This window comes from Nocardioides sp. (assembly GCF_044226305.1).
Lineage (GTDB): Bacteria > Actinomycetota > Actinomycetes > Propionibacteriales > Nocardioidaceae > Nocardioides.
Genome location: NZ_JBGAHF010000002.1, coordinates 113,131 through 168,845, shown reverse-complemented (window position 1 = coordinate 168,845; position 55,715 = coordinate 113,131). Strand labels below are relative to the sequence as shown.

Genomic DNA, 55,715 nt, shown 5'->3' with positions numbered 1-55,715 from the left:
GCCACACGTCGAGGTCACCGACGCCGGGCAGGGAGACGACGCCGAGCCGCTCGAAGGGCACCACCCCGTCGGTCCCGGTCTGCACGTCCCACGGCTCCGGGTCGGTGGCGCGGACCTCGACGTCGAACCGCCAGGCCGGGTCGTACGGCGCCACCGTCAGTCCCGCGAACCCGGCTCGCTGCTCGGGGAGGAGCGGGCTGGCCGGATGCTCGGCGAACAGCCGGTCCCGCTCCCGGCGCCACAGCCCGTGGGCGGTGGCGGGGTCGGGCTCGGTCCGCACCGCGGCGTAGATCGCGAACACCTGGCGGCGCCAGTCGACGACGTCGAGGGGAGTCATGCGTCGAACCTACGCACCGATCGGTTCCTCGCCCGAGGGGTGGTCCTCCTCCGCCTGCTCGCGGCGTCGCCGGCGCACGTGCCAGACGACGAGCGCGGTGACGACGATCAGGCCGACCAGGACCGCCGCGCCCTCGCCGATCGCGGAGGCGACCTTCTGGTAGGACGCGCCGGCGAAGTAGCCGACCAGGCAGAACGTGACGCCCCAGGCGATGCCGCCGAGCGCGTTCCACAGCAGGAACGTGCGGTAGTGCAGCCTGCTGAGCCCGGCGATGCCCGGCATGACTGCCCGGAAGAACGCCGTCCACCGGCCGAGGAAGACCGCCGGGCCACCGCGGCGCCGCAGCATGGCCTGCGCGGCCTCGATCCGGTCCCCGTGCCTGCGGAGGGGTCGGAGACGCAGGATGCGCGGGCCGAAGTGCTTGCCCACCTCGTAGCCGACGCTGTCCCCGAGGATCGCGCTGACCACGACGACCACGATCAACGTGGTGATGTCGAGGTGGCCCTGGCTCGCCATGAAGCCGCCGAGGAGCACCGCCGTCTCACCGGGGACGACGAACCCCAGGAAGACCGCCGCCTCGCCGAAGACCAGCAGCGCGATGATCGCGTAGGCCAGGCCGGGCGGGACCGCGCGGATCGCGTCCAGCACGGCGTTCACCACGCAGTGAACGTACTCCCGCCGACCTGCCGCTCACCTGACCGGCCGCTCACGATGCGCCCTGGTGCCGCCTGCGGCGCACGACCGCCGTCAGCGCACCGGCGGTGGCGACCAGCCAGACGGCGGCGAGCACGGCGGCCAGGTCGCTGCTGCCGTGGTTCGGGTAGTCGCCGGTCGACCGCGGCGGGAGCATGTGCTGCTCGCCGCCGTCGCGCTGGTGCACGACGGCGGTGGTGTGCATGGTGACGTGGGTGACGACCGCACCGACCGGGTTCCCGGTGAGCACGGTCGGCACGTTGGCGGCCACGGCGCCGATCTCGGGGTAGCGCAGGGTGTCGCCGCGGAACTCGGAGTAGCCGAGGTGGTAGGTCGCGGTCACGAACATGGACAGCACGAGCGCCAGCCCGGCGAAGGCCGCCTTCCGGGCGAAGGTACGCCGGTCGCCGTGCAGCAGCAGGAAGGCGACGGCAGCGGGGAGGACGAACAGGGTCAGCGCGTCGACCGTGCCGTAGACCAGCCCGCGCCAGACGACCTCGAACCCGAGGTGCCAGCCGGCAGCGTGGGCCGTCCCGGTCTGCTGGAGGATGCCGAGGGCCAGCGCTGCGCCGACCGCGGCGCCGAGCACGACGCTCTGCCACCGGTGCAGACGCCACAGGTCCGCGAGCTCCTCGGCATACCGCGTCACGAACGCCACGAAGAACACGACCGCGACGGTGAAGTAGCCGAGGTAGTAGAGGTCGGGCTGGAGCCCGAGCAGGTCGGTGCCGACCGCGGGGACCAGGAAGAAGAGCGCCGCTGCTGCGAGGTACCAGAGCCACACCCTGCCGGCAGCGGGGCCCTCCTCGTGCATCCGTGTCGGCTCGGTCCGGTGCAGGTGCGCCGTGCTCATCGCGCTCATCTCCTCCCGGTCCATGCTGTCGCGGACGCCGGCCGGGAAGGTAGGGCCGGACGTCACGAGCCGGCGGCCGTCGCGCGCGACCCGTCAGGCCGGTCGGAGCGCGACGAACGGCCGGGTCCGCACGAACGCCCTCAGCGCGTCGTCGGTGCCGAGGTCGCCCCAGCCGAGCACCCGGCTCATCAGCCGGAGGCGGTAGCGGTGGCGGCGGCGGAAGTCGGCGGCGACGGCGACCGCCTCGTCCTCGGTCAGGAACCGGTGTCGCGGCGTGAACGAGTCGCTGCCGACGTCCACGCGGACGGCCGGCCCGGCCCGGAGGTTGCGGACCCAGTCGGCGTCGGCGCCCCACGCCGAGCAGACGACCACCTCACGCGAGGCCGCGTCGGAGGCCAGCACCATGGCGACGGTCGAGTACAGCCGCCCGCTCCGCCGCCCAGGGTGGACGAGCCGCAGGAACGTGCGCCCCAGGAGCCGGCCCCAGCCGCGCTCGTACAGGCGCACCGGCAGCCGGAAGACGGCCAGCGCGACTCGGCCCGGGGTGCGCACGCCCAGGAGCCGTCGCTGCTCGTGCCCGGCCGGGCGCTGGTGTGCCACGGGTCCCCCTCGCCGCCTGCTTCCACTCCAGTCAAGCCGCACGGTCCGCGTCCCGGCAGGGCCGATGGACCCGGGTGCCAGGAGACGCATGATCGGCACCGGCGACGGGCACGGGCGTCCATGCGTCTCCTGATGGCCGGCGTGCTGGCCGCCTCCCTCGCCGGGCTGACCACCGCCGGGCTCGCCCCGACCGCCTCCGCCGCACCGACGGCACCGACCGCCTCCGGGGGGTCCGCCTGGCAGCTGGCCACGAGCTCCGCGTCCGACGCCGCCGCGGCGCCCGCCTACGTCGGGAACGGGTACGTCGGCACGCGGGTGCCGGCGTCCGGGGCCGGGTACGCCGAGACGCCGATCGCCACCGAGACGCACGTCGCCGGGGTCTACGCCGACGTGCCCGACCCGATCACCGGGGGAGTCCAGCACCAGGGATCGGTCAACCTGCCCGGGTGGACCCAGCTCGACGCGCTCGCGGGCGGCCGGGTCCTCGACGCCGCCGACGGCCGCGGCTACCGGCAGGTGCTGGACCTGCGGCACGGGACGGTCACCACGAGCGCGACGGTGACCGGCGGCGGCCGCAGCACCCGGCTGACCTACGAGGTGCTCTCGACCGCGGCCACGCCCGCACCGGGCTGGTCTCGCTCGAGGTCCGCCCGCAGTGGAGCGGCCGGCTCCAGGTGCGCGACGTCCTCGGTGCGGGCGCCGACCTGACCCCGGGCGCCCTCTCCAGGGTGCGGGCGTCCGCCGGGCGGGCGCTCACCGAGCTCGCCGTGCGGGCCAAGGGCACCGGGACCGTCGTCGCCGAGGCCGCACGGCTCCAGGTGCCGGCGGGGACGCGCGTCGCGGCGTCGTCGGCCGGCATGTCGGTGCGGCGGACCGCGACGGTCGATGTGCGCGCCGGGCGGACCTACCGCTTCACGAAGGTGGTCGGCTTCGCCACCTCCGAGGACGCGCACCAGCCGATGGGGGCCGCCCGCCGGGCGTCGGGGCTCGCACCGCGGGCGGTCGTGCGCGGCAACGCCACCGCGTGGCGCGCCGAGTGGCGCCACGACGTCGTCGTCCCGGGCCAGCCCGAGCTCCAGCGCCGGGTCCGGGCCGCCATGTTCTACCTCCTCGCCAGCTCGCGGCCCGACGTGGACGCGAGCATCAGCCCGGTCGGCCTCTCCGCCGGCGGCTACAACGACCACGTGTTCTGGGACGCCGAGACGTGGATGTACCCCGCCCTGCTCGCGCAGCACCCCGACGAGGCGAGCACCGTCGTGGACTACCGCTACCGCACCCGGGCCGGCGCGGCGCGCAACGCGGCGAGCACCGGCTACGACGGGATGCGGTTCGCCTGGGAGAGCGCCCGGACCGGTGACGAGGTGACACCCACCTGGGCGGAGACCGGTCGCCTGGAGCAGCACGTGACCGCCGACGTGGCGCTGGCCCAGTGGCAGTACTACCTCGCCACCGGCGACGAGGACTGGCTGCGGACGCGGGGCTGGCCGGTGCTCCGCGGGGCGGCGCAGTTCTGGGCGAGCCGCGCCGAGCAGGGTCCCGGCGGCTACCACATCACCGACGTCGAGGGCCCCGACGAGGAGAACTGGCCGGTCGACGACGAGGTCTACACCAACGCCACCGCGGCCACCACGCTCCGGCTCGCCGGGAAGGCGGCGGCGGTGCTCGGGGAGGCCACGCCGCCGCAGTGGGCGACCGTCGCCGACGGGCTCGTGGTGCAGCCGCCGCAGCAGCTCGGCGGCATCCCCGGCGTACGCCCCGAGTTCGAGGGGTACGCCGAGCAGCAGGTCAAGCAGGCCGACGCGGTGCTGCTGACCTACCCCTGGGAGTACCCGCAGCCCGCGGGGGTCGACCGCGGCAACCTCGACTACTACGCGCTGCACTACGACCCGGACGGTCCGGCCATGACGGACTCGGTGAACAGCATCGTGTCGGCCCAGCTCGGCCAGGGGTGCGCGGACTGGACCTACACCCGGCGCAGCGTCGACCCGTTCGTGAAGGCGCCCTTCGAGCAGTTCACCGAGGCGCGCAGCGGCCAGGGCGTGTTCACGTTCCTGACCGGGGAGGGCGGGTTCCTCCAGGAGTTCCTCTACGGCTACTCCGGGCTGCGGTGGCGGGCCGACGGGATCGCGCTCGACCCGACGCTGCCGCCGGCGCTCGCCGACGGGCTCCGGCTGAGCGGGCTCCAGTGGCACGGCCGGACCTTCGACGTCGACCTGGGCTCGAGCGGCACCACGGTCACCCTGCGGCGGGGCGAGGCGATGCAGGTTCACGCACCCGGCGGCACCCAACAGCTCTCCCCGGGCGAGCCGCTGGTCGTCCCGACCCGCTGGCCGCACGCGGGCAGCGACGACCTGGCGCTGTGCCGCCCCGCCACCGCCCACGTCACGACCGCCGACCCGAGCGCACCGCCCGAGGCGGCGGTGGACGGCAGCCCCGCGACCGCGTGGGGACCGGCCTCCGACCCCGCGACGCCGAGCACCTACACCGTCCGGCTCGACGGCGTGCAGACGGTCGACCACGCCACCTTGAGCTGGCTGGTCCGACCGCTGGCGACCTACGAGGTCCAGGTGCACGGGACCGGCGGCTGGCAGACGGTTGCCGAGGTCGCGAGCTCGCCATCCGACACCGACGAGGTCCCGTTCGCCGCGACGTCCGGCGACGCCGTACGCCTCAGGCTGCCGCCGACCCGCCGCGGCGCCGAGAACCCACGCCTCGCGGAGCTCGCGCTGACGGGGTGAGGTGCTGGACGACGGGGGAGTCGTAGACCGGCGTGGACGCCCGTCGCCGCCGGTGGTTGGGTGTCCGGATGAGACGGCTGGTCGATGTCGACTACCTGGTGGTCGGCGCGGGTGCGACCGGGATGGCCTTCACCGACGCCCTGACCGACCACGCCGACGTCCGGGTCGCGCTCGTCGACCGACGGCACGCCGCCGGTGGGCACTGGCTGGCGGCGTACCCGTTCGTGCGGCTGCACCAGGCCTCGACCTTCTACGGTGCCGCGTCGACGGTGCTCGGGGGCGGGCGGATCCAGCAGCGCGGGCCGGAGGCAGGCCTCCACGAGCGGGCCGACCAGGCGAAGATCTGCAGCTACTACAGCGACCTGCTGACCCACCGGATGCTGGCGTCCGGCCAGGTGGAGTTCTTCCCGGGCTGCGACTACCGCGGTGACCGCACCTTCGTCTCGCGGGTCTCGGGCGAGGTCTTCGACGTCCCGGAGCGCTGCCGGGTCGTCGACGCCCGCTACCTGTCGCCGGACATCCCCGCCGAGTCGGCCCACCGGTTCGGGGTCGCCGAGGGCGCCCGCGTCGTGCCGGTCAACGACCTGGCACGGCTGGAGGAGGCGCCGCGGCAGTTCGTGGTCGTGGGCTCGGGCAAGACCGCGACCGACGCGTGCATCTGGCTCCTGGCCCGCGGTGTCGACCCGGGCGCCATCTGCTGGGTGCGCCCGCGCGACCCGTGGATGCTCAACCGCGCGTTGATCCAGCCGGACCCCGCGATCTACCTCGGGATGGTCGCCGACATGATGGCCGCGTCGGCCGCTGCTGCGTCCCTCCCCGACCTGTTCCTCGACCTCGAGGAGCGCGGCATCATGCACCGCGTCGACCGCTCGGTCACGCCGACCATGGCGAAGGCACCCACCCTCGGCACCTGGGAGCTCGATGAGCTGCGCACGATCGAGGACATCGTCCGGCTCGGCCACGTCACATCGGTCCGCCGCGGCCGGATCGAGCTGGTGGACGGGTCGGTCGGGGTCGCGGACGACGCACTCGTCGTGGACTGCGCCGCGGACGGGCTCAAGCAGCCGCCGCTGGTGCCGATCTGGGGCCCGGAGGCGATCACCCCGCAGCCGGTGCGGGCCGGGTTCCCCTGCTTCGGCGCGGCGATCGTCGGGTACGTCGAGGCCACCCGTGACGACGACGCGGAGAAGAACCGGCTCTGCCCGCCGTCGCCGTACGGCAACACGCTGACCGACTGGGCCCGCATGAACGTCCTGGGGTTGCGGGCCTCGGCCTCCTTCGGCGCCGAGCCGGACGTCAAGGCCTGGGCCGACGGGGTGGCGCTCAACCCGTCGCGCGTCCCTCCGGACCACCCGGGCTCGCCCGCCCTCGACGACGCCCTCGCCCGCCTGCAGGAGCACCTGCCCGGCGGGGTCGGCCGGCTCGCCGAGCTGAGCGGACTGGCCGGGCGGGGCGCTACAGGACGTTGACGGCCCGGGCGATCACCAGGGCGGCGAGTACCAGCGAGATCGCCGACTCCGCGATCAGCCAGAGCTTCGACCAGTGCCGGATGGCGGAGACGTCCGTGGGGCTGAAGGCGGTGGCGGTGTTGAACGACAGCGCGAGGTAGTCGACGAACTGCGGGTACCAGCCCGCCTCGACCAGCGAGTCGATGTCGTGCTCGGGGAACCGGAAGGCCGGGAGGACGGTGCCGGTCCCGCGGGCGCGCGCCACCGGGCCGCCGGAGTCCAGGTGCCAGTACCAGAGCGCGAAGGCGATGACGTTGGTCGCCCACACCGCCGCGCCGAGACTGAGGAGCTGGCCGGGGGAGTCGAAGTCGGCGTGGTCGAGCAGGCCGGCCACGAGGCGGACGGCGGAGGCGGCGATGGACGCCGTGATGATCCCGATCATCACGCCGGTCGTCACCCGCAGCCACGGTCGCTCCCGGTCGATCCGGCCCGGGTCGCCGAGGACGAGCAGCAGGAGCAGCAGGACCAGGATCGTCGGGTAGGCGAGCCGGGTCGCCTCCGCGATGGTGAAGTCGGACGGGATCATCAGGTCGAGCGCGGCGGCCGCCAGCACCGCGAGCGCCATCGGGAGGCGGCGCTCGCCCTGGCGCTGCGGCTGGCGCACCGGGTCAGCCATGGCGCACCAGCACCTCACGGGTGAGCTCGCCGACGGTCGCGTAGCCGTTGAGCCCCATCGTCAGGTCGGCCTCCGCGAGCAGGCAGCCGAGGACGAACTCGATGCCGGCCGCACCCCCGAGCACGGCGCCGTACCCGTAGGGGCGGCCGATGCCGACCGCGGTCGCGCCCAGCGCCAGGGCCTTGACCACGTCGGCTCCCGAGCGCACCCCGGAGTCGAAGAGCACCGGCATCCCGTCCGCGGCGTCGACGACCGCCGGCAGCATCTCGATCGCGGGGGCGCTCGCGGCCTGCCGGCCGCCGTGGTTGGAGCAGTAGATCCCGTCGACGCCGCCGTCGCGGGCCCGGCGGACGTCGTCGGGGTGGCAGATGCCCTTGAGGAGCAGCGGCAGGTCGGTGAGGCCGCGCAGCCACTCGAGGTCGTCCCACGACAGGCTCGGGTTCCCGAAGGTGAACGCCCAGGCCATGGCGGCGGCGCCCGGGTCCTCCTCCGGCGGTGCGGCGAGCTTGGCCCGGAAGACCGGGTCGGAGAAGTAGTTGGCCAGGCAGTAGCCGCGCAGCTGCGGGAAGGTCGCGTGCTGCAGGTCGCGCGGCCGGTAGCCGAGTGTCCAGGTGTCGAGGGTGACCACGATGCCGCGGAAGCCGGCCGCCTCGGCGCGGCGGACGAAGCTCTCGGCGAGCTCGCGGTCGTTGGGCGTGTAGAGCTGGAAGAACCCGGGGGTGTCGCCCAGGGCGGCGGCCACGTCCTCCATCGGGTCCTGCATCAGCGTCGACGCGACCATCGGCACGCCGGACGACGCCGCGGCCGTCGCGGCGGCGACGTCGCCGTGCTCGTCGTCGGTCATCACCCCCAGGACGCCGATCGGCGCCAGGAAGACCGGCGCCGGGAGGGTGTGCCCGAACAGCTCGACGCCCAGGTCGCGCTCGGCGGCGCCCGAGAGCATCCGCGGCAGGATCCCCCAGCGCTCGAATGCCTGGACGTTCAGCCGCTGCGTGTGCTCGTCGCCCGCGCCGCCGGCGACGTAGTCCCACAGCCGGTGCTCCATCTTCTCCCTCGCCGCGGCCTCGAGGCCCGCGAAGGTGAGCGGGTACGGCGGCAGCTCGCCCGCGAGCCCGCCGAAGTAGAGCCCCAGCTGGAAGTCGGAGTAGTTGGCCATGCGGGTATCCAACCGCCCCCGGCCCCTCGCGCCAACGGCTTCCGCAGGTTGTCGAGACCGTCGCCCCCGGGCGAGACGGCCGGCACCGCGACGGAATGCGCACGCTGCGGGCGTCCGTCCCTTACCGTCGACCCATCCTCCTGCCCAGGGGGCCAGCCCGCCCGGAGGCGCCCATGACTGCTCGGCCAGCACCCACCACCCGGCGGGGGGCCCTGCCCCGGGCGGTGGCGGCCGGCCTGGGCCTGCTGCTGTCCCTGACGCTGGCCGCGACCCTCGGCCCGACCGCGGCCCCGGCCACCGCCGGCGGCCGGGGTGCCGCCGCCGACGCCCGGCACCGCGACCAGGTCCGTCACCTCCTGCGGCACCTGTCGCTGCGCGAGAAGGTCGGGCAGCTCTTCGTCATCGAGGTGGCAGGTCGCGACGCGTTCACCGTCAGCGACACGGCGAAGGCGGTGAACCAGCGGCTGTACGGCGTCGACACGCCCGCGCAGGCGATCGCGAAGTACCGGCCCGGCGGGGTCATCTACTTCACGACCCGCAACAACGACGACAACATCGGCGACCCGGCCCAGGTCGCGACCCTCTCGAACGGGCTGCAGCTCGCCGCGCTGGCACCGCCGCGTGGGATCCCGCTGCAGATCTCCGTCGACCAGGAGGGTGGCTCGCTGGTCGCCCGGTTCGGCTCCCCGGCGACGCAGATGCCCGGCAACATGGCGCTCGGCGCCGGCCGCTCGGCCGTGGACGCCCGGCGGTCCGCCCAGGTGATCGGCAGCGAGCTCGCCGCGGTCGGCGTGACCCAGGACTACGCACCCGTCTCGGACGTCAACGTCAACCCGAACAACCCGGTCATCGGGATCCGGTCGGTCGGCTCCGACCCGGCGCTGGTCTCCGAGCTGGTCGACGCGCAGGTGCGCGGCTACCACGCCGGCGGCGTCTCCGCGGTCTCGAAGCACTTCCCGGGCCACGGCGACACCGGGGTGGACAGCCACTACGGGCTGCCCGAGGTGACCCACACGCTCGCGGAGCTCGAGACGATCGACCTGCCACCGTTCCGCGCGGCGATCGCCGCCGGCGTCGACACGATCATGACCGCGCACGTGGTGCTGCCGGCGATCGAGCCGGACGTGCCGGCCACCATGTCCCACAAGATCCTCACCGGGCTGCTGCGCGGCGAGCTCGGGTTCGACGGGCTGATCGTGACCGACGCGCTCGACATGGGCGGGGCGACGGCGACGTACCCGCCGGACGTCGCCCCCGTGCAGGCGCTGCTCGCCGGGGTCGACCAGCTGCTCATCCCGCCGCAGATGGACACGGCGTACGACGCGGTGCTCGACGCGGTCCGCAGCGGGGCGATCGGCCGGAAGCGGCTCGACGCCTCGGTGCGCCGGATCCTCCAGCACAAGCTCGACCGCGGGCTGTTCGACCACCCGTTCGTCGACCCGGTGGCGGCGGTGCAGGTGATGGGCTCCGCGGGCCACCTCGCCACAGCACAGGCGATCACCGACCGCACGACCACGCTCGTCAAGAACGACGCCGGGCTGCTGCCGCTGGACGCCGGCCCGCGCGACGTGCTGGTCGCCGGCTGGGGCGTGACCACGACCCAGCGTCTGGCGACGGCGCTCGGTGCGCGCGGCGCGACCACCCAGGTCCTCGAGTCCGGCACGACGCCGTCGCCGGCGGCGATCGACGCCGCGGTCGCGGCGGCGCCGGACGCCGACCTGGTGGTCGTGTCGACCAACAACGCCTACGCCGTCGACACCGCGACCGAGCAGCCGACCGCTGCCGCCGCGGCCCAGACCCGGTTGGTGCGGGCGCTCCTGGCGACCGGGACGCCGGTCGTGGTGGCGGCGATGCGCAACCCGTACGACGTCGCCTCGTTCGCCGAGGCGCCGACCGTGCTCGACACCTACGGCTACACGGCGGCCCAGGTGGAGTCGCTGGTCCGCGTCCTCTTCGGGGAGGTGGACCCGGCCGGCCGGCTGCCGGTGTCGGTCCCGGGCCCCGACGGGACCCGTGAGCTCTTCGAGCTCGGCCACGGCCTGGGCTACTGAGCGACGCCGGGCGAGCCCGTCGAGCGGGCCGGTGACGAAACGGCTCCGAGCTCGAGTGCGCCGGTGTACCTTCGCCTCGATCAGCGGGGGGCTGAGGAGGTCAGTGGGGATGGGCGGGTCAGCACCGCGCCCCGTGGCTCGGGTGTGGCGCATGACGGGCGGCGAGCTCGACGACCGGTCGGTGACCGAGGCGATCTGCGCGGCGTTCGTCCCGCTGCTGGAGGCGACCCCCGGCTACCTGGGGGTCGTCGTCGTGGTCGACCGCGAGCGGCGGGTCCTGCGGGGCGTGTCCTTCTGGGACGGCGAGGAGTCGCGGGACAGGTCCCGGCCGGCCGTCCTCGCGGCCGTCGGCGAGACGAGGAAGCTGACGCCCGTCGAGTTCGAGGGGCCCTGGGACTACGAGGTCGCCTACAGCCGGTTCCGAGGACCGGTGACCCCTCCGCCCGGGACCGGCGAGCAGCCGCCGATGCTGGTCAGGGTCGGCCAGATCGAGGGCGGTGACGCCGCCGACCCGGGGCTGGTCGAGGTGATGAAGAGGTACGCCGCCACCGTCGTCGCTCCGAGCCCGGGCTGCGTCGGCACGCTCCTCCTCGTCGACCGGGACCGGCCCGAGGTCCTGGGCGCGGCACTGTGGGCCGACGCGGTCGCAGCCCACCGGATGGACCGGGCGGGTGACGTCGCCGTCCAGGCCCTGGCCGAGGGCGCCGGGTCGGTCTCGTTCGGCAGGCACGGCTACGAGGTGCTGGTCAGCCGCCCGATGACGCAGCTGGTGGACTGAGCGGCCGGGCCGAGCCGGGCCGTTCCCCTGACACGACCCGGACATCCTCCTAGGGTGCTGCTCGCACCTCGGGTTCCCCGGAGCGACGACGGACCGCTCCCTGTCCGTCGAAGGCGAAGGACCCGAGCGTGACCGAGACCCCCCTACCTGTCGACCAGCGGCCCCGCCGTACCCGCAGGCGCTGGCTCCGGGCGCTCGTGGCAGTGGCGGTGGTGCTGGTGCTCCTCGTCGGCGGCGCGTTCGTCGCGACGGCGGTGATGAAGCTCCCGCCGCCGCAGACCCTGGCGCGGCTCGAGTTCGCGCCGCCCTCGACGTGGGGCGACTACTTCCCCTACCGCACCATCGAGGCCGGCGAGCCGCGCCCGCTGGAGAGCGCCCCGGCGTCGATGCCCGAGACCGTGCCGTGGAAGGGCGAGCAGATCCCGTTCGACGAGTTCCTCACCTCCACGAGCACCAACTCCTTCGTCGTGCTCCAGGACGGGAAGCTCGCCTACGAGTGGTACGCCGACGGGTACGACGACTCGACCCTCCAGTCGTCGTTCTCCATGGCCAAGTCGCTCGTCTCGCTGCTGGTCGGGCAGGCCATCGCCCGCGGTGAGCTGTCGGAGGACGACCGCGTGGTCGACCTCCTGCCCGACTACGAGACCGGCACCGCCTACGACCAGGTCACGGTGCGCGAGCTGCTCGACATGACTGCCGGCATCGACGTCTCGGAGGTCTACAACGAGTACTGGCCCTTCACGGGGACCTCGCGGATGTTCCTCACGACCGACCTGCCCGGGTTCGTGAAGGACAACCGGTCGGTCGACTACGAGCCCGGCACGAAGGGGGTCTACCGCAGCGTCGAGACCGAGACGCTCGGCCTGATCCTGGCCGAGGTCACCGGCCAGAACCTGTCCGACCTGCTCTCCGAGGGGATCTGGAAGCCCGTCGGCGCCGAGTCGCCGGCCCGGTGGAGCCTCGACCAGGAGGACGGGACCGAGAAGGCCTTCGCCTCCGTCAACGCCACCGCCCGGGACTTCGCCCGGGTCGGCCAGATGGTCCTCGACGACGGCCGGGTCGGCGACCAGCAGGTCGTGCCGCGCTCGTGGATCACGCGGATCGAGACGCCGGCGCCGCTCGAGGTGGACGGCTGGCCGTACAGCGCGCAGTGGTGGCACCCGCCCGGCGGCGACGGCGCCGACCTCTCCATGCTGGGCGTCTACGGTCAGTACACCTACGTCAACCCCGAGACCGGGACTGTCATCGTCAAGCTCAGCGACTACGGCACCGACCAGGACGAGCAGGAGACGTACGACGTGCTGCGGTCGGTCGCCGACCACCTGGCCGCCCAGCCGGCGGGCTGAGCGGCCTCGCTCCTAGCGACGCGGCTCCCAGCTGAAGAACCGCAGCGCGACGAGCAGGCCGGCCACGCCCCAGAGCGCGACGACGAGCACGTCGCTCCAGCTGAAGGGGTTGCCGAGGAAGGCCGCCTGCATCCCCTGGGCGAAGTGCCGCACCGGGAACACGTCGCCGGTCCACGTGATCCAGTCGGGGGCGTCGTCGCCGATCGGGATGAAGACACCGGACAGGAACAGCAGCGGGAGGATGGCGGCGTTCACGATCGGGGCAGCGGCGTCGGCGTTCGGGATGACGGCGGTGATCGCGAAGCCGAGGGCGCAGAAGGCGCAGGCGCCGACGACCAGCATGACGAGGAACCGCCACAGGGTCGCGCCGGTGGGGATGTCCGCGCTGTAGAAGAAGTGCCCGAAGGCCACGGTGATCCCGACCAGCAGCAGCGAGACGACCAGGGCGTGCAGCACCCGCGCCGTCAGGTAGACCCCGCTCGGCAGCGGGGTGCCGTCGATCCGCTTCAGCACGCCCGAGTCGCGCTGGAAGGTCATCCCGATCGCGACGTTGTTGAAGCAGGCGGTGATCACGGCGAAGGCGGCCATCTCCGCGACGTAGTAGGTCGACTGGTGGATCGTGCGGCCGCCGACGTGGACCTCGCCCTCGCCGAGCAGGGCGGTGAAGATCACGAGGAACATGAGAGGGAACGCGAAGGTGAAGAAGGCGGAGGCGGGGTTGCGCCAGAACGCCTTGTTGACGTAGCGCATCTGGAAGAGCGTCAGCCGGGCCGCGTTCATCGGGCGCTCCCGTCGGTGCGGACGTCCGGTCCGGGGTCGCCGACCAGTGACAGGTAGACGTCCTCCAGGCTGGGTCGTCGGATCTCGAGCCGCTCCATCGGTACGCCGGTCTCCAGCGCCCACGCGGTCAGCCGGTGCAGGGTCACGACGAGGTCGTCGGGGACGAGGTCGACGTGGCCGTCGGTCCGGGTGACCGGGCCCAGCCACTCGGGCGTGGCCACCCCGGCGGGCAGCTCGAAGCGGACCGTGGGATGGAGCGCGTCCCGGCCGCCGAGCGTCGACGGGGTGCCCTCGGCGACGATCCGGCCGCCGACCACGACCGCGACCCGGTCGGCGAGGTTCTGCGCCTCGTCCATGTAGTGGGTGGTCAGGAGCACCGTCTTGCCGAGGGCGGACAGGCCTCGGACCACCTCCCAGGCCTCCTGCCGGGCCGACGGGTCGAACCCCGTGGTCGGCTCGTCGAGGAACAGCAGCTCCGGGTCTCCGGCCAGGGCGATGGCGACGTCGAGGCGCCGCTGCTGCCCACCGGAGAGCCTGACCACCCGGGCGTTGCGCTTCGCAGTCAGTCCGACGAGCTCGATCACCTCGTCCACGGGACGGGGGTGCGGGTAGTAACCCGAGTACATGGCGATGGACTCGGCGACGGTGAGGTAGTTGTCGACCCCGGTCGCCTGGAGCACGATGCCGATCCGCGGCTTCAGGGCCGGGCGCTGGGAGCCGGGGTCGAGACCGAGGACCCGCACCGAGCCGGCGTCGGCCCGCTGGTAGCCCTCGAGGATCTCCAGCGTGGTGGTCTTCCCCGCCCCGTTGGGGCCGAGGATCGCGAACACCTCGCCCCGTTCGACGCGCAGGTCGATGCCCCGGACCGCGTGGACGTCCCCGAACGACTTCACGATGCCGGCCGCGAGGACCGCCGGCTCGTCCGAGGTCGTCTCCATCGTCCGTGTCACCCTCCTCCGGTGCCAGCCGAAACCCTAGGGCCGGGCCGCGGCCGCAGGCCAGCATGTCCGGGCCCTCTCCCGTTCCGAGGAGCAGAATGAGCACCATGAGGACCTGGAGCACGACCCGTCCCGCCACGCGTGCGCGCATCGCCCTGGTCGCCGTCGTCGCCCTCCTGGGCGTCGTCCTCGAGCCGGCGCCGTCAGGGGCGACGATCCCGCTCTCCGCCTTCCCGTCGAAGGCGGTCGTCAAGCAGACCATGGACGGCACGGGGCACTGGCGGACCTCCCCGGGCGACCTCACGAAGCTCGGGGCGCGACCGCGTGACTGCCGGTCGGACCAGCAGATGCTGGCGTACGACGACGTCCGGGTGCGGTGGTACAGCGGTCGGGAGATGGGGATGCCCCGATCCGTCTACACGTCCGCGGAGATCGGCGTCCTCACCTACGCCGACGTCGCGGCGGCCCGCCACGCCGTCCAGCGCAACGCGTCCTACCCGCGGCGCTGCCCCCGGGTGGTCGAGTGGGTGTGCACCGACTGCGACGGGATCGACACCACCTGGCGGACCAGGACGCCCGCGGCCCGGGTGGGCAGCCAGAGCGTGACCTGGAGGTTTCGTCAGGTCGGCAACCTGAAGTCGAACGGCTACGCCGTCGTGGCCCGGGACGGCGCGACCGTCGTGCGGGTCACGGGGATGCGTACCCGCGACGTGTTCGTGGACGGCGGGCAGCACTACCCGCGGCTGATGGCCAAGGGTGTCGTGCTCCGTCTGGCGCGCACAGCGCTCCGGACGGCGACCTAGGACCTGGCGTCCCGCCGTCAGAGGCGGACGAGCATCTTGCCGGTGTTGTCGCCCCGGTGCAGGCCGAGGAACGCGTCGACGGCGTGGTCGAGGCCGTCGACGACGGTCTCCTGGTACTTCAGGGACCCGTCCGCCACCCACGCGCCAGCCCGGCGGTAGAACTCGCCCGCGGCGTCCGCGTGGTCGGTGACGATGAAGCCGCGCAGGGTCAGGCGCTTGCTGACGAACATCATCATGTTGCGCGGGCCCGGGACCGGCGCGTCGGCGTTGTAGTCGGCGATCGCCCCGCACGCGGCGATCCGCCCGAAGTCGGCCATCGCGAAGATCGCGGCCTCGAGGTGGTCGCCGCCGACGTTGTCGAAGTAGACGTCGACGGGGCCGTGCCCGCGCAGCTGGCGGCCGATGGGGGAGTCCTTGTAGTTGAGGGCGACGTCGAAGCCGAGCTCGTCGGTCAGCCAGGCGCACTTCTCGGCGGTCCCTGCCGACCCGATCACCTTCGCGGCGCCGAGCTGCCGCGCGATCTGGCCGACGGCGGAGCCGACCGCCCCGGCCGCGCCGGACACGAAGACGGTGTCGCCCTCGCGCAGCTCCGCGATCCGGGTGAGGCCGACGTACGCCGTCAGGCCGGGCATGCCGAGCGCGCCGAGGTACGCCGTCGCGGGGGCGCGCGACACGTCGAGCCGCCGGACGGCGGACGCGGGCAGCAGCGCGTGGGTGCGCCGGCCGGCCTGGTGGAGCACGGTGTCGCCGACCGCCACGTCGTCGGAGCCCGTCGCCACCACCTCGCCGACCGCGCCGCCGTCGAGCGGGGCGTCGAGCGCGAACGGCGGCACGTAGGACTTCACGTCGTTCATGCGGCCGCGCATGTAGGGGTCGACCGACATGAACGTGTTGCGGACGAGCACCTGTCCGGCGGCGGGGTCCGGCAGCTGGACCTCCACGGTGCGGAAGTCGTCGGGCGTCGGCCAGCCCTGGGGTCGGGAGGCCAGGTGGATCTCGCGCGCGGTGGTGGGCATGGCCCGATGGTGCCAACCCGTCCCACGGGCCGGGTGGGCGGCCCCGGCGATCGCGTCGACCCCGCACTCGTGACAGACGTCAGTGGGTGCAGTAGGCCGGCACGGCGCCGACGTTCGAGACGTAGCGGGCCGAGACCCAGAGCCCGTGCGGCAGGTTGTACCAGAGGCTGTTGCCGCGCACCTCCTGCCCGCGGAGCTTGCAGTTGATGTGGACCAGGGTGCCCCGGGTCAGACCGCCGTGCGAGTTCGCCCGGGTCGTCGGCGCCTCACGAGGGATGAGCGTCGCGGTCGTGACGCGACCCCGGTAGGTCCGGCCGGTTCCGCAGTACGGCGGCGCGCCGCCGATCGGGCGCACGTACATCGCCGACACCCACTCGCGCGCGGCACCCGGCAGGCGGTACCAGACGTTGCTCACGCGACCGTCCTCGTCGTTGCCCCGGTGCACCACCGATCCGGTGACCCGGCAGGTCAGCGGGTAGACGTGCCCGTGCTGGAGCTTGCCCTGGCGCGAGGAGAACATCGTGGGCAGGCTGCGTACCAGCAGACCGTTCTTCGCCGTCACCCGCCCCCGAGGCCCCTCAGTGGACTGCGTGCGACCACGGTGGAGGTACCCCGTGAAGCGGGTCTGGTCGTCGTAGTAGGCGTCGTAGAGGTCCATGGTGCCGTCGATGGTGCGCACCTTGGCCCGGAGCGGGTCGGACGGACGGCTCTTCCTCAGGCACGACGTTGCCACGGACACCGTGGCGCGCTTGCCGTGCAGCGAGGTACGGATCTTCGAGCAGCGCAGCAGCGTCGGCTCGACCGGGTTGTTCACCGGCCGCCAGCCCAGGCTCTTGTCGACGACCTTGCCCCGTCGGTTGCGCATGACGGTCACCCCGTAGGCACGCTTCGCGCCGCGCGGCTGGAGCAACAGCTCGACCGTCGAGAGGCGTCGCGCCGTCACCTCCGGCATCGTGATCGTCGCGGTGACCCGGTTCCCCCCGTGGTGCACCTGCAGCCGGGTGATGTCGGTGGCCGGCGAGTAGGAGTCGCCCGAGGGATCGGGGACGCCTCCCTGATGCGCGTGCGCGCTCGACGGGCTGAGGGCGAGCCCGGCTCCGAGGGCGGCGGTCACGAACGTTCGTACGGTCTTCATCGAGGTACTCCCTGACGGTGAGGACGGGCCGAAGCCCCGGTACGTCTGGTTGAGAGGTCGTGGGACCACCGGAGGTCACACCCGATCCGAGAATTCTCGCCGGATCGCGTCCGGTGTGACCTCCCGGGTGTCCCCGGGCGTCAGAAGGGGAAGGACGGGAGGACCCATGCATCGACGTACGACCGAGGACTTCGAGGAGTTCGCCCTCGCGCGGGCCGGCGACCTGTACCGCCAGGCCTGGGCGATGTGCGGTGACCGCCACCGGGCCGAGGACCTGGTGCAGGAGACCCTGGCCAAGGTGTTCGTGAAATGGCGCCGGATCGACACGCCCTACGCCTACTCCCAGCAGACGTTGCTACGGACCTTCCTCAGCCGGCGCCGGCTGCGCAGCAGCGGTGAGCAGCCCTGGGCCGACGTCCCCGAGACCGCGGCGGTCACGGACCCGATGGCCCAGAGCGACCTCCGGATGAGCCTGCAGGACGCGTTGGCCGAGCTCAGCCGGCTGGATCGGGCCGTGCTGGTCCTGCGCTACCTCGAGGACCTGTCGGTGGCCGAGACCGCCGAGCGCCTGGACCTGTCGCCAGGGGCGGTGAAGAACCGGAGCCTGCGTGCGCTGGCCCGGGTGCGCGAAGGGAGCCTCCGGTGAACGAGAGGGACATGGCAGACCTGCTCCACCGCGCGAGCCGGGACCTGGCGCCCGACGTGCCCTCCCTGGTGGCGGTCGGGCTGCGTCGCGGCCAGGCGCGCCGCCGTCGCCGTCAGTCGGCGGCTGCGGTCGTCGCCAGCGCTGTGGCCGTCCTCCTGGTGGTCGCGGGCTTCGAGCTGGCCGATTCCAGCCGGGCCGGGACCCGGGGTGTCGCCCCGGCGAACCCGTCGCCGCGGTCGGCCTCCGCGGAGTCCGCCGACCCCGGACCGGTCCGCCCGGTCGACCTGGCCGTGACGACCGACCAGGTGCCGACCACGTTCGCCTCGCTGGAGCCCGGGACGGTGAGCGCGCCCGGGCCGAAGTCGGGACCCGACGCGGCCCCGGTCGTCGACTTCACCTGGAACGGCTTCGGCGTCCGAGTCGGCCTCACCCCGGACGACTACGTGACGGGCCACCGGGTCCGGGAACCCGGGCGTCGCTGCGCCGAGCAGGAGGGTGCGGCCCGGTGCCGACCCGGGCCCGAGGGCACGGTTCTCGCCCGGTCGAGTGCCACCAACCCCGCGGTCGACGGGGGCACCCGGTTCCGGGCGGTGACCGTCTTCCGGCCCGACGGCTGGGACGTGCTCGTGATGGCCTACAACGGACCGGGCAAGGACGGTCCCGCGACCGCTGCGGAGCCGCCCTTCGACCTGTCGCAGCTGCAGCGCATCGCGTCGAGCGACACCTGGTTCCGATGACCTCGCGTACCCCGGGCTGCTGCAGATCGTCGCCGACCCGTCGTCCGCGCCGAGGAGGGCAGCTGCCGCGGGTCAGCCGGCGCCGCCCACGCCGCCCACCTCGGCGGAGAGCAGGAGCAGGCGGTTGAGCAGGTCCGCCGCTCGGGCGACCTGCTCGCGCTCGCCGCAGACGAGCAGGTCGAGCAGGAGGCCACGCGCGGCGCCGAGGGCGAGGCGCGCATGGGTCTCGGCCTGCTCCTCGGGGATCCCGATGGCGCGGCAGAGGTCGGTGACCGAGGGCAGCCAGGCGGCGATCAGCTCCTCGCGGAGCGCCGCAGCGTGCTCCTTGCCCTGCATGGCGTGCGCCGCCAGCTCGAAGAACAGCGGGCCGTAGCGCAGCGTCGCCTCGACCGTCTCCTCCCAGTACTTCGCGCCGGCCTCGAGCGGCGGGAGGTCGGTGTCGTACGTCGCGGTCATGACCGCGCGCTGCCGGGCCTCGACCTCGCGCGTGACCTCGGCGAGCAGGCCCTCGCGCGACCCGAAGTGGTAGATCAGCATCCGGTGGCTGGTGCCGAGCGCCTCGGCGATCCCGCGCAGGCTCGTGTCGCCGATGCCGTGCCGGCCGAAGTGGTCGATCGCGGCCTCGAGCAGCCGCTCGCGCCCGGTCGCGGCCCGCTCCGGCTCGGTCACGGGGTCCGGTCGCCGGTGACCCGCGCGTCCAGGCTCTGGGCCTCGAGCTCGATGTAGCGCTGCGTCAGCCGGCGCCAGACGAGCGCCGCCACGGCGCCGACCGGCCCGATCTGCTCGATGCCTAGGGTGACCAGGGAGCCGGCGCCGTCGGGGACCACCTCGTGCCGGCCGATCGTCCGCATCCCGGGCCCGGTGGCCTCCCAGGTGAAGCTCCGGCCCTCCACCACCTCGGTCACCTCCCACACCGCGCGGGGCAGCCGGGGCTGCCGGACCTCGGCCCGCGAGCCGACCTGGACCGGACCGTCGTCGAGGCGCTCGACGCTGTCGACCGTGGGCAGCCACTCCGGCCAGCGGGCGACGTCGAAGAGCACCTGCCACACCGGACCGGTGGGCGCGTCGATGTGTCGGGAGGTCACGAACTTCCGGCTCATGTACCACATGGTACACGCGCGGAGAGGGCCGGACCCCCTAGCCTGCGGCCATGGCCACCTTCACGCTCACCTGCATCGGCGACGACCGACCGGGCCTGGTCTCCGACCTCTCGGAGACGATCAGCAGCCACGGCGCCAGCTGGAAGCGCAGCCAGATGGCCCGCCTGGGCGGCAAGTTCGCCGGCATCCTGCTGGTGGAGGTCGCCGACGACCGGGCCGACGCGCTCGTCGCGGACCTGACGGCGCTCGAGGAGTCCGGGCTGCTGGTGACCCCCGAGCGGACCGACGTGCCGGTCGAGGAGCCCTCGCTGCGGCTCACCCTCGAGCTGCTCGGCGCCGACCGTCCCGGCATCGTGGCCGAGATCTCGACGGCGCTGGCGGCCGAGCAGATCGGGATCGAGGAGCTGAGCACCGACGTCCGCGAGGCGCCGATGGCCGGGGGGCACCTGTTCGAGGTGCGGGCGGTGCTCGAGGCGCCGACGTCCACCAGCACCGACGACCTGCGGTCGATGCTCGAGGCGATCGCCGACGAGCTGATGGTGGAGATCACGCTCTCGGACGCCGAGGGTCCCGCCTGACCCGAGGAGCCGCGCGGTCAGTCGCGCAGCAGCAGCTTGACCGCGACCTCGATCTGCTGGCCGGTCTCGGCGGCGGAGTTGCGGCCGGTCACCCAGCCGACGAGGGCGGAGAGCCACACGTCGCCGATGACGCGGGCGATCTGGACGTCCTCGTCGGTGACCTCGGCGTGGCCCTCGGGGTACATCGCCTGCGTCAGCATCGAGGTGAGCAGCATGCCGACCTGGTGGATCTCGGCCGCGACCGAGGCGTCGGCGAACATGAACGCGCGGGTGAGCGCCTCGGTGAGCTGGGGGTCGCTCTGCATCCCGCGCGTGGTGCGCTTGAGGACGGCGATGACCCGCTCGGCGGTGGTGTCGCCCTCCAGGGGCTTGTCGCGGAGCGCCACCTCGGTGCGCTCGAACTCGCGCTGGAGCGCGGAGACCAGCAGGTGGATCTTGGACGGGAAGTAGCGGTACAGCGTGCCCAGGGCGACGTCGGCGCGCTCGGCGACCGCCCGCATCTGCACGGCGTCGAAACCACCCTGCGACGCGAGCGCGATCGTGGCGTCGAGGATCCGCTTGCGCCGGTCCCGCTGGGCAGCGGAGCCGAGGTCCTCGACCGCCAGCGAGTTGGTCGAGTTGGCGCTGGTCACGCGGTCTCCTGTGGTCAGGTGTCGTGGTCCCGACGGCGGTCGGTCCGCCGAGTCTAGAGAACCGGGGACGGACCTGGTGGGATGGCGCACTAGGCTAGCAATCCGTGGACTAGATTAGGAACACGTTCCAGTTTCGTCGGTACGGCGCGTTCCCGCGCACCCGACCCCGGTCGCCGGACGTCCTGGCGGTGCAAGAGAGAGGTGCGGATGCGGGTCGCTCTGCTGTCCTACCGAAGCAAGCCTCACTGCGGGGGGCAGGGGATCTACATCCGGCACCTGAGCCGCGAGCTGACGAACCTCGGCCACACGGTGGAGGTGTTCTCCGGCCAGCCCTACCCGGACCTCGACCCCGGCGTGGCGCTCACCAAGCTCCCGAGCCTGGACCTCTACCGCGAGCCCGACCCGTTCCGGGTGCCCAAGCTCAAGGAGTTCCGCGACCGCATCGACGTCGAGGAGTTCGCGACCATGTGCGCGGCGGGCTTCCCCGAGCCCAAGACCTTCAGCCTGCGCGCGGTGCGCGCGCTGAGGGACCGCGTCGACGAGTTCGACATCGTCCACGACAACCAGGTGCTCGGCTACGGGATGCTCGAGATCGAGAAGCTCGGGCTCCCGCTCATCACGACGCTGCACCACCCGATCAGCTACGACCGCCGCATCGACATCGCCTCGGTGCGCAACCCGTGGCGCAAGTTCACGCTGAGCCGCTGGTACGGCTTCGTGCGGATGCAGGCCAAGGTCGCGCGCCAGGCACGCAAGATCCTCACGCCCTCGGAGACCTCCAAGCGCGACATCGCCCGGGACTTCGGGGTCGACCCGGCCCGGATGGAGGTCATCCTCCTCGGCGTCGACGACGCGTTCGTCCCGCCGACCAAGCCGCGCGTGCCGGGCCGGATCATGGCGATGGCCAGCGCCGACGCCCCGATGAAGGGGATCGCGACGCTGCTCGAGGCGTTCGCCAAGCTGCGCACCGAGCGCGAACTCGAGCTGCTCCTCGTCACCAAGCCGACGGCCGGCGGGCGCACCGAGAAGCTCATCGACAAGCTCTCCATCGGCGACTCGGTCCGCTTCGTGCACGGCATCAGCGACGCCGAGCTGGTGGAGCTGATGGGCTCGGCCGAGCTGGCGTGCGTGCCCTCGCTCTACGAGGGCTTCTCGTTGCCGACCGCCGAGCTGATGGCCTGCGGCACGCCGCTGGTCGTCTCCGACGCCGGCGCCATCCCCGAGGTCGTCGGGCCCGACGGGCTGTGCGCCGACCTGGTCACCCCCGGTGACGTGGGCGAGCTCGAGAAGGCCATCGCGGCCATGCTCGACGACCCCGAGCGCCGGGAGCGGTACGGCGCCGCCGGCCGCCGCCGGGTCCAGGAGCTGTTCAGCTGGCGCGCCGTCGCGCAGAAGGTCGCGGCCGCCTACGAGGACGTGATCGCCGACTACGAGCAGGAGAGGGAGACCAGTGCTCACCGTTGACTTCGACCGCCTCGGGCTGCGCCCGGGGGAGCGGGTGCTGGACATGGGCGCGGGCGGCGGCCGCCACGCCTTCGAGATGTACCGCCGGGGCGCCGACGTCGTGGCGTTCGACCTGGACGCCGACGAGCTCGCCGGCGTGCTCGAGATCTTCGGCGCGATGAAGGAGCAGGGCGAGGTCCCCGCGGGGGCCGCGGCCGACATCAAGCAGGGTGACGCCCTCGAGCTGCCGTTCGCCGACGGCGAGTTCGACCGCATCGTCGCCGCGGAGGTGCTCGAGCACATCCACGCCGACGTCGACGCGATCAAGGAGCTGGTCCGGGTGCTGCGGCCCGGCGGCACGATGGCGATCTCGGTGCCGCGCTGGCTGCCGGAGGTCATCAACTGGCGGCTGTCCGACGACTACCACAACGCCCCGGGCGGCCATGTCCGGATCTACACCGACCACGAGCTGATCGACAAGGTCACCAAGGCCGGGCGGCCCAACGACGGCACACCGGGCGACGCGATGATCTTCGAGGGCAAGAGCCACGCCCACGGCCTGCACGCGCCGTACTGGTGGATCAAGAGCGCGGTCGGCGTCTCCAACGACGAGCACGTTCTCGCGCGGACCTACCACAAGCTGCTGGTCTGGGAGATCATGAAGCAGCCCAAGGTGCTCCAGTACGCGTCCCGCCTGATCGACCCGGTCATCGGCAAGAGCATGGTGCTCTACTTCCGCAAGCCGGACGCTTCGTGAGCCCCGCCCTCGCCAGGATCCCGTACGTCGACGGGATCCTCACCGCCGAGCAGGTCGCCGAGTCCGCGGCGTCGATCGCGGCGATGCAGGAGCCCTGGGGCGCGATCCCGTGGACCATCGGCGAGCACGTCGACATCTGGAACCACGTCGAGGGCGCGATGGCGATGCTCGTCGGTGGCCAGGTCGAGGCCGCCGAGCGCGCCTACGCCTGGATCCCGACCATGCAGCACGCGGACGGGTCCTTCCCGATGAAGATCGTCGGGGGCGAGCCCGCCGACGACCGCGGCGACGTCAACATGACGGCGTACGTCGCCGTCGGGCTGTGGCACCACTGGCTGGTGCGCCGCGACATCGACTTCGTGCGCGAGCACTGGCCGATGGTGCGCGCCGCGCTCGGTTGGGTCGTCTCGCAGCAGGTGTCGTGGGGCGGCATCAACTACACGCCCACCGAGGACTACTGCCTGCTCACCGGCAACTCGAGCATCTACCAGTCGCTGCGCGCCGGCGTCGCGCTCGCCGACCTGCTCGACGAGCCGCAGCCGGAGTGGGAGCTCGCCGGCGGCCGGCTCGGGCACGCCGTGCGGGAGCACCGGGACCTGTTCGAGGACAAGTCGACGTACTCGATGGACTGGTACTACCCGGTGCTCGGGGGCGCGGTCCGCGGCCAGGCCGCGTTCGACCTGCTCGCGAGCAGGTGGGACGAGTTCGTCGTCCCGGGGATGGGCATCCACTGCGTCGACAGCAACCCGTGGGTGACCGGAGCGGAGACCTGCGAGCTCGCGATGGCGCTCGACATGCTCGGCGACCACCGGCGCGCGCTGACGCTGGTCAAGGACATGCAGATGCTGCGCGAGAGCGACGGCCGCTACTGGACCGGCTGGGTCTACGGCGACCAGTCGCTCACCGACGAGCCGCGCAACGTCTTCTGGCCGGTCGAGCACACGACCTACACCGCGGCCGCGGTCATCCTCGCCGTCGACGCGCTCGGCGAGGTCGCCGGGCACAGCACCGCCGGGTCCGGGATCTACCGCGGCACCTCGCTGGCGCCGCACTTCGCCGAGCTCGGGCTGGAGTGCGGCTGCCCGTCAGCCGACTCGGTCTCCAGCGTCCCCGGCCGTCCGTCGTAGCACCCGCATCGAGCCCAGCGCCTCCACCTCGGTGAAGGCGCCGCTCTCGAGCGCGCGCAGGAACACGTGGTACGGCGGCTGCCCGCCGTCGGCCGGGTCGGGGAAGACGTCGTGGATGACGAGCAGCCCGTCGCGCGCCACCCACGGCGCCCAGCCGGAGTAGTCGTTCTGCGCGTGCACCTCGGCGTGCCCGCCGTCGATGAAGAGCAGCGAGAGCGGCGTGCGCCAGTGCGCACTGACCGTCGTGCTCCTCCCGACCACTGCGACCACCTGGTCCTCCAGGCCGGCGCGCGCGATCGTCCGGCGGAAGACCGGCAGGGTGTCCATCAGGCCGGACTCGTCGTCGACGAGCGAGGGGTCGTGGTGCTCCCAGCCGGCCTGGTTCTCCTCCGAGCCGCGGTGGTGGTCGACCGTGAAGACCGTGCCGCCGACCTCGCGGGCGGCGGCGCCGAGGTAGATCGCGGACTTGCCGCAGTAGGTCCCGACCTCGAGCGCCGGGCCGTGGGGGAGGCGCTCGCGCGCGTACCGGTGCAGCAGCAGCCCCTCGTCCTCGGGCATGAAGCCCTTCGCGGCGAGGGCGTGGCTCAGCCACTCCGGGGGCAGGTCCGCGGGCATGTCGGTCACCCGCGCGACTCTAGTAGTATTGGAACACGTTCTAGTTCTGCGGCCCGCGAGGAGTGGCATGTCCATCGGGATCTCCGAGGAGCACGTCGAGCTGGCGTCCAGCCTGCGCAAGTGGGCCGCCGACCTGGCCGGGCGCGACCTCGCCCGGGCCGCGGAGGGTGACGCCGGTGCCGCCTTCGCGACGGCGTGGGAGGCGCTCACCGAGATGGGCGTGCCCACGATCGCGGTGCCCGAGCCGGCCGGAGGCGGAGGCACGGTGCTCGACCTGGCCGTGGCCCTCGAGGCCTGCGCCCACGAGCTGGTCCCCGGCCCGCTGCTCGGGCCGGCGGCGGTCTCGCTGCTGCTCGGGCGGCTGCCGGAGGACGGCGTCGTCGGCCTGGTGCTCGACGACCTGGTCTGGGACGCCCCGTCCGCCGCGCACCTGCTCGCCGAGGTGGACGGCGGCTGGCGGCTGCTCCCGCGCGACGCGGTCGAGCTGACCGCGCAGACCGGCCTGGACCTGAGTCGTCGGTACGGCCGCGCCCGGGTGCTGGACCCGACCGCCGGCGAACCCGTCCACGTGACGACCGACCGCGTGCGGCGTACGGCGGTGACCCTGGCCGCCGCCGAGGCGGCCGGTGTCGCGCGCTGGTGCCTGGCGACGGCGGTCGAGCACGCGAAGGTGCGCGAGCAGTTCGGGCAGAAGATCGGAAGCTTCCAGGCGGTCAAGCACCTGTGCGCCGAGATGCTCGAGACCGCCGAGGCGGTCACCGCGACCGCCTGGGACGTCGCCTCCGCGGCCGGCTCGGACGAGCAGCAGTGGGCGTTCGCCGCCGACGTCGCGGTCGCCACCGCCTTCGACGGGGCCGTCGAGGTCGCCAAGACCTGCATCCAGGTGCTGGGCGGGATCGGCTTCACCTACGAGCACGACGCCCACCTCTACCTCCGTCGCGCGCTGGCGCTCCGCGCGCTCGCCGGCGACGGCGACGAGGCGGCGGACCGCCTGACTGCGGCGGCGGTCGGGGGCGTCCGGCGCCGGGTGGAGCTCGACCTGGGCGGTCGCGACGAGGCGGTGCGCGCCGAGGTGCGGGCGACCGTCGAGCGGATCGCCGCAGCGCCCGAGGCGGAGCGACGGGCGGCGTTCGTCGAGACCGGCTACCTCGCAGCGCACTGGCCGGCGCCGTACGGCCTCGGTGCCGACCCGGTCACCCAGGTCGTGATCGACCAGGAGCTCGACCGGGCCGGCGTGGCGCGCCCCGACCTGGTGATCGCCGGCTGGGCGCTCCCGACGATCCTCGAGCACGGCACCGACGAGCAGCGCGAGCGCTTCGTGCGGCCCTCGCTGCTCGGCGACCTCGTGTGGTGCCAGCTCTTCTCCGAGCCGGACGCCGGGTCGGACCTGGCCTCCCTGCGCACCCGGGCCGTCAAGGTCGACGGTGGCTGGCGGCTGACCGGGCAGAAGGTCTGGAACTCGGTGGCCGAGCGCGCCGACTGGGGCATCTGCCTGGCCCGCACGAACCCGGACGCGCCCAAGCACCGCGGGATCACCTACTTCCTGGTCGACATGAGGAACAGCCCCGGTATCGACGTCCGGCCGTTGCGCGAGATCACCGGCCACGCGCTGTTCAACGAGGTCTTCCTCGACGACGTCTTCGTGCCCGACGACCTGGTGGTCGGCGAGGTCGACGACGGGTGGCGGCTGGCCCGCACCACCCTCGCCAACGAGCGGGTCGCGATGGGCTCCACCCGGCTGAGCCACAGCACCGAGCGGGCGGTCGCGCTCGCCACCGACGGCGTCGGTGCGGCCGGGCGCGTGCGGGTCGGGCACGCAGTGGCGCTGGCGACCGTGTGCGCCCTGCTGGGCGTCCGCTCGACGATGCGCTCGCTGGCGGGCCACGGGCCCGGGGCCGAGTCGAGCGTGGCCAAGCTGCTCGGTGTCCGCAACCGCCAGGACGCCGCCGAGCTGGTCGCCGCGCTGCACGGGGACCGGGTGCTCGTCGACGACGACGAGCAAGTCCGGCGCGACCTCTGGGAGCTGCTCAACACCCGCTGTCTCTCCATCGCCGGGGGGACCACCCAGGTGCTCCGCAACGTCGCGGGGGAGCGGATCCTGGGGCTGCCGCGCTGACCCGGAGCCGTCCTGCGGGCGACCGCGGGGCAAATGTCGAGGAAACGACTGCACTTTTGGGCGATTTTCGCCCCAGAACGCCCACAACAGGTCTAGTCTGGAAGCACCATGTTGTCCGTCCGACCCGTTCGCCTCGCCATGACCGCGACGCTGACGCTGGCGAGCCTCGTCATCGTCAGCCAGCCGTGGCGGACGCCCGCGCCCATCCAGAAGGTCGCGCCGGAGCCGGTGGACACGATCGTGAACGCGGCGGAGCCGTCCGTCCCCACCGTCCCGACCGTCTCGGACGCGCGGGTGTCGGTGGTGCGCGACGCCCTGGCCAAGGCGGGCACCGCGCCGGACATCGGCGAGATCCCGGTCGTCGCGCTCGTGGCGTACCAGCGGGCGGCCACGGTGGCGACCCGCGTCGACGAGTCCTGCGGGCTGTCGTGGACGCTGCTCGCCGCCATCGGTGGCGTGGAGTCGGACCACGGACGCTACGACGGCGCCCGGCTCGGCCAGGACGGTGTGTCGAAGCCGCTGATCCGCGGGGTCGAGCTCGACGGTCGCGGTGCGGTCTCGAAGGTCGCCGACACCGACGCCGGGCGGGTCGACGGCGACAAGCGCTGGGACCGGGCGGTCGGGCCGATGCAGTTCCTGCCCTCGACCTGGGCCACGCTCGGTGTCGACGCGGACGGTGACGGGATCCGCTCCGCCGACGACATCGACGACGCCGCGCTCGGTGCGGCCGTCTTCCTGTGCTCCGCGCCCGGCAGCCTCGACACCCGCCAAGGCATGAGCGTCGCGTTGCACCGCTACAACCCGTCGGCGGCGTACGTCGCCGAGGTGGTCGCGCTCGAGCGGCAGTACCGCACGGGTCGTTACTCCCAGCCCGACGTCCCGGTGACCGTGCGGGCGATGTCGCCCTACACGCTGGCGCCCTCCGGGCCGTCGCAGGGTGACCGGAACGGCCAGCAGGGCAACGGCCAGGGCAACAGCCAGGGTGACGGCCAGGGCCACCAGCAGGGACAGCACGGCGACCAGCCGGGCCAGCACGGCCAGCAGGCCGGCGGCACCGGCCACGACGGCCACGCCTACGAGCCCGACCACCCGCACGGCGGCGGCTCGCACGACCCCGGCGGCGACCCGAGCGACCCGCCGACGACCGACCCGACCGACGGGCCGCAGACCTTCCCGACCGACCCGCCGTCGACCGCCCCGGCCACCGAGGAGCTCGCCGGCACCCTCCAGGCCTGTGGTGACGAGACGACACCGGCCTGGTGCGTGGGCGACACGGTCGTCGACGTCGGCGACACCGACTACCTCGCGGCGGCCGCGCTGGCCGACTTCGACGGGGACGGCACGGTCGAGACGAACGCCGAGGAGCTCGCCGGCCTCGAGGGCACCGAGGTCACGTTCGTGGTGACAGCCGCGAAGGCCGACGAGGTGCCGCAGGTGCTCGCGATCGGCGACGAGGACTACGTCGAGGACGGCGTCGGGCCGACGCGCTGACCGCTCCGCAGGGCGGTGGGGCGGGGGGTGACCGGGACCAACGTCCCGCGAGGTCGGGTCGCCGGACCGGTGGACGTCCGGGCCTGCGCGCGGACGCTGGTGCTGTGCCCACCCGGACCCAGCACCGCGCCACCGCCGCCCGACGGCCGCGGCGTGCCCCGGTGGTGCCTCCGCAGCACGGTGCCTGGGGCTTCCTCGCGCTGCCCCTCCTCCTCGGCGTGGCCGCGGCGGGCTGGTCGCCGTGGGTGCTCGTGCTCGCGGCCGCCTGGGTCGCGGCCTACCCGTGCAGCTGGGCGGTCACGGGGCTGCTGACCGCCCGGCGGCCCGAGCGGTTCCGGAGGGCAGCCCTGGTGTGGACGCCGCCGTGCGTGGTCGCCGGAGCCTCGCTGCTGGCGACCCACCGGTGGCTCGTGTGGGTGCTGCTCGCCTACCTCGCGCTCTTCGCGGTCAACCTGCAGCAGGCGCGGCGTCGCCGGGAGCGCTCGATCGGGAACGACCTGGTCCTGGTGGTGGAGTGCGTGCTGCTGGTCCCCGTGGTCGCCGGCGTGGTCGCCGGCGTGGTCGCCGGCGCATCGGGACTGCGGCTGCCGACGGCGGCGATGACGGCCCCGTCCGTGCTGCTCGCGATGCTCGTCACCGCGCTCGCGCTGGTCGGCTCGACGCTGCACGTGAAGTCGCTGATCCGCGAGCGTGCCAACCCGGCCTACACGACGGCGTCCCGCCTGGTCGCCGTCGTGTCACCGCTCGTCGTGGTGGCTGCGTGCGTCGCGGCGGACGCCTCGTGGTGGCTGGCCGTCCCCTTCGTGCTGCTCGCGGGGCGGGCGATCTGGTGGCACGACCCGACCTGGCGGCCCGCCCGCATCGGCCTGGTGGAGCTCGCCGGGCTCATCCTCGTGGCCGCGTCGGCCTTCCTGGTGCTGTAGCGCCCGTCCCGGCGTCGGCGTCCATGGTCCGCGCGTCGTGCTCGCGACGCCAGCCGTTCCAGTGCCAGTGCAGGTAGCGGTCGATCGCCCGCACGACGTGGGCGCTGCGGATCGAGGGGAACACGTCGAAGGCGTGCTGGGCGCCGGGGAGCTCGGCGTAGACGACGGTCGCCCCCGACACCTCCCGCAGCCGCGCCACGAACAGGCGGGCCTGCTCCACCGCCACGAGCGAGTCGTGCGCGCCGTGCAGCACGAAGAAGTCCGGCGCCTCCTTGGTGATCCGGAGCAACGGCGTACCCGCCCGGAAGACCTCGGGGTCCTCGGTCCAGCTGCGCTGCACGATCCGGGGCGCCAGGAACCGGTCGCGCATCAGCTCGGCGCTGCGCAGGCCCGTGCAGCCGGAGAAGTCGTAGACGCCGTAGTGCGGGACGGCGACCGCCACGCTGGTGTCGGCGTCCTCGAACCCCGGTTGGTACGCCGGGTCGTTGGGCGTGACGGCGGCGAGCGCGGTCAGGTGGCCGCCGGCCGAGCCGCCGGTGATCGCGATGTAGTCCGGGTCGCCGCCGTACTCGGCGATGTGCTCACGGATCCAGGCGATGGCCCGCTTGACGTCGACGATCTGCGCGGGGAACGGGTCGCGGGGGGCGAGCCGGTAGTTGATCGCCACGCAGATCCAGCCCTTGGCGGCGAGGTGCTGCATCAGGGGGATGCCCTGCTCGTCCTTGCTGCCGATCGTCCAGCCGCCGCCGTGCACCTGCAGCAGCACGGGGGCGCGCTCGGTCGTGGCCGTGGCTGGACGGTAGACGTCGAGCAGGCCGCGCTTGCCGTGCTCGGGGGCGTAGGCGACGTTGCGCTCGACGACCACCTCCGCGTTGCGCATCCGGAACGGGTTGACGAGCTGCCGCCAGGGCGTGGCCAGGTCGGCCGGGGTCGGGAGGGCATCGAGCTGCTCGACGTAGTCCGCGCCGATGCCCTCGACGAGCGCGTCCTCGGCCTCCTTCCGCACCCGCCGCGCCTGGTCGACCAGGAACGCCTGGCCCGCGATGTTGAGGGCGGCGAGCGCGAGTCCGGCGCGGCTGCGGGACCGGCGGCCGCGCCGGGTGGTCGCGGCGTGGACGGCGGCGTCGGTCGCGGTCAGGGCGAGCAGGTGCGGGGCCAGCTCGGAGGTCAGCCAGCCCGCGGCGAACGCCGGGATGCCGGCCCGGAAGCCGGGCACCGGTCGGATCGCGTTCGCGGTGAGGGCGGCGGTGACGACCTGGCGGCGGAGGATGCCCATACGACAAATGTAGAACGTGTTTCCGTTCGTGGCACCGGTCCGGACCGACCAGTCGTGAGAGAGCGGTCACGCGTGTCGCGGACTAAGGTGCCTCGTTGAAGGACTGGAACACGTTACAGATCCGTCGTCAGACCCGTCGTCACGAGCGCCCGGAAGGATGTCATGGAGCGGCTGTCAGGCCTCGACGCGAGCTTCCTCTACCTGGAGACGCCCGCCCAGCTGATGCACGTGTGCGGGGTGATCGTGCTGGACCCGAGCACGATGCCGGACGGCTACTCCTACCCCGCCTTCCGTGACGAGCTCGAGCGCCGGGTGCGCGACGTCCCGGAGTTCACGCGCAAGCTCCGCAAGGTCCCGATGGGCATCGACCACCCGATCTGGGTGCAGGACCGGCACTTCGACATCGACCGGCACGTGCACCGGCTCGCGCTGCCCGCGCCGGGCGGCTACGACGAGCTCGTCGAGCTGACCGGCCACCTCGCCGGCCTGCCGCTGGACCGCTCCCGGCCGCTGTGGGAGATGTGGGTGATCGAGGGGTACGGCGACCGGGTCGTCGTCTTCTCGAAGATGCACCACGCGACGGTGGACGGCGTCTCGGGCGCGAACCTGATCTCGCACCTGTGCAGCCTGGAGCCGGGGGCCGCGCCGATGGCGCCGGCCGAACGGCAGCGCGCCCGTCGCGACCCCGGCCAGGCCGAGCTGTTCGGGCGGGGCGTGGCGAGCTTCGTCACCCGACCGCTGAACGCGTTCCGTCTGGTCACGCCCTCGGTGCAGATGGTCACCCGCACCGTCGGCCGGGCCCGCACGGGCACCGCGATGGCGGCGCCCTTCACGGCACCGCGGACGTCGTTCAACGGCACCATCACCAGCCACCGGGTGATCGCGTTCGCGGACCTGTCGCTGGGGGACGTGCGCAAGGTCAAGACCGCGACCGGCACCACCGTCAACGACGTCGTCCTCACCGTGGCCGGCGGGGCGCTGCGCTCCTACCTCGAGGACCGCGGCGAGCTCCCGGAGCACTCGCTCCTGGCGACCGTCCCGGTCTCGGTCCGCGACAAGTCGCAGCGGTCCGGGGGAGCCAACAAGGTCTCCGCGCTGTTCGCGAAGCTCGGCACGGACACCGCCGACGCGCTCGAGCGGCTGCGTGACCTGGCCGCCCGCAACCAGCACGCCAAGGACCACCACGCCGCGATCAGCGCGGACTCGCTGCAGGACTGGGCCGAGTTCGCCGCCCCGCGGACCTTCGGGCTCGCCGTGCGCACCTACGCCGGCCTCAAGCTCCCCGAGCTGCACCCGGTGGTGCACAACCTGGTGATCTCCAACGTCCCGGGCCCGCCGGTGCCGCTCTACTTCATGGACGCCCGGATCGACGGGCTCTACCCGCTGGGGCCGGTCTTCCACGGTGCCGGGCTCAACATCACCGTGATGTCGAACAACGGCCGGGTGCACGTCGGCGTCATCGCCTGCAGCGAGTCGCTGCCCGACGCCGAGGGCCTGGTGCGCCGGTTCCCCGAGGAGCTGGCCGCGCTGCTCTCCGCGGTCGACGACGAGCAGGCCGGCGCGTCGGCGGAGCCGGTGACCGAGCTGGCCACGAAGAAGTCAGCCGCCAAGAAGGCGCCGGCGAAGAAGGCGCCGGCGAAGAAGGCGGCGAAGAAGCCGGCGGCGAAGAAGCCGGCGGCGAAGAAGCCGGCGGCGAAGAAGCCGGCTGCCGCCGAGGCGTAGTGCTCCCGCTTGGACGATGAAACTCCCGCTTGGACGACGAAGGTTCATCGTCCAGCCGTGAGGTTTGTCGGCCGGCCGATGAATCTCCTGCCGGGACGACGAAGGTTCATCGTCCAGCCGTGAGGTTTGTCGGCCGGCCGATGAAACTCCCGCCGGGACGACGCAGGTTCATCGTCCAGGCCGGGCCGCTCCGCTGACCGCCCCCCTGACTGCCCCTGACCGTCGCGCCCGGACGACCCCTCAGGCGGACTCGGAGGCGCTCGGCGGCGGGTCGTCGGTCCGCGGCCGGCGTACGCCGCGGTGCCGGGCGTTGACGGTGGCGACCGCCTCGAGCAGGGCCGGCACGAAGCGCTCGGACTCCATCACGCACGCCGCGTGCCCGGCGTCGACCACGTGGATCGTCGCGCCGGGGATCCGGCGGGCCAGCGCCACCTGGTTGTCCGGCGGCAGCACCCGGTCGCGGCGCGTGACCACGACGGCGGTGGGGACGTCGATCCGGTGCAGCCAGGGGCGGGAGTGGTGCCGCCCGAGCGCGGCGACGGCCTGCCCGACCGCCCACGGCGAGGTGCTGCGGAACTCCTCGACGGCCCAGTCGTGGATGTCGACGGGCGCGATGTCGAGCGCCTGGTTGGTGGCGCGGCCGGCCGCGCGGGCCGCGCGGGCGGTGGTCCGCGAGCGGGACAGGCCGCGGGCGCCGGCCATCGTGACCTCCATGCCCTGGTGGAAGACCCGCTCGGCGACGGTGGAGCGGAACCGGTCGGTCGTCGCGCACAGCACCAGGCCGGCGACCACCTCGGGGTGCTGGCGCCACACCCGCTGGGCGATGATCGAGCCCATCGAGTAGCCCGCGACGATCACCTCGCCCAGATCGAGCACCTCGACCAGGGCCGCCACGTCGTCGGCGCAGTCGACCAGCGAGAACTCCGCCGAGTGGATGCCGCGCCCGTGCCAGCGCTGGTCGAGCGTCACCACCCGGTAGCGCCGCGAGAGCGGCCCGATCGACGGGAACCAGGTGAGCAGCCCCGTGCAGCCCACGGCGTGCAGCAGCACCACGGTCGGCGCGTCCGGCGTCGGGCCCGGGGTGTCGGTCACGTACGTCGCGCCGCGGCCCGGCAGCTCGACCATCCGCCCCTCGGGGATCCGGGCGTGCGGGACGTACACGCGCCGCTTGAGGAAGCCGAGTGGTGCGACCGGTCTCACGGTTCTCCTTGCGTTCGAGGGCGTGCCCTGCTGGAGTAGAACAGGTTACAGTTTCGCACGGCAGGGACCCGGAGGCGACAGGAGATGCAGGTGAGTGAGGCAGCCGAGGCGGTGTGGTCGGTCGTCCGCGAGGTGCTGGACCGCGCCGACGACGCCGACGACACCCGCGGGGACGCGACCTGGGCGGCGCTGGCCGCCGCCGGGCTGCTGGCGCTCCCGGTCCCCGAGGCCCACGGCGGGGAGGGTCTCGGCCTCGACGAGGTGGCCGTCCTCCTGCACGAGACCGGGCTCCGGGCGACGCAGCTGCCGGTGTGGGAGACGCTCTGCTGCGGCGTCCTGACGCTCGCGGCCGCCGGCTCGGAGGACCAGCGCGCCGCGCTCCTGCCCGGGGTCGCGGCCGGCGACACCCTGCTCGCACCGGCGGTCCGCGAGGTCGGCGGCACGGCGGCCACGACGTACGCCGACGGCCGGGTCACCGGGCGCAAGATCGGTGTCACGTACGCCGACCGCGCGGCCCGCCTGCTGGTGACCGCGGCGTCCGGCGACCAGCCGGTGGTCGCCCTCGTCGACCCGGCGGGGCCTGGCGTCGAGCTGCTCGAGTCGATGTCCAGCCTCGGGCCGGCGCAGCACACCGTGGTGCTCGACGGCGCCCCGGCCGAGCTGCTCCCGGGAGCCGACGCCGCCGGGGTGCTGCGCGAGCTGTGGGTGGCCGGGCTGTGCCTCACCGCCGCAGGGCTGGTGGCCGGGGCGCGCGACCTGACGGCGTCGTACGTCAAGGGACGCACCCAGTTCGGCCGGAGCCTGGCCGAGTTCCAGGCGGTCGCGATGCAGGTCGCCGACGTCTACATCACCTCGCGGACCGTCGCCCTGGCGGCCGAGAACGCCGCCTGGCGGATCGGCACCGGCCGCGACGTGACCGACGACCTGGCCGTGGCGGCGTACTGGGTGTGCCACGAGGCGCCGACCGCGATGCGCACCTGCCACCACCTGCACGGCGGGATGGGTGTCGACATCACCTACCCGATGTCGCGCTACTTCTCGTGGGTCACCGACATCACCCACGCGCTCGGCGCGCAGGCCGAGGACGTGCACGTCGAGGACCCGACCACCAAGAACCTCGAGCTCACCGAGTCGCAGCGGGCGCTCAAGTCCGAGCTGCGCAGCTACTTCACCGGCCTCGCCGACGAGAACCAGCACCGCGACATGGCCCTGGACCGGCACGGCGAGACCTACCAGCGGGTGGTCCGCCAGATGGGCGAGGACGGCTGGATGGGCATCGGCTGGCCGACGGAGTACGGCGGCCACGGGCTCGGCGAGATCGAGCAGACCATCTTCGCCAACGAGGCCCAGCGCGCCGACGTCCACCTGCCGGCCGTCACGCTGCAGACCGTCGGACCGACGCTGATCCGCTACGGCACCCAGAAGCAGAAGGACATGTTCCTCAAGCCGATCCTCGAGGGGCGGGTGCACTTCGCGATCGGCTACAGCGAGCCCGACGCCGGCACCGACCTGGCCGCACTGCGCACCACCGCGCGGCGCGACGGCGACCACTACGTCGTGAACGGGCAGAAGCTCTGGACCACCGGCGGCCACCAGGCCGACTACATCTGGCTGGCGTGCCGCACCGACCCGGACGCGCCCAAGCACCGGGGGATCTCGATCCTCATCGTCGACACGAAGGACCCCGGCTACTCCCACACGCCGATCATCACCGCCGACGGTTCGCACCACGTCAACGCGACCTACTTCAACGACGTCCGGGTGCCGGTCGACATGCTGGTCGGCGAGGAGAACCAGGGCTGGAAGCTGATCACCACCCAGCTCAACCACGAACGGGTCATGCTGGGGCCGGCCGGCCGGCTCGAGGGGCTGCGCGACCGGGTCGCGGACTGGGCCGCCAAGGCCGGGGTGATCGACCGGCCGGACGTGCGCCGGACGATGGGCGCGGTGACCGCGGCGTTCCGGGTGAACGAGCTGCTCAACTGGGAGGTCGCGCGGGCCGCCGCCGTCGGCGAGGTGTCCGTCGGCGACGCCTCGTCGTCCAAGGTGTTCGCCGCCGACCAGGTGCAGCACCTCGCGGCCGACCTGACCGACGTCGTGCACCGGTACGGCGACCCTGCCGACGAGGAGACCGACCAGCTGATGCGCTACCTGGACGGCCAGGCCAAGCGGAACCTCGTCCTCACCTTCGGCGGGGGCGTGCAGGAGGTCCAGCGCGAGCTGATCGCGATGTTCGGGCTCGGGCTGCCGAGGGTCCCGCGGTGAGCGCGGACGTGAGCGGGGCGGCCGTGGGCGCGCAGGACCGGATCATGGCCGAGGCGGAGCGGATCAAGGCGCTCGGCGAGGCGTCGGAGTCGCTGGCGCCGTACGAGGTGAACCAGCCGACGATCGGCACCTGGCTGGACGCGATGGGCTACGAGAACCCGCGGTTCCGCAACGGTGAGGCGCCGCCGTCGATGGCGCAGGTGTGGACGATGCCCGGCCTCGGCCGACGGCGTCCGGACGACGACCCGTTGAGCCGGATGATGGAGGTGCTGACGGCCGAGGGCTACACGGCCGTGCTGGGCACCAACTGCGAGCAGACCTACGAGCGCTACCTGCGGGTGGGGGAGCGGGTCCGGGTGACGACGGCGCTGGACTCGGTGGCCGGCCCGAAGCGCACCGCGATGGGCGAGGGCTACTTCGTCACCTCGCGCAACACCTGGTACGTCGACCACCCGGACGGGAGCAGCGAGCAGGTCGCGAGCATGCTGTTCCGGGTGCTCAAGTTCATCCCGAAGGAGGCTCACGGTGGTTGAGGTCCGAGCGGAGCGAGCGTCGAGACCACAGGTGATCCGCCCGATGATCGGGCGCGACTCGCAGTTCTTCTGGGACGGCACCCAGGTCGGGGAGCTGCGGATCCAGACGTGCAACGCCTGCGGGGACCTGCGGTTCCCGCCCGGCCCGGCCTGCCCCGCGTGCGGCGCCTTCGACCGCGGTCATGTCGTCGCTGCGGGCACCGGCACGGTGTTCTCCTACGTCGTGCACCGCCACCCGCCGGTCCCGGGCAAGGAGCTGCCGATCGTGATCGCGCTCATCGACCTCGACGAGGGCGTGCGGATGGTCGGCGAGGTCGTCGACGTGGGTGACGAGGAGATCGAGATCGGGATGCCGCTACGCGTGGACTGGAACCGGGTGGACGACGAGCTGACGCTGCCGGTGTGGAGGCGGGCATGAGAGCCGGCGACACGATCCCCGCGTGGTCGCTGCCGCTGACCCCGACCACGATCGTGAGCACCGCGATCGCCACCCGGGACTGGCAGGACGTCCACCACGACCGCGACGTCGCGCAAGCGGCCGGGTCGAAGGACATCTTCATGAACATCCTCACGACCAACGGGCTCGTCGAGAAGTACGTCGTCGACTGGGCCGGCCCCGACACCGAGCTCAAGGGCATCGCGATCCGGCTCGGCGCGCCGGCCCACCCCTACGACACGCTGACCTTCAGCGGGACCGTCGAGTCCGTCGAGGACGGCATCGCGACGATCTCGGTCGTCGGCCGGGTCTCGCTCGGCGACCACGTGACCGGCACGGTCCGGGTGGTCGCATGACGCTCTCCGGCAAAGCGGCGATCGCCGGCATCGGCGCGACCGAGTTCTCCAAGGAGTCCGGCCGCTCCGAGCTCCAGCTGTCGGTCGAGGCGGTGCGGGCCGCGCTCGCCGACTGCGGGCTGACGCCGGCCGACGTCGACGGCTTCACCACGTTCACCATGGACACCTCCTCGGAGATCGCGGTCGCCCGCGAGCTCGGCTGCGGCGAGCTGCGGTTCTTCAGCCGGATCAACTTCGGCGGCGGCGGCGCGTGCGCGACCGTCCAGCAGGCCGCGATGGCGGTCGCCACCGGGGTGGCCGACTGCGTGGTGGCCTACCGCGGGTTCAACGAGCGCTCCGGCTCGCGCTTCGGCCAGTTCTCGGTCGCGGCCGCGACCCAGGTCAACACCAACGGCCTCGACAACGCCTGGACCTACCCGATGGGGCTCGGCACCCCGGCCGCCACGGTGGCGATGCAGGCGCGCCGCTACATGCACGAGTACGGCGCCACCTCCGAGGACTTCGGCCGCGTCGCGGTCGCCGACCGGCGGCACGCCGCGACCAACCCGAACGCGTTCTTCCACGGGCGCCCGATCACGCTCGAGGACCACCAGGCCTCGCGGATGATCGTGGACCCGCTGCACCTGCTCGACTGCTGCCAGGAGAGCGACGGCGCGGTGGCGCTCGTGGTCGTCTCGGCCGAGCGGGCGCGCGACCTGGCCCAGAAGCCGGCGTACGTCGCCGCGGCCGCGCAGGGCAGCGGCGTCGACCAGTTCGTGATGACGTCGTACTACCGCGACGACATCGGGATCCCCGAGATGGGCGTGGTCGGCCGTGAGCTGTGGCGGCAGAGCGGGCTCGGCCCGGCCGACATGCCGATGGCGATCCTCTACGACCACTTCACGCCGTACGTCCTCATGCAGCTGGAGGAGCTCGGCTTCTGCGGCCGCGGGGAGGCGCCGGGGTTCGTCGCGGACGGGGCGATCGAGATCGGCGGCCGGCTGCCGCTCAACACCCACGGCGGCCAGCTCGGCGAGGCCTACATCCACGGCATGAACGGGATCGCCGAGGCGGTCTGCCAGGTCCGCGGCACCTCGGTCAACCCGGTCCCCGACGCCCACCACGTGCTCGTCACCGCCGGCACCGGCGTCCCCACGTCCGGGCTGGTGCTGTCGGCTTGACCGGTGACCTGTGACCGGCGACCGGTGACCGGGGCCGGCACATCTTCTTGCTGGTTTCCCCGGCCGGCCGGGGAACCATGGACTTAGTGGGTGATGCAACACCCACTAAGTCCAGGGATTGCCCACGAAGTCTGCCCAGGAGCCGCACACACGGCAGATGTCCCGACTCAACGTGGCGGGCCGGCGTCGACGATGCGCTCCACCTCGGCGAGGTCGAGGTCGAACGGGCCGATCCGGGTGAGCACCCAGCTGGCGCCGCGGTCGAGCCACGGCGTGTGGTCCTGGTCGGTCCGCAGGTCGACGACGAGGTCGAAGCCGGGGGCCGGGGACTGCGCGGCGATGTCGGCGGCGACGGTGTCGAGGTCGTCGGGCCCGTCGAGCCCGATCACGAAGTAGCCGTCGTGGCGCGCCGCCCGGCGCAGGGGTACGGCGTGGGGGAACCGCCCGCCGAGCCAGATCGGCACCCGGGGCGCGGGCCGGAACCGGACGCCGCGGGCCGTGTAGTGCGGTCCCTCGTGCGCGACCTCCTCGCCGGACAGCAGCCCGGTGAGCACCGTGAGACCGTCGTCGAGCATCTGCCCGCGGACCCGCGGCGAGACCTCGTCGCCGAACGCGCCGAACTCGCCGACCCAGTCGTCGCCCAGCCCCAGGCCGAGGACGAACCGCCCCGACGACAGCACCGCCAGCGAGGCCGCCTGCCGGGCGAGCACCTGGGGGCGGCGCCGGGCCAGCGGGGTGACCATCGGCCCGAAGGAGAGTCGCGACGTCCGCATGGCCACCGCGGCGCAGCAGGTCCACACGTCCGCGATCTCGCCGACCCGGTCGCCGTACTGCAGGTGGTCCCAGAGGAAGAAGCCCTCCCAGCCGGCGGCCTCGGCGGTTGCGGCGAGGTCGCCGACCACCCGCGGGTCGGCGAGCGCGTCGAACGGCGCGACGAACAGCCCGCGCCGCGCCGTCACGCGGGCGCCTGCAGCTTCTCGGCGAAGAACCCGAGCACCCGGTCCACGGCCTCCTGCGAGCGCTGCTCCGTGACGGTCGAGTGGCCCTTGCCTGGGAGGTCGACGCGCAGGAAGGCGTCGCCGAGCTCGCGGGTCAGCGTGTCGAAGCGGGTGCCGACGGCCGGGTCCTTGCTGTAGCGCAGCCCGAGCACCTGGCAGCCCGCTGCCGCGCGCTCCTTCACGGCCGTCAGGTCGGCCGCGGAGAGGTTGAGGTCGGCGGCGCGCTTCCTGCCGACGGCGAACGGCAGCGACGGCTGCGCGAGCACGGGCGCGGCGACGGAGGTGTCGACCATCATCGCGAGCGCGAACCCACCGGTGAAGCACATCCCGAGCGCACCGACCCCCGGTCCGCCCAGCTCCTCGTGCAGCGACCGGGCGAGGCTGCGCAGCCAGGTCGCGATCGGCGACGTCTCGCCGACCGCCATGGTCGTGAACTCCTTGCTGATGCACGCCCTCGGCAGCACCTTGGCGATGGCGCCGGCGCTCGGCGGCGCCTCGGGGGTGCCGAAGAGGTGCGGCAGCACCACCGTGTAGCCGGCCGCCACGACCTCCTCCGCGAACCCGATCACCGTCGGCGTCAGACCCGGGATCTCGTGGATGATGACCACGCCCGGGCCGGCACCTTTCCGGTACGTCGGGTGGGTGGTGTCGCCGGCCGTGTGCTGCCCGGCGGTCCAGCTGTCGAGGAGTGGCATGTGGTGAGTATGGGGACGGGGAGGTCGTGAGGGAACGTCGTGTCCGGCTGGTGATGCCGCACCAGCTGTTCGAGGAGCACCTCGACGCTCCGGCAGGGACCGCCTTCGTGCTGGTCGAGCACGACCTGATGTTCCGCCAGTACCGCTTCCACCAGCAGAAGCTGGTCCTGCACCGCGCCTCGATGCAGCGCTTCGCGGACCGGCTGCGCGCCGCCGGCCGCGACGTCGCGGTCGTCGAGACCGGCCCCGGCCGCACCTCGCGCGACCTCCTCGAGGAGGCGCTCCGTCGGCTGCGCCCCACCGCCGTCGAGGCCTACGACGTCGTGGACGACTGGCTCGAGCGCGACCTGCCGATGGTCGACGAATGGTGGGAGAGCCCGGGGTTCCTGACCACCCGCGCGGACCTGCACCGCTGGTTCGACGACGCCGGACGCCGCGTCCGGATGCAGCACTTCTACACCTGGCAGCGGCGCCGGCTCGGCGTCCTGCTCGACGGCACGGGCCCGGACGCAGGACCGGTCGGCGGCCGGTGGTCCTTCGACGAGGACAACCGCAAGAAGCTGCCGCGCGGGCACCCCGTCCCCGAGGTGGCGCGACCGGAGCGGCACCCGGCCGTCGACGCGGCGGTCGCGTGGGTGCAGGACGCGTTCCCCGACAACCCCGGTGACGCGGGGGCGTTCGCCTGGCCGACCAGCCACGAGGAGGCGTCGACGGCGTACGGCGACTTCCTGACCAACCGGTTCGACCAGTTCGGCCCCTACGAGGACGCCATCGCCGCCGGCCAGGGGACGCTCTTCCACTCGCTGCTCACCCCGGGGCTCAACATCGGCCTGATCTCGCCGCGGGAGGTTGTGAACCGGGCACTCGAGGTGGACGACGTGCCGCTCGCGTCGCTGGAGGGGTTCGTGCGGCAGGTGATCGGCTGGCGCGAGTACATGCGGGCGACGTACGTGCGGGGCGGCCGGCGGCTGCGCAGCCGCAACCACCTCGGCCACACCCGTCCGCTGGCGCCCGGGTGGTGGACCGCCGAGACCGGCCTCGACCCCGTGGACACCGTGGTCGGGCGGGTGCTGCGGACCGGCTACGCCCACCACATCGAGCGGCTGATGGTCCTCGGCAACGCGATGTGCCTGCTGCGCACGGACCCCGAGGCCGTCCACGAGTGGTTCATGGAGATGTTCGTCGACGCCTACGACTGGGTGATGGTCCCGAACGTGCACGCGATGAGCCAGTTCGCGTCCGGCGACGCGATCACGACCAAGCCCTACGTGTCGGGGTCGAACTACCTGCGCAGGATGAGCGACTTCGGTCCGGGGGAGTGGCGCGACGACTGGGACGCCCTCTACTGGACGTTCGTGCGCGACCACCACGACGTCTTCGCGGCGAACCCGCGGTCCCGCCAGGTCGCCCGGCTGTACGACGGCCTCGACCCGGCCACGAAGGCCCGGCACACCCGTCGTGCCGCGCCCTGGCTCGCCTGACGTCGGTGGTCGCCCTGCACGGGTGGTGCTCCGGTGGTGCTCCGGTGGTGCTCCGGGGGGTGCGCCGGGCCGGCGGCCCGGTGCGGGAGGATCGTGGCGTGACCGAGACAGACCGGCCCCGGGGCCCGGCGCGGGCGTGGCTCGCCGCCCGCCCGGGGGACGTCGTCGACGTCTTCGTCTACGTGGTCGTCCTCAACCTGGCCGTGGAGTACTTCCCGGCCGTCATCAGCGAGACGTTCACCCTCTCGCTGCTGACCGCGCTGCTGCTCAAGGTCGCGCTCGAGGTCGTCCTCCGGCTCAAGGGCCGGATCCTCGCCCGGCACCGTGCGGCGACGACGACCGCCGGGAAGCTGCTGGCGGTCGCCGCGCTGTGGGCGGTGGCCGCCGGGAGCAAGCTCGTCGTGCTCTGGCTGGTCGACCTGGTCTTCGGTGACGACGTCAGCCTGGGCGGGTTCGTCCCCGTCACGGTGCTCGTCGTCTGCCTGCTGCTGTCCCGGGCCGGCGTGCGCCGCCTGCTGGGCGAGTCCGCCTGACCGCGCGCCGCCGCGCGGACGTCATACGTGGTGGCTGTCGGGGCGACCGGTTCGTAACCGGTTCGTATGACGTCCCGGGGGGGGGGGGGCGGCCGGGGGACGGCATCCGGGGGGGCGGTCGGGGCGACCGGGGCGTTTGACGTCCCGCGGGGGGGGGGGGGGACGTGATGGGGGGGGGTTGTGGGGGCGACCGGTTCGTTTGACGTCCCGCGGCGTGGCGGGGGGACGTCATGCGGGGTGGTTGTCGGGGCGACCGGTTCGTATGACGTCCCGGGGCGTGGCGGGGGGACGTCATCCGGGCTGGTTGTCGGGGCGACCGGTTCGTATGACGTCCCGGGCGGGGGCGCGGCAGGCAGGCTCAGCCGCGGTGGGCGACCATGCCGGCCACGTGGTCGGGCACGTACGTCGCCTGGTCGCGTGGGGGACGCTGGTAGCCGGTGGCCGGCGGGCGCTCGGGGACGACGATCTCGGCCTGGTCGACCTCGGTGTAGGGGATGGTCGAGAGCAGGTGGGCCATCATGTTGAGGCGCGCCTCCTTCTTGACGTCGCTCTCCACGATGTACCAGGGCGCCTCGGGGATGTCGGTGTGGACCATCATGTCGTCCTTCGCGCGGGAGTACTCCTCCCACCGCGTGATCGACTCCAGGTCCATCGTCGACAGCTTCCAGCGCCGCATCGGGTCGTCGATCCGGTCGCGGAACCGGCGGTGCTGCTCCTCGTCGCTGACGGAGAACCAGTACTTGCGCAGCAGGATCCCGTCCTCGACCAGCATCCGCTCGAAGATCGGGCACTGGTGCAGGAACCGCCGGTGCTCCTCGGGCGTGCAGAACCCCATCACCCGCTCGACGCCGGCGCGGTTGTACCAGGACCGGTCGAAGATCACGATCTCGCCGCGGCTGGGCAGCTGCTCGACGTACCGCTGGAAGTACCACTGGCCGCGCTCGCGCTCGCTGGGCGCCGGGAGCGCCGCGATCCGGGCGACGCGGGGGTTGAGGTACTGGGTGACCCGCTTGATCGTGCCGCCCTTGCCGGCCGCGTCGCGTCCCTCGAAGACCACGACCAGGCGGGTGCCGCTCGCGCGCACCCACTCCTGGACCTTGATCAGCTCGGCCTGCAGGCGGAACAGCTCCGCCTCGTACTCGCGCGCCCCCAGGCGCTTGTGCGGCTTGCTCATGGTGCAGCCTAAGCACGTGCCGAAGCTCCACACCCTGGACCTTGTGCCTGACATCGCAGGACAAGATCTGGTACGCCGTGACTGGCAGGCCCTCCGCGACGCGGGACTGCCCTCGCAGCTCGACCACCGGGGTCACTCGAACGCGCCCCACGTCACAGTCGTCTCCGCCCCGGACCTGCCCGACGACGCCGTCGACGTCGCGAAGGCCCGGCTCGGCACCCTGCTGCCGGTGCGGGCGCGCGCGGCCGGCCTGCTGCTGCTCGGCGGCGAGCGGCTCACGGTCGCCCGTGCGGTCGACATCGAGGACGACGTCGTACGACGGGTGCTCGCGGTGCGCGTGCAGGTGCCCGGTCGTCAGCACACGGGCTGGCTGGCGCACGTCACGCTGGCGCGCCGGCTCGACCGGGCCAGCGCCCAGCGCGCGATCGACGTGCTGGGCTACCGGGACGTGGAGCTGGTGCTGACGACCCTGCGCCGCTGGGACCCCGACCGGGACCGCGTGACGACGGTCGCCGAGGCCCGCTGAGGGCTCCCCAGGGCGATCGGTGACCGCCGTCACAGGCCGAGCGACGCCGGACCGGAGGGCGCGGGACTACCGTCGAAGGTGAGGACGGATCGTCCGAGGAGGTCGCCATGAGGTCTCGACTCGTCGCACTGCTCGCGGTCCCGGCCCTCGCTCTCGGCGGGACCCTGCTGGTGGTCCCCGAGGCGGCGGCCGCGGGCCACCCGATCATCCGTACCGTCCGCGCCTTCGCGGCGCCGGCCGGGGAGAAGGGCGGCATCACGGCGCCGTGGGTCTCGTGCTCGGACTACACGACCGACCCGACCGTGCGGTGGCGACTCACGAACCTCGACACCGGCACGACGCGGCGGTGGCACTGGTCCGGAGACGACCACCGGTCCCGCTTCCCGCGCGTGCCCGCCGGTCACTACCGCAGCAGGACCGTCGCCACGTGCGACACCACGCGCAGGACCCGGACCCAGTGGCCCGTGGTCCAGCAGAAGACCCGGCGGACGACGATCTCGCGCGTCGAGTTCGACCGGATCCGGCGCGGCATGACGCGCGGCCAGGTCACCCGGATCGTGGGTTACCCGGGCTCGTCGGGGACGAGGGCAGGCGCGATGGCCTGGCGCTACTACGACCAGATGGCGTTCCTGAAGCAGTCCGAGATCCGGTTCCGCCACGACCGCGTCGACGCGAAGTGGTGGAACGGCGAGGGCGACTGATCCGGTGAGCACGAGAAGGATCCGGGACCGGGTGGCGCCTGCGGGTTTGTGACCCCGGTCACAGGGAACGGTCCGGGTGCCTGCGCGGTCGCGGGCGCACGCCACCGCCGCGCACGCCCGGTCGCCACCCCCGTCGGCCGGCCACGAAGGCGCCCGCGGAGGAACCCCCATGCGACGAATCGCGATCTCGGGCGCGGTCCTGGCGCTGGCGATCACGGGCACGGCGACGGCCAGCACCGTCCTCGCGCCCGGCCGAGCACCGGACGAAGCAGCCCTGGCGCCGACCCGCGGGCCGGCCGACCGGTCGATCGAGAAGAAGATCGACCAGCTGCTGCGCAAGATGACCACCGCCGAGAAGCTCCAGCAGGTACAGCTCCTCTCGGACGGGCAGATCACCGACGCGGACGCGAAGGCCGGCGTCGGCGGCGTCTTCAGCCTGACCGACCCCGCGAAGATCGACCACTACCAGCACATCGCGGTCGAGCAGTCCCGCCTGCACATCCCGATCCTGTTCGCCTACGACACGATCCACGGCTACCGCACGGTGTTCCCCGCGCCGCTCGGCGCCGCGAGCTCGTTCGACCCCGACGTCGCCCGCGCCGACGCCCGGATCGGCGCGCGCGAGTCGTCGACCGTGGGCATCAAGCAGGTCTACAGCCCGATGGTCGACGTGTCCCACGATCCGCGGTGGGGCCGGATCGTCGAGGGCAACGGCGAGGACCCCTACCTCGGGTCGGTCTTCGCCGCGGCCCGGGTCAAGGGTGCCCAGGGCCGCGACTACAGCGCCCCGGACAAGGTGGCGACCAGCGTCAAGCACTTCGTGGCCTACGGCCAGCCGGAGGGCGGGCGCGACTACAACACCACCGACATGTCCGAGCAGCGGCTCCGCAACCTCTACCTGCCGCCGTTCAAGGCCGCGATCGACGCCGGGGCCGACACGGTCATGTGCTCGTTCAACTCGATCAACGGCGTGCCGGGCTGCGCCAACTCCTACACCGAGACCAGGATCTTGAAGAAGGAGTGGGGCTTCGACGGGTTCATCGAGAGCGACTACACCGCGGTCGCCGAGACCCGCGCCTGCCCGCCGCGCACCCCCGACGAGGGCCCGTGCGGGCACGGCACCGCGGCGGACGGGCCGGGTGCCGGCGCGAACGCGCTGATGGCCGGGACCGACTCGGAGATGGTGAGCACCTACATCCGCGACTACGGCAAGCAGCTGCTCGCGCAGCACCGGATCACGATGGCGCGGCTCGACGACGCGGTGCGACGGATCCTGCGGGTGAAGTTCCGCGCCGGCCTGTTCGAGCACCCCTACGTCGACCAGGCGAAGGCCACCGACCCGGCGAGCTTCGTGACCGCCGCGGACCGGCAGGCCGCCCGCACGGCTGCCGCTCGGTCGATGGTGCTGCTGCAGAACGACGACCAGACGCTGCCGCTCGACCCCGCGAAGGACACCGCGGTCATCGGACCGCTCGGCGACGACCAGCACGACATGCTCGGCCCGTGGTGGGGCCAGGGCAAGGACGAGGACGCCGTCAGCGTGCTGCAGGGCGTCCAGGACGGCTCGACCGGCACGACGACGTACGCCGAGGGCTGCTCGCTGAGCAACGAGGAACCGCCGGACTACGACCCGGCCGACGACTGCCCGGACGACGGGTTCGCGGACGCGGTCGCCGCCGCCCAGGCGGCCGACCAGGTGGTGCTCGCCGTCGGTGAGACCCGGGAGATGAGCGCGGAGGCGGCCGCCCGCAGCACGCTCGACCTGCCGGGCGACCAGGAGGCCCTGATCGACGCGGTCGTGGCGACCGGGAAGCCGGTGGCCGTGGTGCTGTTCAACGGCCGCCCGCTCACCCTCGGCAACGTCGTCGACTCCGCGCCGGCGGTGCTCGAGGCGTGGTTCCCCGGCGTCGAGGCCGGGAACGCCGTCGCCGACGTCGTCTTCGGGAAGGTGAACCCCGGCGGCAAGCTGCCGGTCTCGTTCCCGCAGTCGGTCGGTCAGGTGCCGATCTACTACAACCACGAGCCGACCGGCCGCCCGTGCGACGTGACGCAGAAGTACAACTCGCGCTACCGCGACCTGCGCACCTGCGACCCGCTGTTCCCGTTCGGCTTCGGCCTCAGCTACACCACGTTCGACGTCTCGGACCTGCAGCTGAGCCGGACCTCGGTGCCGCGGAGCGGCACGGTCGTCGCCTCGATGACGGTCACCAACACCGGTGACGTGGCCGGGGACGACGTGGCGCAGCTCTACCTCCACGACCCGGTCGCGAGCATCTCCCAGCCGGTCCGCCGGCTGCGTGGCTTCGAGCGGGTCACGCTCGACCCGGGGCAGTCGACCACGGTGCGGTTCACCCTGGACGCGAGCGACTTCGGGTTCTACGACAACCGCGGCAAGTTCGTCGTGGAGCCGGGCGCCATCGAGGTGTACGCCGGCGACGACTCGACGGCGACGCTGACGAGGACGTTCCAGGTCACGCGCTGACCTCCTCGGGGCCACGTGGGCTGCTCCGGCAGCGCACGTGGCCCCGGCAGGAGGAGCCGGCATGACGATGCTGACGGGCGGGGTCTCAGCCCGCCGGACGTCGCACGCCGCGGGTCGGTGGCGCGGTCAAGGGGTCGTCGGGCCAGGCGTGCTTGGGGTAGCGGCCGCGCAGCTCGGCTCGGACCTGCGGGTAGCCCGTGGTCCAGAAGGACCCCAGGTCGGCGGTGACCGCCGCGGGCCTCCCGGCGGGGGAGAGCAGGTGCAGCAGGAGGGGCACCCGCCCGTCGGCGAGCCGGGGGGTCGTGGTCCAGCCGAAGACCTCCTGGAGCCGCACCGCCAGCACCGGCTGGTCGCCGCCGTAGTCCACGCGGATGCTCGACCCGCTCGGCACCCGCACCCGCTCCGGCGCGAGCTCGTCGAGCCGGCCGGCCGCGGGCCAGGGCAGGAGTCGGCGCAGGGCGGCGAGCACGGGGACCCGACGCAGGTCACGAGTGTTGCGGACCCGGGCCAGCTCGGGGCCGAGCCACGTCTCGATCCCGCTCAGCAGCGCCTCGTCCGACACGTCGGGCCACGGGTCGCCGAGCGACCGGTGGAGGAAGCGCATCCGCTCGCGCAGGGCCGTGGCCGCCTCCGACCAGGGCAGCACGGCCAGGCCCTGCTGGCGCAGCCCCTCCCGGACGGCAGCCGCCACCGGCGCCGGCGCCGGATCGGTGATGGCGACCGACGAGAGCTCGATGGCGCCGAGGGACACCGTGCGGCGCGCGACCACCCGGTCCTCGGACCAGGTGACCTGCTCCGTCTCCTGCCACCACGCGGATGCCGCCTCGAGTGCCAGGTCCTCGGACAGGGGTGCGGCCGAGCGGATCGTGGCGTCCCGGGTGCCGGGCCGCCGGTCGACGTCGGCGACGGCCAGCCACGGCTGGCCGGTGAGTGCCGAACCGGGGGAGAGGACGGCGCCGGTGCCCGAGGTCATCAGGTACGTGGTGGCGCCGGACCGCGACCGGGCGATCCGGTCGGGGTGGGCGAGTGCGACGACGAGCCCGACCGCGACGTCGTCCGGCATCCCCTCCGCGCCGCGTCGGTCGACGCCGCGGACCGCGGTCTCCAGGCGCTTGACCGACCCGCTCCACGCCGTGCTCGCGGTTCCACCGCGACGGACGGCGCGCAGCGCGGCGACGAGGTCGGCGCCGGGCGGCCGGATGTCCTCGGAGAGGAGCGCCACGACCTCGGCCGCCCGGCGGGCGCCGACGACCGCGGCGCCGTCCAGCAGCGCCCGGGCGAGTCGCGGGTCGGTGCCCACGCGGGCGATCTCGCGGCCCCGGTCGGTGACCGAGCCGTCGTCCTCGACTGCGCCCAGCCCGGTGAGAGTCCGCCGCGCCGCCGCCATCGCCGGCCCGGGAGGCTGGTCCATCAGCGCGAGGCCGGCGGGGTCTGGGCTGCCCCAGGTCGCGATCTCGAGCGCGAACGAGGTGAGGTCGGCCGTCGCGATCTCCGGTTCCGGGTGGGCGGGCAGGTGCGGGTGGGCGGCCTGCGACCAGCACCGGTAGACCGCGCCCGGCGCCTCCCGGCCGGCGCGGCCGGCGCGTTGCTCGGCGGCCGCCCGGCTGACGCTGACGGTCACCAGTCCGGCCAGGCCGCGGCGGTGGTCGGTGCGGGGCTGGCGCGACAGCCCGGCGTCCACGACGGCTCGTACGCCGGGGACCGTCAGGGAGGACTCCGCCACGTCGGTCGAGACCACGACCCTGCGGCGCGGCCCGGGGGTCAGCGCCAGGTCCTGGTCGCGGTGGGGCAACCGCCCGTGCAGGGGACGCACGTCCGCGTCCACCGCGGCCAGCCGCGACGCGACGCCCGACACCTCGGACACCCCGGGCAGGAAGACCAGCACGTCGCCGTCCTGCTCGGCCAGCGCCCGTCCCACGCATCCGGCGACGTGGTCGAGGAACCGGTGCGTCAGGCCGCGGTCGTCGGAGCGTCGCACGCCGGGCGGCGGCGGGCACCAGACCTCGACGACGGGGTGCAGCGATCCGGGTACGGCGACGACCGGCGCCGGAGCCGCGCCGCCGACGAGCGACGCGGTGCGTTCGGCCTCGACCGTGGCGGACATCGCGACGAGCCTCAGGTCCGGGCGCAGGTGTGTGCGCACCTCGACCAGCATCGCCAGGGTGAGGTCGCTGTCGAGCCGGCGCTCGTGGACCTCGTCGATGACGACGGCCGCGGCCCCCGGCAGGTCGGCGTCGCCCTGGAGCCGGCGGAGCAGGACTCCGGTGGTGACGAACTCGATCCGGGTGTCGGGGCCGACCTGGCGGTCGCCGCGGACGGAGTAGCCCACCGTCCGTCCGACCGGCTCACCCAGGAGCTGGGCGAGCCGCCGCGCCGCGGCCCGCGCCGCGATCCGACGAGGCTGGGTGACGACGACGGGCCTGTCGACGAGGGCGGCGACCGCAGGTGGGACGAGGGTCGTCTTGCCGGTGCCCGGGGGTGCCTGGACGACGGCCGTGCCGGTCGCACGCAGCGCGGCGACGACCTCGCCCAGCCCGTCGCGGACCGGCAGCGCCGGCGGATCCGCGAGGAGTCGCTGGATCGGGTCGCCGGGCACGAGGACAGTCTGGCGGGTCAGTAGGGTCGGACCATGTCCGACCTGCCCGTCCTCGACGCGGAGGAGCAGCGTGTCCTCGGCAGCCTGCTGGAGAAGCAGGTCACCGTCCCGGCCAGCTACCCGTTGAGCCTCAACGCGCTGCGCACCGCCTGCAACCAGACCTCGAGCCGCGAGCCGGTGACCGACTACGACGAGCAGGCCGTCGAGCGGGTCGGTCGCCGGCTCAAGGACCGCGGACTGCTGCGGATCGTCTGGTCCGCCACCGGGCGGCGGACCCTGAAGTACCACCAGGCCCTCGACGAGGTGCTGGACCTCGCCGACGACGAGCGCGCGCTGCTGACCGTGCTGCTGCTCCGCGGACCGCAGGCGCCGGGGGAGCTGCGGACCCGCACCGACCGGCTGCACGAGTTCGCCGACCGCGGGGTCGTCGAGCAGGTGCTGCGCCGGATGGCCGAGCGGGGCCTGGTGCGCGAGCTGCCCCGCCGGGGAGGTGAGCGCGACGCCCGCTGGAGGCACCTGCTGGGCGAGCCGCCCGCGGAGGGCGCGCCGACGGCCCCGTCCGCGCCGGCCGTGGACCGCGACAGCGTGCTGGCGGCCGGGGCCGAGGCGCGTGACGAGCGCGTGCGGGCGTCGTACGACGCCGTGGCGACCGCCTACGCCGACAGCCTGCTGACCGAGCTCGCCGGGCTGCCGTTCGAGACCTGGCTGCTGGGCCGGGTGGCCGAGCACGCGCGCGCGACCGGGGGACCGGTCGTCGAGGTCGGCTGCGGCCCGGGCCACGTGACGGCCCACCTCGCCGCGGCGGGCGTGGACGCGACCGGTCTCGACCTGTCGCCGGGCATGGTCGCGGAGGCCCGACGCCGGTTCCCGGGCGGCCGCTACGAGGTCGGCGACCTGCGCCGGTTGATGCGGCCGACCACGGCGGAGGGCTGGGCCGCCGTCCTCGGCTGGTACTCGCTCATCCACCTCGCCGCCTCCGAGCTCCCGGCCGCCGTCGCTGCGCTGGCGCGACCGCTCCTCCCGGGCGGCTGGCTGGTGCTGGCGATGCACGCCGGCGCCGAGGTGGCCCACCACGACTCGTGGTTCGACGCCGAGATCGACCTCGACTTCGTCTACCACGAGCCCGCCGACGTGGTCCCGCTCGTCGAGGAGGCCGGGCTGATCGACGTCGAGTGGTACCGCCGCGGCGCGCTCGCGCACCGCGGTGAGACCAGCGAGCGGCTCTACGTGGTGGCGCGCAAGCCGATCTGAAGCGTCCACGCCGAGGTCACGGCGGCCCGGGGTCGGACGGTGACCGCGCGGGCGCCGGTGCGCGACGGGGCGGACACGGTGACCCGGGCGTCCACCTTCCGGCCGCGGGCGTCGGTGAGCCGGACGACCGGCTGGTCGGCGAAGCCGCTCGGCAGCACGACCTGGGTGGTGACGCCGCGGGTCGGGCGGTAGTGCAGCAGGTAGTGGCCGGCGGACGCGCGCTCGGAGACCTCGGTGCCACCGAGCGCGAGCGGGTACGGCCGACCGGCCGCGGCGTGCCCGGGCGCGAGGTGGCCCTGGTCGTCGGAGAACAGGCAGTAGCCCGAGCCGGTGGCCGACCAGCAGCCGTACCAGATCGCCCAGCCCGTCGCGAACCGCGAGAAGCTCGCGGTCTGCTGCCGCACCAGCTCGATGTTGCCGGGGTGCTCGGCGTCGGCGTTGCTCGGACCCCACTCGCCGACCAGGACCGGCAGGTCGTGCCGGCGCGGGTAGCCGACGATCATCGACTCGTACGAGCGGACCCAGCTGCTGGACACGTCCCAGTCGCCGCCGTCCTCGACGTCGGTCGAGTAGGCGTGCGGGGCGTAGCCGATCCGGTCGGCCCCGGTCCGCGGGTCGTCGATGCCCGGCAGCCCGGTCGGGAGCCCCTCGCCGACCAGCACCGTCGGCTCGACCCACAGCCAGGAGCGCTGGTCGACCGTCCGGATCCCGGCGATGACCCGGCGGTACATCGCCGGGAGCTCGTCCTTGTCGAACGTGCTCGACGTCCACATCGGCTCGTTGAACAGGTCGTAGCCCAGCAGCGCGGGCGAGCCCGCGAGCTGCTCGGCGAGGTAGGTCCACGCGTCCACCTGGGCCTGCCGGAGGTCGGGGTCGTTCCACAGGTGGGTGAACGCCGCCTTGACCGCCGGGTCGAAGTAGTTGTTGAACCAGTTCCCGGGGTCCGGCGTGAAGGCGATGCCGTCGGTGCGCGTCGTCCACTCGGGTGCCCCGTCGAAGCCGGGGAAGTACGGCCCGTAGACGTCCTGGTGCCAGTCGACCAGGACCAGGAGTCCGTACCGCTCCGCCCAGTCGAGCACGTCCTCGACGTGCTGGAGGTACGTCGCGTCGTAGCTGCCCTGGGTGGGCTCGAGCTTGCTCCACTGGATGGGCAGCCGGAGCAGGGTGAAGCCCGAGGCGCCGAGGTTGGCGACGTCCTGCTCGGTGATGTCGTCGGTCTTGCCGAGGTTGGCGCCGTGCAGCTGCAGCGCGCGCCCCGACGCGTCGGCGAGCAGCGTGTTGCCGGCGGAGTCGGTGACCGTGCGGGTGGGGAACGACACCTGCGTGTGCAGCTGGGGGGTCGGCGCCCTGTCGGGGCCGCTCGACGGTGCACCCGACGCCGGTGCCGGGAGCGTCGCGAGGACGACGGCCGCGGCGGCAGCGGCGGTGGCGACGACGGTCGGCACGCGGCCGTGACCTGGCATCTGGTTCCCCCTCGATCGGGTCCCCGGGTGGGGACGGCCGGAGCCTAGTTTTTCCGGACGTGTGACGTCTGGAGATTGGGCGATCCGGTGCGCGGGTCGTCAGCGCAGGGTGAGCACCACGTCGCCGAGCACGGGCGCGCCGTCGCGCTCCCCGCCCGCGACCGTCGCGGACCCGACGACCCGGCCGTCCTCGCGCCAGGCGCGGGTCCGGATGGTCTCGCCCGGGAAGACCACCCCGGCGAACTTCACGCCGAACCCGCGGACCTGGGCGGCGTCTCCGCCGAGGAGCCCGTCGGTGAGCGTGCGCAGCACGATGCCGTAGGAGCACAGCCCGTGCAGGATCGGCGCGGGGAAGCCGGCGGCCTTCGCGAAGTCCGGGTCGGCGTGCAGCGGGTTGCGGTCGCCGCAGAGCCGGTAGAGCAGCGCCTGCTGGGGGAGCACGTCGTACGTCGTGTCGAGGTCGGGCTCCCGGTCGGGGACCTCGACCGGGGTGGACGAGCCGCGGTCGCCGCCCCAGCCGCCCTCGCCGCGCACGAAGATCGACGAGCGCGTGGTCCAGAGCCGTTCGCCGGAGGGGGCGGTGGCGACGCCCTCCTGCCAGATGACGGCGGCCTTGCCCTTGTCCCAGATCTCGCTGATCCGGACCGAGACGGTCGCGGACCCGCTGGTCGGCAGCGGTCCGGCCACCTCGACGGCCTGGGACCCGTGCACGACCTGGGCGAGGTTGATGTCGCAGCCGGGCAGGTCGAGCGGCGGCGGGTCGGTCATGTGGAACGTCGGTGCCACCACGCCGAACGACGGCAGCACCTGGAGTGCCGGGCCCTCGAGCGTGTAGGAGAGGTCGGTGGCGCCGATCGCCAGGTGGTAGAGCAGCACGTCGCTCTCGGCCCAGCTGAAGTCGAGCGAGCCGAGCTCGGCGCCGACGGCGACGTCGGGGTCGATGGGCATCAGGTCTCCTGGCGCGGTTCGTCGGCGGCGATCGTCTCGGCGGCGAGGTAGCCGAAGGTGAGGGCGGGCCCGATCGTGGCGCCCGGCCCGGCGTAGGTGCGGCCCATGACGGCGGCCGAGCAGTTGCCGGCGGCGTACAGCCCGGGGATCACCGAGCCGTCGGGACGCAGCACCCGGGCCCGCTCGTCGGTGACCAGACCACCCTTGGTGCCGAGGTCGCCCGGCACGATCTTGACCGCGTAGAACGGCGCCTGGTCGATCGTGTGCAGCGACGGGTTCGGCTTCACGGTGGGGTCCGAGTAGTACTTGTCGTAGGCGCTCTCGCCGCGGTGGAAGTCCTCGTCGGTGCCGGAGCGGGCGAACCCGTTGAAGCGGGTCACGGTCTCGGTCAGCGCCCCCGGCGGCAGGCCGATCTGCTCGGCGAGCTCCTCGAGGGTCGCGGCCTTCACCACCGTGCCGTGCTGGTACCAGCGGCCCGGGAACGGCTGGCGCGGCGACAGTCCGGCGAAGAGGTAGCGGTTGCGGTACCGCTGGTCGATGACCATCCATGCCGGGACGTGACCGACGCCGGTCGCCTCGCCCCGGTAGATCTCGTGCACCGCCTCGACGTAGGGGAGCGCCTCGTTCATGAACCGCTCGCCGGCCTGGTTGACGATGATCGAGCCGGGGAGGTTGCGCTCGGCGAGGCAGAACCAGGGGCCGGACGGCAGCGGGATCGTGGGACCCCACCAGGCGTCGTCCATCAGGTCGGTCTCGGCGCCCGCCGCGATGCCGGCGAGCACGCCGCCGCCGGTGTTGAACTGCGAGCCGGTCGTCCAGTCGACCGAGGTGGGCTGCGGCTGGTACTTCTCCCGCATCTCCAGGTTCTTCTCGAAGCCGCCGCTGCCGAGGACGACGCCCCGGCGGGCGCGCACGACGACCTCCTCGTCGCCCTGCCGCACCCGGACGCCGACGACGCGGCCGTCCTCGAGGACCAGGTCGGTTAGCTCGGTGTCGTAGAAGAGCGGGACGCCGGCGTCGATCAGCCCCTTGCGCAGACCGATCGCGATCGCGTTGCCCATCGCGTACATCTTCCGGCCTCGCAGCAGGCTCACGACGCGGTGCAGCAGCACCTTCGCCATCGTCAGCGGGCCGCGGACCGTGCGGAGCCCCAGGCTGATCTTCCGGAAGTCGGCCTGGGTCACGATCAGGTTCGCCGGCGCCTTGGTGTACTGCGGGTGCAGGCGCTCGAGCTCCTCGCCGAGGAACCGGGCGTCCATCGGCACCGGCTCCGCCGAGCGGCCCGCGGCCCGGCCCCCCGGCGCCTCCGGGTGGTAGTCGGCGTACTGCGGGACCCACTGGAACCGCAGCGGCGTCCGCGCCCGCAGGAAGTCGAGGACCTCCGGGCCGCGGTCGAGGTAGGTGTCGCGCCGGACCTTGGGGACGACGTCGCCCACGATCGAGTCGAGGTAGAGCTTGGAGAGCGCGGGGTCGTCGCCCTGGCCCGCGGCCTCGAGCGCGTAGTTGTTCGGGATCCAGACGCCCCCGCCGCTGCGTGCGGTCGACCCGCCGAAGTAGGAGCTCTTCTCCAGCAGGACCGTGTCGAGGCCGCGCGCGGACGCCGCCAGGGCGGCGGACATGCCGGCGCCACCGGCGCCGACCACGACCACGTCGACGCTCTCTGGCAGACGGGCCGCGAGGGGGGTCGTCATGGCCAGAAACTGTAACAGGTTCTACTATCGTCCCGTGACCACCCACGACGCGATCTCGGCCGCTGTCGACCGCCTGGCGCTGGCCCTGGCCACCCGCGAGCCGTGCGCCCCGGTGCGGGACCTGATCGGCACCGACGACCTGCCGGCGGCGTACGCCGTCCAGCAGGGTCTCGTGCAGAAGCGGCTCGCCGCGGGGGCGGTGGTGGTCGGGCGGAAGATCGGTGCGACCTCGAAGGCCGTGCAGGACCAGCTCGGCGTCGACCAGCCCGACTTCGGCTACCTGCTCGACGAGATGGACGTCAGCCACGAGGACCCGATCCCGATGCGCACGCTGCTGCAGCCGCGCGTGGAGGCGGAGGTGGCGTTCCGCCTCGCCGCCGACGTCGCCCCGGCGTCGGAGGAGGAGATCACCCTCGCCGCCGTGCGCGCCGCCGTCGACGTCGCGCTGCCGGCGCTGGAGATCGTCGACTCGCGGATCGACGGGTGGGACATCGGCTTCACCGACACCGTCGCGGACAACGCGTCGAGCGGGCTCTACGTGGTCGGGACCGAGGGCCGGCCGCTCGCCCCGGACCCGGACGGGATCTCGCCGGTCGACGTCGTCATGTCGTTGACGGTCAACGGCGAGGAGCGCTCCAGCGGGACCGGTGCCGCGTGCCTCGGCGACCCGCTCGAGGCGCTGCGCTGGCTGGCCGTGCAGTGCCACCGGTTCGGC

Annotated in this window: 52 protein-coding genes (2 of these 52 only partly in view); 29 read left to right on the top strand and 23 right to left on the bottom strand. The window is 73.3% G+C overall.

Features of this window, described 5'->3' with window-relative positions; translation table 11 throughout:
- The 4 genes in view from ACILQ5_RS02890 to ACILQ5_RS02875 are tightly spaced (at most 46 nt apart) and all read right to left on the bottom strand, a layout consistent with a single transcriptional unit that may run on beyond the window.
- Positions 1-337: the 5' portion of a DUF1684 domain-containing protein gene (locus tag ACILQ5_RS02890; protein WP_395656467.1), read on the bottom strand. 263 nt of this gene lie to the left of the window's left edge; the window shows 337 of its 600 coding nt (coding positions 1-337); its start codon is at positions 335-337; its stop codon lies off the left edge, out of view.
- A gap of 9 nt (positions 338-346) precedes the next feature.
- Positions 347-997: a DedA family protein gene (locus ACILQ5_RS02885; RefSeq protein WP_395656466.1), complete on the bottom strand. Its 651-nt coding sequence runs from the start codon at positions 995-997 to the stop codon at positions 347-349.
- A 46-nt stretch (positions 998-1,043) separates the two neighbouring features.
- Complete coding sequence (locus ACILQ5_RS02880) at positions 1,044-1,949, bottom strand: hypothetical protein (RefSeq protein ID WP_395656465.1); 906 nt, start codon at positions 1,947-1,949, stop codon at positions 1,044-1,046.
- Positions 1,950-1,976: 27 nt separating this feature from the next.
- On the bottom strand, positions 1,977-2,483 hold the full coding sequence (locus ACILQ5_RS02875) for a nitroreductase family deazaflavin-dependent oxidoreductase (RefSeq protein ID WP_395656464.1): 507 nt from the start codon (positions 2,481-2,483) through the stop codon (positions 1,977-1,979).
- 120 nt (positions 2,484-2,603) lie between these two features.
- On the opposite strand from ACILQ5_RS02875, the gene ACILQ5_RS02870 reads away from it, so the two are divergent.
- The 3 genes from ACILQ5_RS02870 (at position 2,604) to ACILQ5_RS02860 (ending at position 6,690) form a co-directional block, all read left to right on the top strand.
- Positions 2,604-3,191 (top strand): hypothetical protein, encoded by a 588-nt coding sequence (locus ACILQ5_RS02870; protein ID WP_395656463.1) that lies wholly within the window; start codon positions 2,604-2,606, stop codon positions 3,189-3,191.
- Positions 3,158-5,221, top strand: a complete 2,064-nt coding sequence (locus ACILQ5_RS02865; protein ID WP_395656462.1) for a glycosyl hydrolase family 65 protein — start codon at positions 3,158-3,160, stop codon at positions 5,219-5,221. The genes ACILQ5_RS02870 and ACILQ5_RS02865 overlap by 34 nt, the downstream gene beginning before the upstream one ends.
- Before the next feature lie 68 nt (positions 5,222-5,289).
- Positions 5,290-6,690 carry an NAD(P)-binding protein gene (locus tag ACILQ5_RS02860; protein WP_395656461.1) on the top strand — a complete coding sequence of 467 codons (1,401 nt, stop codon included), beginning with the start codon at positions 5,290-5,292 and terminating at the stop codon, positions 6,688-6,690.
- Here the strand turns inward: ACILQ5_RS02860 and ACILQ5_RS02855 are convergent.
- A complete protein-coding gene (locus tag ACILQ5_RS02855; protein WP_395656460.1) occupies positions 6,677-7,345 on the bottom strand; it encodes a hypothetical protein in 669 nt (222 codons plus the stop codon). The genes ACILQ5_RS02860 and ACILQ5_RS02855 overlap by 14 nt on opposite strands.
- The gene (locus ACILQ5_RS02850) at positions 7,338-8,501 is read right to left on the bottom strand and encodes an alpha-hydroxy-acid oxidizing protein (protein WP_395656459.1); all 1,164 of its coding nucleotides are present in this window, start codon (positions 8,499-8,501) and stop codon (positions 7,338-7,340) included. Before ACILQ5_RS02850 ends, ACILQ5_RS02855 begins: the two co-directional genes overlap by 8 nt.
- Before the next feature lie 173 nt (positions 8,502-8,674).
- Between ACILQ5_RS02850 and ACILQ5_RS02845 the strand changes: the two genes are divergently transcribed.
- The 3 genes from ACILQ5_RS02845 (at position 8,675) to ACILQ5_RS02835 (ending at position 12,676) form a co-directional block, all read left to right on the top strand.
- Positions 8,675-10,552 carry a glycoside hydrolase family 3 protein gene (locus ACILQ5_RS02845; protein ID WP_395656458.1) on the top strand — a complete coding sequence of 626 codons (1,878 nt, stop codon included), beginning with the start codon at positions 8,675-8,677 and terminating at the stop codon, positions 10,550-10,552.
- Between the two features lie 151 nt (positions 10,553-10,703).
- Positions 10,704-11,330, top strand: coding sequence for a hypothetical protein (locus ACILQ5_RS02840; RefSeq protein WP_395656457.1), 627 nt, complete (start codon positions 10,704-10,706; stop codon positions 11,328-11,330).
- Positions 11,331-11,458: 128 nt separating this feature from the next.
- On the top strand, positions 11,459-12,676 hold the full coding sequence (locus tag ACILQ5_RS02835) for a serine hydrolase domain-containing protein (RefSeq protein ID WP_395656456.1): 1,218 nt from the start codon (positions 11,459-11,461) through the stop codon (positions 12,674-12,676).
- A 12-nt stretch (positions 12,677-12,688) separates the two neighbouring features.
- On the opposite strand, the gene ACILQ5_RS02830 is transcribed toward ACILQ5_RS02835, so the two are convergent.
- Together ACILQ5_RS02830 and ACILQ5_RS02825 are read right to left on the bottom strand one after the other, a co-directional pair.
- A complete protein-coding gene (locus tag ACILQ5_RS02830) occupies positions 12,689-13,456 on the bottom strand; it encodes an ABC transporter permease (protein WP_395656455.1) in 768 nt (255 codons plus the stop codon).
- Positions 13,453-14,394, bottom strand: a complete 942-nt coding sequence (locus ACILQ5_RS02825) for an ABC transporter ATP-binding protein (protein WP_395656454.1) — start codon at positions 14,392-14,394, stop codon at positions 13,453-13,455. The genes ACILQ5_RS02830 and ACILQ5_RS02825 overlap by 4 nt, the downstream gene beginning before the upstream one ends.
- Before the next feature lie 107 nt (positions 14,395-14,501).
- Here ACILQ5_RS02825 and ACILQ5_RS02820 point away from each other — a divergent pair, with 107 nt between their 5' ends.
- Positions 14,502-15,197: a hypothetical protein gene (locus ACILQ5_RS02820; protein ID WP_395656453.1), complete on the top strand. Its 696-nt coding sequence runs from the start codon at positions 14,502-14,504 to the stop codon at positions 15,195-15,197.
- Positions 15,198-15,214: 17 nt separating this feature from the next.
- On the opposite strand, the gene ACILQ5_RS02815 is transcribed toward ACILQ5_RS02820, so the two are convergent.
- Together ACILQ5_RS02815 and ACILQ5_RS02810 are read right to left on the bottom strand one after the other, a co-directional pair.
- Positions 15,215-16,213: an NADP-dependent oxidoreductase gene (locus ACILQ5_RS02815; protein WP_395656452.1), complete on the bottom strand. Its 999-nt coding sequence runs from the start codon at positions 16,211-16,213 to the stop codon at positions 15,215-15,217.
- 79 nt (positions 16,214-16,292) lie between these two features.
- A complete protein-coding gene (locus ACILQ5_RS02810) occupies positions 16,293-17,348 on the bottom strand; it encodes a hypothetical protein (RefSeq protein ID WP_395656451.1) in 1,056 nt (351 codons plus the stop codon).
- A 166-nt stretch (positions 17,349-17,514) separates the two neighbouring features.
- Between ACILQ5_RS02810 and ACILQ5_RS02805 the strand changes: the two genes are divergently transcribed.
- Together ACILQ5_RS02805 and ACILQ5_RS02800 are read left to right on the top strand one after the other, a co-directional pair.
- Positions 17,515-17,994 carry a SigE family RNA polymerase sigma factor gene (locus ACILQ5_RS02805; protein ID WP_395656450.1) on the top strand — a complete coding sequence of 160 codons (480 nt, stop codon included), beginning with the start codon at positions 17,515-17,517 and terminating at the stop codon, positions 17,992-17,994.
- 11 nt (positions 17,995-18,005) lie between these two features.
- Positions 18,006-18,731: a hypothetical protein gene (locus tag ACILQ5_RS02800; protein WP_395656449.1), complete on the top strand. Its 726-nt coding sequence runs from the start codon at positions 18,006-18,008 to the stop codon at positions 18,729-18,731.
- A 72-nt stretch (positions 18,732-18,803) separates the two neighbouring features.
- Here ACILQ5_RS02800 and ACILQ5_RS02795 read toward each other — a convergent pair whose 3' ends face one another.
- Positions 18,804-19,400 (bottom strand): TetR/AcrR family transcriptional regulator, encoded by a 597-nt coding sequence (locus ACILQ5_RS02795; RefSeq protein ID WP_395656448.1) that lies wholly within the window; start codon positions 19,398-19,400, stop codon positions 18,804-18,806.
- On the bottom strand, positions 19,397-19,831 hold the full coding sequence (locus tag ACILQ5_RS02790; RefSeq protein WP_395656447.1) for an SRPBCC family protein: 435 nt from the start codon (positions 19,829-19,831) through the stop codon (positions 19,397-19,399). The genes ACILQ5_RS02795 and ACILQ5_RS02790 overlap by 4 nt, the downstream gene beginning before the upstream one ends.
- Before the next feature lie 50 nt (positions 19,832-19,881).
- Between ACILQ5_RS02790 and ACILQ5_RS02785 the strand changes: the two genes are divergently transcribed.
- Positions 19,882-20,409 carry a glycine cleavage system protein R gene (locus tag ACILQ5_RS02785; protein WP_395656446.1) on the top strand — a complete coding sequence of 176 codons (528 nt, stop codon included), beginning with the start codon at positions 19,882-19,884 and terminating at the stop codon, positions 20,407-20,409.
- Between the two features lie 17 nt (positions 20,410-20,426).
- Here the strand turns inward: ACILQ5_RS02785 and ACILQ5_RS02780 are convergent, their stop codons facing one another.
- Positions 20,427-21,041, bottom strand: a complete 615-nt coding sequence (locus tag ACILQ5_RS02780; RefSeq protein WP_395656445.1) for a TetR family transcriptional regulator — start codon at positions 21,039-21,041, stop codon at positions 20,427-20,429.
- 207 nt (positions 21,042-21,248) lie between these two features.
- Between ACILQ5_RS02780 and ACILQ5_RS02775 the strand changes: the two genes are divergently transcribed.
- The 3 genes from ACILQ5_RS02775 to ACILQ5_RS02765 are packed head-to-tail and all read left to right on the top strand — an operon-like array spanning position 21,249 to position 24,368.
- Positions 21,249-22,505 (top strand): glycosyltransferase family 4 protein, encoded by a 1,257-nt coding sequence (locus ACILQ5_RS02775; RefSeq protein WP_395656444.1) that lies wholly within the window; start codon positions 21,249-21,251, stop codon positions 22,503-22,505.
- Positions 22,492-23,241 carry a class I SAM-dependent methyltransferase gene (locus ACILQ5_RS02770; protein WP_395656443.1) on the top strand — a complete coding sequence of 250 codons (750 nt, stop codon included), beginning with the start codon at positions 22,492-22,494 and terminating at the stop codon, positions 23,239-23,241. Before ACILQ5_RS02775 ends, ACILQ5_RS02770 begins: the two co-directional genes overlap by 14 nt.
- The gene (locus ACILQ5_RS02765; protein WP_395656442.1) at positions 23,238-24,368 is read left to right on the top strand and encodes a prenyltransferase; all 1,131 of its coding nucleotides are present in this window, start codon (positions 23,238-23,240) and stop codon (positions 24,366-24,368) included. Before ACILQ5_RS02770 ends, ACILQ5_RS02765 begins: the two co-directional genes overlap by 4 nt.
- Here ACILQ5_RS02765 and ACILQ5_RS02760 read toward each other — a convergent pair.
- The gene (locus ACILQ5_RS02760) at positions 24,327-24,983 is read right to left on the bottom strand and encodes a class I SAM-dependent methyltransferase (protein ID WP_395656683.1); all 657 of its coding nucleotides are present in this window, start codon (positions 24,981-24,983) and stop codon (positions 24,327-24,329) included. The genes ACILQ5_RS02765 and ACILQ5_RS02760 overlap by 42 nt on opposite strands.
- A 67-nt stretch (positions 24,984-25,050) precedes the next feature.
- Between ACILQ5_RS02760 and ACILQ5_RS02755 the strand changes: the two genes are divergently transcribed.
- The 3 genes from ACILQ5_RS02755 (at position 25,051) to ACILQ5_RS02745 (ending at position 29,513) form a co-directional block, all read left to right on the top strand.
- Positions 25,051-27,099: an acyl-CoA dehydrogenase family protein gene (locus tag ACILQ5_RS02755; RefSeq protein WP_395656441.1), complete on the top strand. Its 2,049-nt coding sequence runs from the start codon at positions 25,051-25,053 to the stop codon at positions 27,097-27,099.
- A gap of 138 nt (positions 27,100-27,237) precedes the next feature.
- On the top strand, positions 27,238-28,590 hold the full coding sequence (locus ACILQ5_RS02750) for a lytic transglycosylase domain-containing protein (protein WP_395656440.1): 1,353 nt from the start codon (positions 27,238-27,240) through the stop codon (positions 28,588-28,590).
- 104 nt (positions 28,591-28,694) lie between these two features.
- Entirely contained in the window at positions 28,695-29,513 is an 819-nt protein-coding gene (locus ACILQ5_RS02745; protein ID WP_395656439.1) for a YwiC-like family protein, read from the top strand.
- Here ACILQ5_RS02745 and ACILQ5_RS02740 read toward each other — a convergent pair.
- A complete protein-coding gene (locus tag ACILQ5_RS02740; protein WP_395656438.1) occupies positions 29,476-30,789 on the bottom strand; it encodes an alpha/beta hydrolase fold domain-containing protein in 1,314 nt (437 codons plus the stop codon). The genes ACILQ5_RS02745 and ACILQ5_RS02740 overlap by 38 nt on opposite strands.
- 162 nt (positions 30,790-30,951) lie before the next feature.
- Here ACILQ5_RS02740 and ACILQ5_RS02735 point away from each other — a divergent pair, with 162 nt between their 5' ends.
- A complete protein-coding gene (locus ACILQ5_RS02735; RefSeq protein ID WP_395656437.1) occupies positions 30,952-32,511 on the top strand; it encodes a wax ester/triacylglycerol synthase family O-acyltransferase in 1,560 nt (519 codons plus the stop codon).
- A gap of 240 nt (positions 32,512-32,751) precedes the next feature.
- Here the strand turns inward: ACILQ5_RS02735 and ACILQ5_RS02730 are convergent, their stop codons facing one another.
- Positions 32,752-33,711 (bottom strand): alpha/beta fold hydrolase, encoded by a 960-nt coding sequence (locus ACILQ5_RS02730; protein ID WP_395656436.1) that lies wholly within the window; start codon positions 33,709-33,711, stop codon positions 32,752-32,754.
- An 84-nt stretch (positions 33,712-33,795) separates the two neighbouring features.
- Between ACILQ5_RS02730 and ACILQ5_RS02725 the strand changes: the two genes are divergently transcribed.
- Genes ACILQ5_RS02725 through ACILQ5_RS02705 form a run of 5 tightly spaced genes read left to right on the top strand, consistent with a single transcriptional unit; the run spans position 33,796 to position 38,461 of the window.
- Complete coding sequence (locus ACILQ5_RS02725; RefSeq protein WP_395656435.1) at positions 33,796-35,976, top strand: acyl-CoA dehydrogenase; 2,181 nt, start codon at positions 33,796-33,798, stop codon at positions 35,974-35,976.
- Complete coding sequence (locus tag ACILQ5_RS02720; protein WP_395656434.1) at positions 35,973-36,509, top strand: MaoC family dehydratase N-terminal domain-containing protein; 537 nt, start codon at positions 35,973-35,975, stop codon at positions 36,507-36,509. The genes ACILQ5_RS02725 and ACILQ5_RS02720 overlap by 4 nt, the downstream gene beginning before the upstream one ends.
- Before the next feature lie 31 nt (positions 36,510-36,540).
- Positions 36,541-36,927: a Zn-ribbon domain-containing OB-fold protein gene (locus tag ACILQ5_RS02715; protein WP_395656433.1), complete on the top strand. Its 387-nt coding sequence runs from the start codon at positions 36,541-36,543 to the stop codon at positions 36,925-36,927.
- Positions 36,924-37,301: a MaoC family dehydratase gene (locus ACILQ5_RS02710; RefSeq protein ID WP_395656432.1), complete on the top strand. Its 378-nt coding sequence runs from the start codon at positions 36,924-36,926 to the stop codon at positions 37,299-37,301. Before ACILQ5_RS02715 ends, ACILQ5_RS02710 begins: the two co-directional genes overlap by 4 nt.
- The gene (locus tag ACILQ5_RS02705) at positions 37,298-38,461 is read left to right on the top strand and encodes a lipid-transfer protein (protein ID WP_395656431.1); all 1,164 of its coding nucleotides are present in this window, start codon (positions 37,298-37,300) and stop codon (positions 38,459-38,461) included. The genes ACILQ5_RS02710 and ACILQ5_RS02705 overlap by 4 nt, the downstream gene beginning before the upstream one ends.
- 167 nt (positions 38,462-38,628) lie before the next feature.
- On the opposite strand, the gene ACILQ5_RS02700 is transcribed toward ACILQ5_RS02705, so the two are convergent.
- Both ACILQ5_RS02700 and ACILQ5_RS02695 read right to left on the bottom strand, forming a co-directional pair.
- Positions 38,629-39,420, bottom strand: coding sequence for an LLM class flavin-dependent oxidoreductase (locus tag ACILQ5_RS02700; RefSeq protein WP_395656430.1), 792 nt, complete (start codon positions 39,418-39,420; stop codon positions 38,629-38,631).
- Positions 39,417-40,154: a dienelactone hydrolase family protein gene (locus ACILQ5_RS02695; RefSeq protein ID WP_395656429.1), complete on the bottom strand. Its 738-nt coding sequence runs from the start codon at positions 40,152-40,154 to the stop codon at positions 39,417-39,419. Before ACILQ5_RS02695 ends, ACILQ5_RS02700 begins: the two co-directional genes overlap by 4 nt.
- A gap of 26 nt (positions 40,155-40,180) precedes the next feature.
- On the opposite strand from ACILQ5_RS02695, the gene ACILQ5_RS02690 reads away from it, so the two are divergent.
- Both ACILQ5_RS02690 and ACILQ5_RS02685 read left to right on the top strand, forming a co-directional pair.
- Positions 40,181-41,635, top strand: coding sequence for a cryptochrome/photolyase family protein (locus tag ACILQ5_RS02690; RefSeq protein WP_395656428.1), 1,455 nt, complete (start codon positions 40,181-40,183; stop codon positions 41,633-41,635).
- A gap of 98 nt (positions 41,636-41,733) precedes the next feature.
- Positions 41,734-42,168, top strand: a complete 435-nt coding sequence (locus ACILQ5_RS02685; RefSeq protein WP_395656427.1) for a hypothetical protein — start codon at positions 41,734-41,736, stop codon at positions 42,166-42,168.
- 358 nt (positions 42,169-42,526) lie between these two features.
- Here ACILQ5_RS02685 and ppk2 read toward each other — a convergent pair whose 3' ends face one another.
- Positions 42,527-43,342, bottom strand: coding sequence for a polyphosphate kinase 2 (ppk2, locus tag ACILQ5_RS02680; RefSeq protein ID WP_395656426.1), 816 nt, complete (start codon positions 43,340-43,342; stop codon positions 42,527-42,529).
- Positions 43,343-43,358: 16 nt separating this feature from the next.
- Between ppk2 and ACILQ5_RS02675 the strand changes: the two genes are divergently transcribed.
- From ACILQ5_RS02675 to bglX, 3 genes are all read left to right on the top strand, one after another.
- Complete coding sequence (locus ACILQ5_RS02675) at positions 43,359-43,868, top strand: hypothetical protein (RefSeq protein ID WP_395656425.1); 510 nt, start codon at positions 43,359-43,361, stop codon at positions 43,866-43,868.
- A 107-nt stretch (positions 43,869-43,975) separates the two neighbouring features.
- The gene (locus ACILQ5_RS02670; protein WP_395656424.1) at positions 43,976-44,569 is read left to right on the top strand and encodes a hypothetical protein; all 594 of its coding nucleotides are present in this window, start codon (positions 43,976-43,978) and stop codon (positions 44,567-44,569) included.
- A 169-nt stretch (positions 44,570-44,738) separates the two neighbouring features.
- Entirely contained in the window at positions 44,739-47,051 is a 2,313-nt protein-coding gene (bglX, locus tag ACILQ5_RS02665) for a beta-glucosidase BglX (RefSeq protein ID WP_395656423.1), read from the top strand.
- A gap of 85 nt (positions 47,052-47,136) precedes the next feature.
- On the opposite strand, the gene hrpB is transcribed toward bglX, so the two are convergent.
- Entirely contained in the window at positions 47,137-49,647 is a 2,511-nt protein-coding gene (hrpB, locus tag ACILQ5_RS02660) for an ATP-dependent helicase HrpB (RefSeq protein WP_395656422.1), read from the bottom strand.
- A 33-nt stretch (positions 49,648-49,680) separates the two neighbouring features.
- On the opposite strand from hrpB, the gene ACILQ5_RS02655 reads away from it, so the two are divergent.
- A complete protein-coding gene (locus ACILQ5_RS02655) occupies positions 49,681-50,898 on the top strand; it encodes a DUF480 domain-containing protein (RefSeq protein WP_395656421.1) in 1,218 nt (405 codons plus the stop codon).
- Here the strand turns inward: ACILQ5_RS02655 and ACILQ5_RS02650 are convergent.
- From ACILQ5_RS02650 to kstD, 3 genes are all read right to left on the bottom strand, one after another.
- Positions 50,871-52,361, bottom strand: coding sequence for a glycoside hydrolase family 5 protein (locus ACILQ5_RS02650; RefSeq protein WP_395656420.1), 1,491 nt, complete (start codon positions 52,359-52,361; stop codon positions 50,871-50,873). The two genes, ACILQ5_RS02655 and ACILQ5_RS02650, sit on opposite strands and share 28 nt — an antisense overlap.
- A gap of 99 nt (positions 52,362-52,460) precedes the next feature.
- The gene (locus ACILQ5_RS02645; RefSeq protein WP_395656419.1) at positions 52,461-53,309 is read right to left on the bottom strand and encodes a MaoC/PaaZ C-terminal domain-containing protein; all 849 of its coding nucleotides are present in this window, start codon (positions 53,307-53,309) and stop codon (positions 52,461-52,463) included.
- Entirely contained in the window at positions 53,309-55,000 is a 1,692-nt protein-coding gene (kstD, locus tag ACILQ5_RS02640) for a 3-oxosteroid 1-dehydrogenase (protein WP_395656418.1), read from the bottom strand. The genes ACILQ5_RS02645 and kstD overlap by 1 nt, the downstream gene beginning before the upstream one ends.
- Before the next feature lie 34 nt (positions 55,001-55,034).
- Here kstD and ACILQ5_RS02635 point away from each other — a divergent pair, with 34 nt between their 5' ends.
- Positions 55,035-55,715, top strand: partial view of a 2-keto-4-pentenoate hydratase gene (locus ACILQ5_RS02635; RefSeq protein WP_395656417.1) — the 5' portion only. Its footprint extends 132 nt past the window's final position; the window shows 681 of its 813 coding nt (coding positions 1-681); its start codon is at positions 55,035-55,037; its stop codon lies off the right edge, out of view.

What these genes read in the sequence shown, in the direction of transcription:
- ACILQ5_RS02870 (WP_395656463.1), top strand. Translation starts at nt 2,604, where the DNA reads ATGCGTCTCCTGATGGCCGGCGTGCTGGCCGCCTCCCTCGCCGGGCTG.
- ACILQ5_RS02860 (WP_395656461.1), top strand. Translation starts at nt 5,290, where the DNA reads ATGAGACGGCTGGTCGATGTCGACTACCTGGTGGTCGGCGCGGGTGCG.
- ACILQ5_RS02855 (WP_395656460.1), bottom strand. Translation starts at nt 7,345, where the DNA reads ATGGCTGACCCGGTGCGCCAGCCGCAGCGCCAGGGCGAGCGCCGCCTC.
- ACILQ5_RS02850 (WP_395656459.1), bottom strand. Translation starts at nt 8,501, where the DNA reads ATGGCCAACTACTCCGACTTCCAGCTGGGGCTCTACTTCGGCGGGCTC.
- ACILQ5_RS02845 (WP_395656458.1), top strand. Translation starts at nt 8,675, where the DNA reads ATGACTGCTCGGCCAGCACCCACCACCCGGCGGGGGGCCCTGCCCCGG.
- ACILQ5_RS02840 (WP_395656457.1), top strand. Translation starts at nt 10,704, where the DNA reads ATGACGGGCGGCGAGCTCGACGACCGGTCGGTGACCGAGGCGATCTGC.
- ACILQ5_RS02830 (WP_395656455.1), bottom strand. Translation starts at nt 13,456, where the DNA reads ATGAACGCGGCCCGGCTGACGCTCTTCCAGATGCGCTACGTCAACAAG.
- ACILQ5_RS02825 (WP_395656454.1), bottom strand. Translation starts at nt 14,394, where the DNA reads ATGGAGACGACCTCGGACGAGCCGGCGGTCCTCGCGGCCGGCATCGTG.
- ACILQ5_RS02820 (WP_395656453.1), top strand. Translation starts at nt 14,502, where the DNA reads ATGAGGACCTGGAGCACGACCCGTCCCGCCACGCGTGCGCGCATCGCC.
- ACILQ5_RS02815 (WP_395656452.1), bottom strand. Translation starts at nt 16,213, where the DNA reads ATGCCCACCACCGCGCGCGAGATCCACCTGGCCTCCCGACCCCAGGGC.
- ACILQ5_RS02810 (WP_395656451.1), bottom strand. Translation starts at nt 17,348, where the DNA reads ATGAAGACCGTACGAACGTTCGTGACCGCCGCCCTCGGAGCCGGGCTC.
- ACILQ5_RS02805 (WP_395656450.1), top strand. Translation starts at nt 17,515, where the DNA reads ATGCATCGACGTACGACCGAGGACTTCGAGGAGTTCGCCCTCGCGCGG.
- ACILQ5_RS02800 (WP_395656449.1), top strand. Translation starts at nt 18,006, where the DNA reads ATGGCAGACCTGCTCCACCGCGCGAGCCGGGACCTGGCGCCCGACGTG.
- ACILQ5_RS02790 (WP_395656447.1), bottom strand. Translation starts at nt 19,831, where the DNA reads ATGAGCCGGAAGTTCGTGACCTCCCGACACATCGACGCGCCCACCGGT.
- ACILQ5_RS02785 (WP_395656446.1), top strand. Translation starts at nt 19,882, where the DNA reads ATGGCCACCTTCACGCTCACCTGCATCGGCGACGACCGACCGGGCCTG.
- ACILQ5_RS02775 (WP_395656444.1), top strand. Translation starts at nt 21,249, where the DNA reads ATGCGGGTCGCTCTGCTGTCCTACCGAAGCAAGCCTCACTGCGGGGGG.
- ACILQ5_RS02760 (WP_395656683.1), bottom strand. Translation starts at nt 24,983, where the DNA reads ATGCCCGCGGACCTGCCCCCGGAGTGGCTGAGCCACGCCCTCGCCGCG.
- ACILQ5_RS02755 (WP_395656441.1), top strand. Translation starts at nt 25,051, where the DNA reads ATGTCCATCGGGATCTCCGAGGAGCACGTCGAGCTGGCGTCCAGCCTG.
- ACILQ5_RS02750 (WP_395656440.1), top strand. Translation starts at nt 27,238, where the DNA reads ATGACCGCGACGCTGACGCTGGCGAGCCTCGTCATCGTCAGCCAGCCG.
- ACILQ5_RS02740 (WP_395656438.1), bottom strand. Translation starts at nt 30,789, where the DNA reads ATGGGCATCCTCCGCCGCCAGGTCGTCACCGCCGCCCTCACCGCGAAC.
- ACILQ5_RS02735 (WP_395656437.1), top strand. Translation starts at nt 30,952, where the DNA reads ATGGAGCGGCTGTCAGGCCTCGACGCGAGCTTCCTCTACCTGGAGACG.
- ACILQ5_RS02725 (WP_395656435.1), top strand. Translation starts at nt 33,796, where the DNA reads ATGCAGGTGAGTGAGGCAGCCGAGGCGGTGTGGTCGGTCGTCCGCGAG.
- ACILQ5_RS02710 (WP_395656432.1), top strand. Translation starts at nt 36,924, where the DNA reads ATGAGAGCCGGCGACACGATCCCCGCGTGGTCGCTGCCGCTGACCCCG.
- ACILQ5_RS02705 (WP_395656431.1), top strand. Translation starts at nt 37,298, where the DNA reads ATGACGCTCTCCGGCAAAGCGGCGATCGCCGGCATCGGCGCGACCGAG.
- ACILQ5_RS02695 (WP_395656429.1), bottom strand. Translation starts at nt 40,154, where the DNA reads ATGCCACTCCTCGACAGCTGGACCGCCGGGCAGCACACGGCCGGCGAC.
- ppk2 (WP_395656426.1), bottom strand. Translation starts at nt 43,342, where the DNA reads ATGAGCAAGCCGCACAAGCGCCTGGGGGCGCGCGAGTACGAGGCGGAG.
- ACILQ5_RS02670 (WP_395656424.1), top strand. Translation starts at nt 43,976, where the DNA reads ATGAGGTCTCGACTCGTCGCACTGCTCGCGGTCCCGGCCCTCGCTCTC.
- bglX (WP_395656423.1), top strand. Translation starts at nt 44,739, where the DNA reads ATGCGACGAATCGCGATCTCGGGCGCGGTCCTGGCGCTGGCGATCACG.
- ACILQ5_RS02655 (WP_395656421.1), top strand. Translation starts at nt 49,681, where the DNA reads ATGTCCGACCTGCCCGTCCTCGACGCGGAGGAGCAGCGTGTCCTCGGC.
- ACILQ5_RS02650 (WP_395656420.1), bottom strand. Translation starts at nt 52,361, where the DNA reads ATGCCAGGTCACGGCCGCGTGCCGACCGTCGTCGCCACCGCCGCTGCC.
- ACILQ5_RS02645 (WP_395656419.1), bottom strand. Translation starts at nt 53,309, where the DNA reads ATGCCCATCGACCCCGACGTCGCCGTCGGCGCCGAGCTCGGCTCGCTC.
- kstD (WP_395656418.1), bottom strand. Translation starts at nt 55,000, where the DNA reads ATGACGACCCCCCTCGCGGCCCGTCTGCCAGAGAGCGTCGACGTGGTC.